47 protein-coding genes, 1 tRNA gene and 1 rRNA gene (1 of these 49 only partly in view) are annotated in these 57,135 nt (G+C 72.0%); 17 read left to right on the top strand and 32 right to left on the bottom strand.

The features are described 5' to 3' along the window. Together ACFY1P_RS30890 and ACFY1P_RS30885 are read right to left on the bottom strand one after the other, a co-directional pair. Positions 1-1,626, bottom strand: partial view of an IucA/IucC family protein gene (locus ACFY1P_RS30890; RefSeq protein WP_390752488.1) — the 5' portion only. The gene continues 285 nt to the left of window position 1, outside the view; only the first 1,626 of its 1,911 coding nucleotides appear in the window; the start codon lies at positions 1,624-1,626; its stop codon lies off the left edge, out of view. Between the two features lie 26 nt (positions 1,627-1,652). Beyond that, positions 1,653-2,894 (bottom strand): aminotransferase class III-fold pyridoxal phosphate-dependent enzyme, encoded by a 1,242-nt coding sequence (locus ACFY1P_RS30885; protein WP_390752487.1) that lies wholly within the window; start codon positions 2,892-2,894, stop codon positions 1,653-1,655. Between the two features lie 253 nt (positions 2,895-3,147). Between ACFY1P_RS30885 and ACFY1P_RS30880 the strand changes: the two genes are divergently transcribed. Next, positions 3,148-4,335 (top strand): hypothetical protein, encoded by a 1,188-nt coding sequence (locus ACFY1P_RS30880; protein WP_361520722.1) that lies wholly within the window; start codon positions 3,148-3,150, stop codon positions 4,333-4,335. Between the two features lie 69 nt (positions 4,336-4,404). On the opposite strand, the gene hflX is transcribed toward ACFY1P_RS30880, so the two are convergent. From hflX to miaA, 6 genes are all read right to left on the bottom strand, one after another. Continuing rightward, a complete protein-coding gene (gene hflX, locus ACFY1P_RS30875) occupies positions 4,405-5,898 on the bottom strand; it encodes a GTPase HflX (RefSeq protein WP_361520720.1) in 1,494 nt (497 codons plus the stop codon). A 135-nt stretch (positions 5,899-6,033) separates the two neighbouring features. Beyond that, on the bottom strand, positions 6,034-7,512 hold the full coding sequence (locus ACFY1P_RS30870; protein ID WP_361520717.1) for a M1 family metallopeptidase: 1,479 nt from the start codon (positions 7,510-7,512) through the stop codon (positions 6,034-6,036). A gap of 170 nt (positions 7,513-7,682) precedes the next feature. After that, positions 7,683-9,812 (bottom strand): RelA/SpoT family protein, encoded by a 2,130-nt coding sequence (locus ACFY1P_RS30865; RefSeq protein ID WP_390752486.1) that lies wholly within the window; start codon positions 9,810-9,812, stop codon positions 7,683-7,685. Between the two features lie 182 nt (positions 9,813-9,994). Beyond that, positions 9,995-10,876 carry a diaminopimelate epimerase gene (gene dapF, locus ACFY1P_RS30860; RefSeq protein ID WP_390752485.1) on the bottom strand — a complete coding sequence of 294 codons (882 nt, stop codon included), beginning with the start codon at positions 10,874-10,876 and terminating at the stop codon, positions 9,995-9,997. 88 nt (positions 10,877-10,964) lie between these two features. Further along, positions 10,965-11,420: a hypothetical protein gene (locus ACFY1P_RS30855; RefSeq protein WP_361520834.1), complete on the bottom strand. Its 456-nt coding sequence runs from the start codon at positions 11,418-11,420 to the stop codon at positions 10,965-10,967. A 108-nt stretch (positions 11,421-11,528) separates the two neighbouring features. Beyond that, positions 11,529-12,467, bottom strand: a complete 939-nt coding sequence (miaA, locus tag ACFY1P_RS30850; RefSeq protein ID WP_390752484.1) for a tRNA (adenosine(37)-N6)-dimethylallyltransferase MiaA — start codon at positions 12,465-12,467, stop codon at positions 11,529-11,531. 195 nt (positions 12,468-12,662) lie between these two features. Here miaA and ACFY1P_RS30845 point away from each other — a divergent pair, with 195 nt between their 5' ends. Both ACFY1P_RS30845 and ACFY1P_RS30840 read left to right on the top strand, forming a co-directional pair. Then, entirely contained in the window at positions 12,663-12,905 is a 243-nt protein-coding gene (locus ACFY1P_RS30845; protein ID WP_361520705.1) for a gliding motility protein, read from the top strand. 31 nt (positions 12,906-12,936) lie between these two features. Continuing rightward, entirely contained in the window at positions 12,937-13,182 is a 246-nt protein-coding gene (locus ACFY1P_RS30840; protein WP_361520702.1) for an antitoxin, read from the top strand. A gap of 173 nt (positions 13,183-13,355) precedes the next feature. Here the strand turns inward: ACFY1P_RS30840 and ACFY1P_RS30835 are convergent, their stop codons facing one another. Genes ACFY1P_RS30835 through ACFY1P_RS30820 form a run of 4 tightly spaced genes read right to left on the bottom strand, consistent with a single transcriptional unit; the run spans position 13,356 to position 16,527 of the window. Further along, positions 13,356-14,066: a class III extradiol dioxygenase subunit B-like domain-containing protein gene (locus tag ACFY1P_RS30835; protein ID WP_361520699.1), complete on the bottom strand. Its 711-nt coding sequence runs from the start codon at positions 14,064-14,066 to the stop codon at positions 13,356-13,358. Positions 14,067-14,095: 29 nt separating this feature from the next. Then, positions 14,096-14,533 carry a hypothetical protein gene (locus ACFY1P_RS30830; protein WP_390752483.1) on the bottom strand — a complete coding sequence of 146 codons (438 nt, stop codon included), beginning with the start codon at positions 14,531-14,533 and terminating at the stop codon, positions 14,096-14,098. A gap of 20 nt (positions 14,534-14,553) precedes the next feature. Continuing rightward, a complete protein-coding gene (gene miaB / locus ACFY1P_RS30825) occupies positions 14,554-16,080 on the bottom strand; it encodes a tRNA (N6-isopentenyl adenosine(37)-C2)-methylthiotransferase MiaB (RefSeq protein ID WP_361520693.1) in 1,527 nt (508 codons plus the stop codon). A gap of 42 nt (positions 16,081-16,122) precedes the next feature. Further along, complete coding sequence (locus ACFY1P_RS30820; RefSeq protein ID WP_361520690.1) at positions 16,123-16,527, bottom strand: DUF5997 family protein; 405 nt, start codon at positions 16,525-16,527, stop codon at positions 16,123-16,125. A 58-nt stretch (positions 16,528-16,585) separates the two neighbouring features. On the opposite strand from ACFY1P_RS30820, the gene ACFY1P_RS30815 reads away from it, so the two are divergent. Next, positions 16,586-17,389: a LysR substrate-binding domain-containing protein gene (locus ACFY1P_RS30815; protein ID WP_390752482.1), complete on the top strand. Its 804-nt coding sequence runs from the start codon at positions 16,586-16,588 to the stop codon at positions 17,387-17,389. Between the two features lie 78 nt (positions 17,390-17,467). Then, complete coding sequence (locus ACFY1P_RS30810; protein ID WP_361520684.1) at positions 17,468-18,466, top strand: TAXI family TRAP transporter solute-binding subunit; 999 nt, start codon at positions 17,468-17,470, stop codon at positions 18,464-18,466. Here ACFY1P_RS30810 and ACFY1P_RS30805 read toward each other — a convergent pair. Together ACFY1P_RS30805 and ACFY1P_RS30800 are read right to left on the bottom strand one after the other, a co-directional pair. Then, positions 18,456-19,931: an ATP-binding protein gene (locus tag ACFY1P_RS30805; protein ID WP_390752481.1), complete on the bottom strand. Its 1,476-nt coding sequence runs from the start codon at positions 19,929-19,931 to the stop codon at positions 18,456-18,458. The genes ACFY1P_RS30810 and ACFY1P_RS30805 overlap by 11 nt on opposite strands. A gap of 15 nt (positions 19,932-19,946) precedes the next feature. Further along, positions 19,947-20,654, bottom strand: a complete 708-nt coding sequence (locus ACFY1P_RS30800) for a response regulator transcription factor (protein WP_361520679.1) — start codon at positions 20,652-20,654, stop codon at positions 19,947-19,949. Between the two features lie 269 nt (positions 20,655-20,923). Between ACFY1P_RS30800 and ACFY1P_RS30795 the strand changes: the two genes are divergently transcribed. The 8 genes from ACFY1P_RS30795 (at position 20,924) to ACFY1P_RS30760 (ending at position 27,472) form a co-directional block, all read left to right on the top strand. Next, positions 20,924-21,709 (top strand): amino acid ABC transporter ATP-binding protein, encoded by a 786-nt coding sequence (locus ACFY1P_RS30795; protein ID WP_390752480.1) that lies wholly within the window; start codon positions 20,924-20,926, stop codon positions 21,707-21,709. A gap of 133 nt (positions 21,710-21,842) precedes the next feature. After that, entirely contained in the window at positions 21,843-22,757 is a 915-nt protein-coding gene (locus ACFY1P_RS30790; RefSeq protein ID WP_361520675.1) for a glutamate ABC transporter substrate-binding protein, read from the top strand. A gap of 24 nt (positions 22,758-22,781) precedes the next feature. Continuing rightward, positions 22,782-23,432 (top strand): amino acid ABC transporter permease, encoded by a 651-nt coding sequence (locus ACFY1P_RS30785; protein ID WP_361520673.1) that lies wholly within the window; start codon positions 22,782-22,784, stop codon positions 23,430-23,432. Then, positions 23,429-24,349 carry an amino acid ABC transporter permease gene (locus ACFY1P_RS30780; protein ID WP_361520671.1) on the top strand — a complete coding sequence of 307 codons (921 nt, stop codon included), beginning with the start codon at positions 23,429-23,431 and terminating at the stop codon, positions 24,347-24,349. Before ACFY1P_RS30785 ends, ACFY1P_RS30780 begins: the two co-directional genes overlap by 4 nt. A 239-nt stretch (positions 24,350-24,588) precedes the next feature. Then, positions 24,589-26,340 carry an FAD-dependent monooxygenase gene (locus ACFY1P_RS30775; protein ID WP_390752479.1) on the top strand — a complete coding sequence of 584 codons (1,752 nt, stop codon included), beginning with the start codon at positions 24,589-24,591 and terminating at the stop codon, positions 26,338-26,340. A gap of 32 nt (positions 26,341-26,372) precedes the next feature. Next, positions 26,373-26,459, top strand: coding sequence for a putative leader peptide (locus ACFY1P_RS30770; RefSeq protein WP_361520831.1), 87 nt, complete (start codon positions 26,373-26,375; stop codon positions 26,457-26,459). Between the two features lie 96 nt (positions 26,460-26,555). Then, entirely contained in the window at positions 26,556-27,101 is a 546-nt protein-coding gene (locus ACFY1P_RS30765) for a cysteine dioxygenase (protein ID WP_390752497.1), read from the top strand. After that, positions 27,098-27,472, top strand: a complete 375-nt coding sequence (locus tag ACFY1P_RS30760; protein WP_390752478.1) for a rhodanese-like domain-containing protein — start codon at positions 27,098-27,100, stop codon at positions 27,470-27,472. Before ACFY1P_RS30765 ends, ACFY1P_RS30760 begins: the two co-directional genes overlap by 4 nt. A 386-nt stretch (positions 27,473-27,858) precedes the next feature. Here the strand turns inward: ACFY1P_RS30760 and recX are convergent, their stop codons facing one another. The 4 genes from recX to ACFY1P_RS30740 form a co-directional block, all read right to left on the bottom strand. Continuing rightward, positions 27,859-28,440, bottom strand: coding sequence for a recombination regulator RecX (recX, locus tag ACFY1P_RS30755; RefSeq protein ID WP_390752496.1), 582 nt, complete (start codon positions 28,438-28,440; stop codon positions 27,859-27,861). Between the two features lie 46 nt (positions 28,441-28,486). After that, a complete protein-coding gene (gene recA / locus ACFY1P_RS30750) occupies positions 28,487-29,605 on the bottom strand; it encodes a recombinase RecA (RefSeq protein ID WP_361520660.1) in 1,119 nt (372 codons plus the stop codon). 177 nt (positions 29,606-29,782) lie between these two features. Then, positions 29,783-30,898, bottom strand: coding sequence for an AI-2E family transporter (locus tag ACFY1P_RS30745; RefSeq protein WP_361520826.1), 1,116 nt, complete (start codon positions 30,896-30,898; stop codon positions 29,783-29,785). 102 nt (positions 30,899-31,000) lie between these two features. Then, positions 31,001-31,195, bottom strand: coding sequence for a DUF3046 domain-containing protein (locus tag ACFY1P_RS30740; protein ID WP_095578978.1), 195 nt, complete (start codon positions 31,193-31,195; stop codon positions 31,001-31,003). Positions 31,196-31,274: 79 nt separating this feature from the next. Between ACFY1P_RS30740 and ACFY1P_RS30735 the strand changes: the two genes are divergently transcribed. The 3 genes from ACFY1P_RS30735 to ACFY1P_RS30725 all read left to right on the top strand — a co-directional run bounded on the left by ACFY1P_RS30735 (position 31,275) and on the right by ACFY1P_RS30725 (position 37,876). Then, positions 31,275-32,195, top strand: coding sequence for a hypothetical protein (locus ACFY1P_RS30735; protein ID WP_390752477.1), 921 nt, complete (start codon positions 31,275-31,277; stop codon positions 32,193-32,195). An 85-nt stretch (positions 32,196-32,280) separates the two neighbouring features. Continuing rightward, positions 32,281-37,026, top strand: a complete 4,746-nt coding sequence (locus ACFY1P_RS30730) for an ATP-dependent helicase (RefSeq protein WP_390752476.1) — start codon at positions 32,281-32,283, stop codon at positions 37,024-37,026. A 46-nt stretch (positions 37,027-37,072) separates the two neighbouring features. Beyond that, the gene (locus ACFY1P_RS30725; RefSeq protein WP_361533900.1) at positions 37,073-37,876 is read left to right on the top strand and encodes a DNA-formamidopyrimidine glycosylase family protein; all 804 of its coding nucleotides are present in this window, start codon (positions 37,073-37,075) and stop codon (positions 37,874-37,876) included. Between the two features lie 15 nt (positions 37,877-37,891). On the opposite strand, the gene ACFY1P_RS30720 is transcribed toward ACFY1P_RS30725, so the two are convergent. The 11 genes from ACFY1P_RS30720 to ACFY1P_RS30670 form a co-directional block, all read right to left on the bottom strand. After that, positions 37,892-38,191 (bottom strand): hypothetical protein, encoded by a 300-nt coding sequence (locus tag ACFY1P_RS30720; protein ID WP_390752475.1) that lies wholly within the window; start codon positions 38,189-38,191, stop codon positions 37,892-37,894. 109 nt (positions 38,192-38,300) lie between these two features. Further along, positions 38,301-38,513, bottom strand: coding sequence for a hypothetical protein (locus ACFY1P_RS30715; protein WP_390752474.1), 213 nt, complete (start codon positions 38,511-38,513; stop codon positions 38,301-38,303). Positions 38,514-38,590: 77 nt separating this feature from the next. Then, the gene (locus ACFY1P_RS30710; protein WP_361533891.1) at positions 38,591-39,061 is read right to left on the bottom strand and encodes a DNA starvation/stationary phase protection protein; all 471 of its coding nucleotides are present in this window, start codon (positions 39,059-39,061) and stop codon (positions 38,591-38,593) included. Positions 39,062-39,228: 167 nt separating this feature from the next. Then, complete coding sequence (locus ACFY1P_RS30705; RefSeq protein WP_071965196.1) at positions 39,229-39,612, bottom strand: helix-turn-helix domain-containing protein; 384 nt, start codon at positions 39,610-39,612, stop codon at positions 39,229-39,231. A gap of 109 nt (positions 39,613-39,721) precedes the next feature. Next, positions 39,722-40,255 carry a nicotinamide-nucleotide amidohydrolase family protein gene (locus ACFY1P_RS30700; protein WP_361533888.1) on the bottom strand — a complete coding sequence of 178 codons (534 nt, stop codon included), beginning with the start codon at positions 40,253-40,255 and terminating at the stop codon, positions 39,722-39,724. Next, the gene (gene pgsA, locus ACFY1P_RS30695) at positions 40,252-40,899 is read right to left on the bottom strand and encodes a CDP-diacylglycerol--glycerol-3-phosphate 3-phosphatidyltransferase (RefSeq protein WP_390752473.1); all 648 of its coding nucleotides are present in this window, start codon (positions 40,897-40,899) and stop codon (positions 40,252-40,254) included. Before pgsA ends, ACFY1P_RS30700 begins: the two co-directional genes overlap by 4 nt. Continuing rightward, positions 40,896-42,407: a 30S ribosomal protein S12 methylthiotransferase RimO gene (gene rimO, locus ACFY1P_RS30690; protein WP_361533882.1), complete on the bottom strand. Its 1,512-nt coding sequence runs from the start codon at positions 42,405-42,407 to the stop codon at positions 40,896-40,898. The genes pgsA and rimO overlap by 4 nt, the downstream gene beginning before the upstream one ends. A 150-nt stretch (positions 42,408-42,557) precedes the next feature. Next, positions 42,558-43,385, bottom strand: coding sequence for a helix-turn-helix domain-containing protein (locus ACFY1P_RS30685; RefSeq protein ID WP_361533879.1), 828 nt, complete (start codon positions 43,383-43,385; stop codon positions 42,558-42,560). A gap of 258 nt (positions 43,386-43,643) precedes the next feature. Then, positions 43,644-46,421: a DNA translocase FtsK gene (locus ACFY1P_RS30680; protein ID WP_390752472.1), complete on the bottom strand. Its 2,778-nt coding sequence runs from the start codon at positions 46,419-46,421 to the stop codon at positions 43,644-43,646. A 104-nt stretch (positions 46,422-46,525) separates the two neighbouring features. Next, complete coding sequence (locus ACFY1P_RS30675) at positions 46,526-47,209, bottom strand: response regulator (RefSeq protein ID WP_361532573.1); 684 nt, start codon at positions 47,207-47,209, stop codon at positions 46,526-46,528. A gap of 274 nt (positions 47,210-47,483) precedes the next feature. Then, positions 47,484-52,985: a HAMP domain-containing protein gene (locus ACFY1P_RS30670; protein ID WP_361532570.1), complete on the bottom strand. Its 5,502-nt coding sequence runs from the start codon at positions 52,983-52,985 to the stop codon at positions 47,484-47,486. Positions 52,986-53,427: 442 nt separating this feature from the next. Here ACFY1P_RS30670 and ACFY1P_RS30665 point away from each other — a divergent pair, with 442 nt between their 5' ends. Continuing rightward, the gene (locus tag ACFY1P_RS30665; RefSeq protein WP_361532579.1) at positions 53,428-56,046 is read left to right on the top strand and encodes a SpoIIE family protein phosphatase; all 2,619 of its coding nucleotides are present in this window, start codon (positions 53,428-53,430) and stop codon (positions 56,044-56,046) included. Between the two features lie 53 nt (positions 56,047-56,099). Here the strand turns inward: ACFY1P_RS30665 and ACFY1P_RS30660 are convergent. The 3 genes from ACFY1P_RS30660 to rrf all read right to left on the bottom strand — a co-directional run. Next, positions 56,100-56,175, bottom strand: a tRNA-Thr gene (locus ACFY1P_RS30660). A gap of 71 nt (positions 56,176-56,246) precedes the next feature. Continuing rightward, positions 56,247-56,930 carry a DegT/DnrJ/EryC1/StrS family aminotransferase gene (locus ACFY1P_RS30655; protein ID WP_390752471.1) on the bottom strand — a complete coding sequence of 228 codons (684 nt, stop codon included), beginning with the start codon at positions 56,928-56,930 and terminating at the stop codon, positions 56,247-56,249. A gap of 117 nt (positions 56,931-57,047) precedes the next feature. Then, a 5S ribosomal RNA gene (gene rrf / locus ACFY1P_RS30650) occupies positions 57,048-57,135 on the bottom strand; the annotation flags it as partial.

Raw genomic sequence — 57,135 nt, 5'->3', positions numbered from 1 at the left:
GTAGTACGCGAAGCGCTCGTCGGCCACCTCGTCGGAGACGAACGTGTCGCTCTCCGTGCCGATTCCGGGGAGTCTGCTGTCGAGGGCGTCACGGTGGGACTCGCGGAAATAGTAGCCCTGGTTGTCGCGGAAGCGGCCGCCGGCGGGCCAGCCCTGACGGTCCAGGAGGACCAGCGTGTTCTGCTGGTGGGCCTCCAGCGCGATGCCCGCCTCGCCGTCGAGCCACAGCACAGGCCGGACGACCGCTTCCAGATACCGCAGGAACCACTCGGCGGAGACGGCTCCCGCGGGCCGCCCGGTGCGGTGCGCGAGCCGGGCGACGAGGGCGGCGAGGCGGGAGGACATGCGGGGCCGCCCGGGGTGGCCGTCGGTGGCGGGCCAGGGGCGTGGCGAGACGATCCCGGCGAGGCACGCGGCGTCGTCCCCCGGGCCGAGGGGGTTGTGCCGGACGACGGCGTCCAGGCCCTTCAGCGGCGTGCCGTCCGGGGCGTCGACGGCGAGCCAGGCGGGGTCGCGGACGATGTCGAAGCCGAGGCCGCCGGAGCACGTCGCACGCCACCGCTCGGCGAGGCCGCTGCGCAGCAGCCGGTGCACCTCGACACCGCGCCGCAGCTCCTTGCGGAGGTTCTCCCGCCGCGAGTTGGTGATGGGCAGGTCCAGGGAGAGCTTCAGCATCGCGGGCGCGCCGGGGCGGTGCAGGGTGCGTACGGAGGAAGTGGGGAACCACGGCTCCCCGTGCGCGCCGAGGTCGTGCAGCAGCCCGCTTTCGAGGAGAGCGGTGACGGCCGGACGGCCGCGCAGTTCGCGGGCCTGCCAGGGGTGCACCGGCAGAGCCATGGTGTCCGGTGGCAGGCTCAGCCCGGGGCCGGCCAGCCGGGCGGCGAGCGTGACGGCGTCGATCGCCCTGCCCCGCTCGGTCCACGCCGATTCGCTGGCGAGCAGGGAGCGGTGGACGGCCAGCCAGTGCAGCGGGAAGGAACCGCGCGTCTCGGGTGAGTAGACACGGGATTCGGCTTCGGTAAGGCCCTCGCGGCTCTTGGGTGCGGGGTGGAGGGGGTGTCCGAGCAGCAGCGACTGTTCGGCGTAGAGGAAGAGGTCACCGCCGTCCGGGTCGGCCGGGCGGGCGCGCCGGTCCGCGAGGAAGTGCGCCGTACGGCGGACCGAGTCCGCGACCCGGCCGACGAGTTCGGCTGCCGCACGACCGGCCGGTGCCGCCCGGTGCGCGGTCTCCCTGCCCAGGAGGGCCGCCAGGGTGACGGCGTCGACGGGTGGGGCGTCGGCCGGACCGTCCACCAGGGTGGGCGGCCCGAAGCGGTGCCAGCCGGTGGCCGACCAGTAGTGCACGGGGACGCGCAGGGTGGCGCCGCTCGCGGTGAGAGGGAGGTGCAGCGCGCTGCCGTCCGGGCAGGCGATGGCGTTCTCGCGGACCCAGCAGCGCAGCAGGCCCTCCACAGTGGCGGCGTCCGCCGCGACCCCGGGGTCGGGGTGCTCCAGCGGTTCCGGAGCGATCGGGGTGCGCGGCTCGGGGCCCGTGCCCTGGCCCGGCACGGCGGGCGCCTTGGGCTGGCCGGTGCGGCGGCCGTCCCGGTGGGCGGCGAGTGCCTCGGTCCCGGTGGATGCGTTCATGCGTGTGCGGCACGCGTGCCCCGGCCTCAGGCCGGGGTCGCGGGGCCTGCCTCCTTCGGCGTGCTCGGAGTGGCTGCGCGGCGGTGGGTCCTGTCGACCGCGGTGAGGGCGTCCGCCAGCCGGTCGAGGACGGCTTCCGTCTGCTCGTCGGTGATCGTGAGGGGAGGCAGGAGGCGTACGACGGAGGAGTGCGGGCCGCCCAGTTCGACGATGAGCCCCCGGCGCAGGCATTCGCGCTGCACCGCGGCGGCCGGGCCGGGCGCGCACTCGATGCCGATCATGAGCCCGAGCCCCCGCACCTCGCCGACGCACGCGTGGTCGAGTGCCCGGAGCCGCCGGAGGATGTGTGCGCCGAGTGCCGCCGCGCGCCCGGCGAGGCCGTTCTCCCGTACGTACCGCAGGGTCGCCGTGCCCGCCGCCATGGCCAGTTGGTTGCCCTGGCAGGCGTCCGGGCGGCCGGCGGGCGGATGGCCGCCGAGTTCGTCGTGGTGGACGACGGCGGCGAGGGGAAGGCTGCCTCCGATGGCGTGGGACAGCACCATCACATCGGGCACGATGCCGCTGTGCTCCACCGCCCAGAAGGCGCCGGTGCGCCCCACGCCGGTCGACGCCTCGTCCACGACCAGAGGGATCGCGCGGGCGGCGGTGATGTCGCGGGCCCGCCGCAGCAGGCCGTCCGGTGCCGGGAGCACGGCGCCTTCGCCCGCCACGGGTTCGACGACGACCGCGGCCGGTGCGCGCACGCCGCTCCCCAGGGCCGTGAGGAACACGTCGGACGGCCCGGACAGGGCGAGCGAGGTCTCGGCGGGTGCGCCGGACAGGGTGAGCAGTTCCGTGCGGCCGGTCGCGGCCCGTACGAGTGCGGCGGCCTCCCGCAGCGCGTCGGCGGCCGTCGGGCCGCAGAACCGGATCCGTGCGCCGTCGGCCAGACCGCGCGGCAGCGTGGCCAGCAATTCGCCGGTGAACGCTTCCCGCACGGGGGTGGCGAGGTCCGGCGCGTGCAGCGGGGCGCCCGAGTCAAGCACGGCGCGGATCGCTTCGAGCACGACCGGGTGATTGTGGCCGAGCACCAACGCCCCTGCTCCCGACAGGCAGTCGAGATAGCGGCGGCCGTCGGCCCCCTCGACCGTCAGCCCCCGGGCACGCACCGGCACGACCGGCAGCGAGCGGGCGTACGTACGGGCCGCCGTCTCGCGGGCCGGGTGCCGCCGGAGGATGCCGTCGCGGGTCCCCGACGGTGAGGCCTGTGGCAGCCGGGTCAAGGTCACGGTTCTGAGACCTCCTGGTGCTGAACTCCGGTCAGTTCTCCCCTGTACGTACCAACGACGCCGACAGCGGCGGAACACGGCCGACCGTCAAGAACCTTCGGCCCGGAACCGGGGACCCGCCCGCGCCCGTCTCCCACCGCACCGGCATAGTGGGGTCCTGCCACCCCACTGGGGCGGTACATGACAAGTTCATAGGTGGCCGCCCAGCGGGCACCGCTGCGCCAAAAAGATCGATTCAGGGGGAACCCACTCCATGTCAACCATCCGCCGGCCCGCGCTGGCAGCGGCCGCTCTGACCGCCGCGCTGGCCCTGACAGCCACCGCGTGCGGTCCTTCCGAGGACAAGGCGTCCGGTAGCGACAAGCCCAGCGCCTCCGCCACCCAGACCGGCGACGACGGTCTCCAGCTGCCCAAGAACCTGCCCTCGTCCCTCAAGGACCTGGACAAGTGGAAGAACGGCGCCTGGAAGAACTGGGACAAGGACCAGTGGCTCCGCGAGGCCCGTGACTTCATCAACCCCATCATCAAGGGCCACTGGAAGCCCGACACCATGAAGGACGCCCGCTCCAGCGACAAGACGCTGTCGAGCAAGGGCGCCCCGGGAACCGCTCCGGGCGCCTCCGGCGACCAGGGTGTCACCGACCCCGAGCCGCAGGCGGTGACGGCCAAGTCGGTCGACCTGCCGTACCACAACAACGCCGCCCCGGTGGGCAAGGTGTTCTTCGACAGCCCCGAGGGCCACATGGTCTGTTCGGCGACGGTCGTCAAGGACCCGGCACACCCGGGCAAGTCCAACATGGTGTGGACCGCGGGTCACTGCGTGCACGCGGGCAAGAGCGGCGGCTGGTACCGCAACATCGCCTTCGTGCCCTCCTACAACGACAAGGGCCTGCCGGGTGCGCAGGTCAACACCGCGCCGGTGCAGGACGTCGCCCCGTACGGCGTGTGGTGGGCGGACTGGGCGCAGACGTCCTCGCAGTGGATCACGCAGGGCGCCGAGACGGGTGGCGCCGGCGCCCCCTACGACTTCTCCGTGCTGCACGTGAAGCCGGAGACCGCGACCGGCAAGTCCCTCGAGGAGACCGTCGGCAACGCCCTCACCGTGGACTTCAACGCCCCGCAGGTGAAGTCCATCCAGTCGATGGGCGCTTGGGGCTACCCGGCCGCTCCGCCCTTCGACGGACAGAAGATGTACGACTGCGTCGACAAGCCCGGCCGGCTGACGATCGACCCGGCGCAGCCGACGATGTACCGCATCGGCTGCACGATGACCGGTGGTTCGTCCGGCGGCGGCTGGTTCGCCCAGCGCGACGGCAAGGTGGTGCTGGTCTCCAACACCTCCATCGGCCCGGCCAACAGCACCTGGCTCGCTGGCCCGCACCTGGGCCCCGAGGCCAAGGGCGTCTATGACGGCATCAGCCGGAAGTTCGCCAACCAGTAAGCGGTGAAGCCCGAAGGCCCGCCCCCGGACGGGGGCGGGCCTTCGTGTGTGCGTACGCGCGGCAGGCGGTCAGCCGCGGGCCGCCGGGACGTAGCGCTGGAGCTCCGCGGCCAGCTCCTCGTGGACCCGCGCCTTGAGGAGCGTGCCCTCCGGGGTGTGCTCCTCGGAGATCACCTCACCGTCGGCGTGCGTCCGCGCGACGAGCGCGCCCTGCGTGTACGGCACGAGCGCCTCGATCTCGACGGAGGGCCGGGGCAGCTCGGCGTCGATCAGCTCCAGCAGCTCCGCGATGCCCTCGCCGGTGCGCGCGGAGACGGCCAGCGAGTGCTTCTCGATGCGCAGCAGGCGCTGGAGCACGAGCGGGTCGGCCGCGTCCGCCTTGTTGATCACGACGATCTCCGGCACGTCGACCGCGCCGACCTCGCGGATCACCTCGCGCACGGCGGCCAGCTGCTCCTCCGGCGCCGGGTGCGAGCCGTCCACCACGTGCAGGATCAGGTCGGAGTCCCCGACCTCCTCCATGGTGGAACGGAACGCCTCGACGAGGTGGTGCGGCAGGTGGCGTACGAAACCGACGGTGTCGGCCAGGGTGTAGAGCCGCCCGCTGGGCGTCTCGGCCCGGCGCACGGTCGGGTCGAGCGTGGCGAACAGGGAGTTCTCCACCAGCACACCGGCTCCCGTGAGCCGGTTGAGCAGCGAGGACTTGCCCGCGTTGGTGTATCCGGCGATTGCGACCGAGGGCACCTTGTTGCGACGGCGCTCCTGGCGCTTGATGTCGCGGCCGGTCTTCATCTCCGCGATCTCCCGGCGCATCTTCGCCATCTTCTCGCGGATCCGCCGGCGGTCCGTCTCGATCTTGGTCTCACCGGGACCACGCGTGGCCATGCCGCCACCGGAGGAACCGGAGCCACCGCCACCCATCTGCCGGGAGAGCGACTGACCCCAGCCGCGCAGCCGCGGCAGCATGTACTGCATCTGGGCCAGGGAGACCTGGGCCTTGCCTTCACGGGACTTGGCGTGCTGCGCGAAGATGTCGAGGATCAGGGCGGTCCGGTCGACCACCTTGACCTTGACGACGTCCTCGAGGTGGATGAGCTGGCCGGGGCTGAGCTCACCGTCGCAGACCACGGTGTCGGCGCCGGACTCCAGAACGATGTCCCGCAGCTCCAGGGCCTTGCCCGAGCCGATGTACGTGGCCGGGTCCGGCTTGTCACGGCGCTGGACGACGCCGTCGAGCACAAGGGCACCCGCCGTCTCGGCGAGGGCGGCCAGCTCCGCGAGGGAGTTCTCGGCGTCCTGCACGGTGCCCGAGGTCCACACGCCGACCAGCACCACGCGCTCCAGGCGCAGCTGGCGGTACTCGACCTCGGTGACGTCCTCCAGCTCGGTGGAGAGTCCCGCCACACGGCGCAGTGCCGCGCGCTCGGAGCGGTCGTACTGCTCGCCGTCGCGCTCCCCGTCGATCTCGTGGCTCCAGGCGACGTCCTCTTCCATCAGGGCGTCGGCCCGAAGGCTCTCCGGGAGGCTCTGCCGGTCCTGGGGAAGGGAAGAAGAGGAGGTCATTGGATCCTTACGTCGTTGGGAAGTGGCGGCCCCCGGCGAGAGGCCACACCGTCGACAACGTGCGGTGACCCCCGGAGATTCCCGGGGCGGGCCCCCGCGCCGACGTGTCGATGTTCCCACGCCGCCGCCGGGCCGTCACGCGGGTTTCCGGGTGGGCTTCCAGTCGGGGTGGCCCGGCATCGGCGGGGTGGTGGGCTCGTACAGCCAGGCGTGCAGGAACTGCGTCAGGTCCTGGTGCGAGACCCGGGAGGCCAGGGCGATGAAGTCGGCCGTGGTCGCGGTGGAGTCGCGGTGGCGGGCGACCCACTGGCGCTCCAGGTTCTCGAAGGCGGGGGTCCCGATCTTCTCGCGCAGCGCGTAGAGCACGACCGCGCTGCCGTCGTAGACGATCGGCCGGAAGATGCTGATCTTCTTTCCGGGCGCGGGCCCCTTGGGGGCGGCGGGCGGGCCCCCGTCCGTGCGCATGGCATCGGAGAACTCGTACGCCATGCGCATCCGGTCGGCGAACTTCGTGCCGCCCTTCTCCTCGGCGTAGAGCGCCTCGTACCAGGTGGCGTGGCCTTCGTTGAGCCAGAGGTCGGACCACATCCGGGGGCTGACGCTGTCGCCGAACCACTGGTGGGCGAGCTCGTGCACCATGATCGATTCGAGGTACCAGTCGGGGATGTCGGTCCGGGTGAACAGGGCGCGCTCGAAGAGGGACAGTGTCTGCGTCTCCAGCTCGAAGCCGGTGGACGCGTCGGCCATGAGCACCCCGTAGGTCTCGAAGGGGAAGGCACCGACCCGCTTCTCCATCCAGGCGATCTGGTCGGGAGTCCTCGCCGTCCACTTCTCCAGCGGCTGCTGTTCGGCTGCGGGGACCACGTCGCGGACGGGCAGCCCGTGCGGGCCGTTGCGGCGGGGGACGGCGGACCGGCCGATGGCGACCTGCGCGAGCTCGGTGGCCATGGGATGCGCGGTCCGGTACGTCCAGGTGGTCTCCCCGCCGCGGGTGACCCGGCCCAGGGGCAGACCGTTGGCGACCACGGTCAGGTCCTTGGGCGCGGTGACGTGGAAGGTGAAACGGGCCTTGTCGGAGGGGTGGTCGCTGCCCGGGAAGATCCGGTGGGCGGCATCGGCCTGATTGGCCATGACCAGCCCGTCGCTCGTGCGGACCCAGCCTCCGTCACCCGCGCCACGCGGGTCGCTGGTGTGGAGCACCTTGACCGTGAAGCGGCCGTGGGCAGGCAGGGCTCTCGCGGGGGTGACGACGAGGTCCTCGTTGACCGGCGTGAACTCCGCAGGCACTCCGTTGACCTCGATCGCGCGGACGGTGCCCTGGGTGAAGTCCAGGTTGAAGTGGTCCAGCCAGGACGTCGCCTCGGCCCTGATGGTGGTCACGGCGTCGAGCGGACGGTCGTTGCCGTGATAACCCAGGGCGATGTCGTAATCGACCACGTCGAAGCCCGGGTTGCCCAGATATGGGAAGAGCCGGTCACCGATCCCCTCCGGGGTCGCGGCGGGCGGGGCGGCGGCGCCCACGAGGAGGGCCGTGGCTGCGGCCGTGGAGACGGCGGCCCGGCGGCGTACGGAGCGACGGCGGTTCGGGGAGCGCGTCCCCGGAGAGTGCGGCATGCGTCCACCGCTATCAGCGCGGGAGGCGCCTCCGTCGGCGGCACGACGCCGCCCCACCCGTATGAGCGTTTCGGAAGGCTGTACGAGCGTCACACCGGTGGGCGTCTTCCGTGTGAAGCCCGCACACCGTCACCCGCCCGGCGTCGTCCGCGCGCCGCCTCCCCGGCCGGCTAGAGCCGCGCTCCGGCGAAGGCCCGTCCCGCCCTCTCGACGTCATAGACGCCCGGGACGCGCCGCATGGCCCGGATCAACTCCGGCAGCTGGGCGGCATCGGCCAGTTGGAGGGTGTAGGTGTGCCGCACGCGCTGCTCGTGCGGCGGTTCGACGGCGGCGGAGATGACCGCGGCGCCCTCCCCCGCGATGGCTTCCGTGAGGTCGGCCAGCAGATGCGGCCTGCTGAACGATTCGGCGAGGAGCGTGACCCTGTAGTCGAAGGCCCCCGCGCTCTCGGGGCTGCTCCAGCGCACCTCCACCGGATGGCGTCCCGAGGTGACCATCCGGCCCACCGCGGGACAGTGCGCGCGGTGCACGGTCACCGCGCCGCCCCGCACGGCGAAGCCGGTGACCTCGTCGGGCGGCACGGGCGTACAGCAGCCGGCCAGCCGCACGCTGGTGGCCGCCAGGTCGGTGCCGTCGGCGGTGACCACGACGGGCCACCGGGCGGCCGGAGCGGTGGAACGCGGCGGCGGACAGGGACGGTCCGGCGTCGGGGGCGCGAGCGCGGCGACGGGGTCCGGCACGGGGTGGGTGGCCAGCCAGCGCTCGATGGCGATGCGCGCCGCGGGCGTACGGGCGTGCTCCAGCCAGTCCGGGGACGGCCCGGAGGCGGTGTCGCGGGACATCAGCAGCTGAAGGGTGTCGCCGTCGCGCAGGACCGTGCTGAGCGTCGCCAGGCGGCCGTTGACCCGTGCGCCGATGCAGCTGTGCGCGCCGTCGCCGTACTGTGCGTACGCCGCGTCGACACAGCTCGATCCGGCCGGGAGGCCGATCGTGCCTCCGTCGGCGCGGAAGACGGTGACCTCGCGGTCCTGGGCGAGCTCGTCCCGCAGGGAGGTCCAGAAGGTGTCGGGGTCGGGCGTGGCCCGCTGCCACTCCAGGAGCCGGGAGAGCCAGCCGGGCCGGGTGGGGTCGACGCGCTCGCCGTCCGCCGCGTCGGGCGTCTCCGGGGTCGCGTAGGGGTTCCCCAGGGCGACGACACCGGCCTCGGCGACGCGGTGCATCTGGTGCGTGCGGATGAGCACCTGCGCGGCCTCGCCGCTCGGGCCGGCCACGGCGGTGTGCAGCGACTGGTAGAGGTTGAACTTCGGCACCGCGATGAAGTCCTTGAACTCCGAGACGAACGGCGTGAAGCACGTGTGGAGTTCGCCCAGGACCGCGTAGCAGTCGGCGTCCTCCGCGACCAGCACCAGGAGCCGCCCCAGGTCCGAACCGGTCACCCTGCCGCGCTTGAGCCGCACCCGGTGGACGGAGACGAAGTGCCGGGAGCGGACCAGGACGTCGGCGGCGATGCCCGCTTCACGCAGCACGGCGCGCACCCGCTCGGCCGTCTCCACCAGCGGGTCGGGCCGGTCCGCGTGGGCGAGGACGAGGTCGCGGGTGCGGGCGTACTCCTCGGGGTGGAGGATCGCGAAGACCAGGTCCTCCAGCTCGGTCTTGAGCGCCTGCACGCCCAGCCGCTCCGCGAGCGGGATGAGCACGTCGCGGGTGACCTTGGCGATGCGCGCCTGCTTCTCGGGGCGCATCACGCCGAGCGTGCGCATGTTGTGCAGCCGGTCGGCGAGCTTGATGGACATCACGCGGACGTCGTTGCCGGTGGCGACCAGCATCTTGCGGAAGGTCTCGGGCTCGGCCGCCGCGCCGTAGTCGACCTTCTCCAGCTTGGTGACGCCGTCGACCAGGAAGCGGACCTCCTCGCCGAACTGGCAGCGCACCTGATCCAGCGTCACCTCGGTGTCCTCGACCGTGTCGTGCAGGAGGGAGGCGGTCAAGGTGGTGGTCTCGGCGCCCAGTTCGGCCAGGATCAGGGTCACCGCGAGCGGGTGGGTGATGTACGGCTCGCCGCTCTTGCGCGTCTGCCCGCGGTGGGAGGACTCGGCGAGGAGATACGCCCGGCGCAGGATGTCGAGGTCGGCGCCGGGATGGTGGGCCCGGTGGACCTTGGCGACGTGGTCGATTGCGTCCGGCAGACGGCCGCGCGACCCGGAGCCGCTGAGCGCGGCGCGACCCAGCCGCCTCAGGTCGAGACGGGCTCGGCCGCGCCTGCGGCCGAGAGCACCTTCATTCGGGGCCTCTGCGCTCATGGGCACCTCCGGCAGCGTCGACCGGTGGCCGGCCCGTCGCCTCCAGACCCCGGTGCTTGATGTTACCGAGCCCATCACGCGCCGCTCACCCGCTCTCGCCCAGAGTGAAACGGATCACCCATTCGAGCGAGCCACGCAGCCAGGAGTTCGGCAGTCGCGCGGAACCGCGGTAGTGCGGGGTTTCAGCCGAGCGCCGTGGCCAGCCAGGAAGCGTCGAACACGCCCTCCGCGACGATCACAGCGGGGCCGGTCATCTCGACCGTTCCGTCCGGGGACTCACCGATCACCAGGCGGCCGCCCGGGACGTCCACGGTGTAGCTCACCGGGACGCCGGTGCGCGCCGGATCGGCGCCGTCCCGGCGGGCCGTGGCGACCATCACGGCGCAGGCTCCCGTGCCGCAGGAACGGGTCTCGCCGGAACCGCGCTCGTGCACCCGCATGGCGACGTGACGCGGGCCGCGGTCGACGACGAACTCGACATTGGTGCCGTCCGGGTACGCCTCGGCGGGCGTGACCACGGGTGCGTCGAACAGCTTGCCCGCGTCCGCGAGGTCGTCCGTGAACAGGACGGCGTGCGGATTGCCCATGTTGACGTTGCGGGCGGGCCAGCTGCGGTCCCCGACCGTGACGGTGACGTCCCCCTCGGGCATCAGCGCCTTGCCCATCGAGACGGTGATGTCGCCGCCCACGCCCTCCTTGGCGATGTGCGCCCGGCGGATGCCCGCGCGGGTCGCGATCGCGAGGTCACCGGCTCCGGCGAGGCCGGCGCGCTGGAGATACCGGGCGAAGACGCGGACGCCGTTGCCGCACATCTCGCCGATGGAGCCGTCGCTGTTGCGGTAGTCCATGAACCACTCGGCCTCGTCGGCCATGGCGCGCGCCTCGGGGTGGGCCGCGGAGCGCACGACCCGCAGGACGCCGTCGGCTCCGAGGCCGGCCCGGCGGTCGCACAGCCGGGCGACGGCGGCCGGTGACAGCTCGATCCGGCCGTCGTGGTCGGGGATGATCACGAAGTCGTTCTCGGTGCCGTGACCCTTGAGGAAGGCGATCTGCGCGGTGCTCACGCTTCGATGGTACGGGGCCCCGGGAGACGGCCCGGGGCGGGCCTTGTGGACGGCTGCGGGAGATCTCCCTGGCATCCGCCGCCGACGGCTAACGCAGGCGCGCCACGCGCCACACGGCCAGGACGACCACCACCGCGACCACGGCCACGTACGCCGCCACGTACCGCCAGTCCGGGCGGTTCCCGGAACCCCGCGGGGGCAGCCCGGGCCAGGTGTAGCCGACGCGGCGGGCCGCCATCACGGCCCAGCCCGCGGCGCAGCAGCTGATGAGCAGGCCGAGCATGGCCACGACCGGCCCGCCGTCCCCGAACTCGAAGGCGAGGGGGAAGGCGAACATCAGGGAGCCGGTGGCGGCCAGCGCGACGATGGGCGCGATCTGCCAGACGCGCAGCCTGCGCTGGGGGCGCAGTTCGCGGAACGACGCGGGCACCGGAACGGTGACACCGGTCACCGAGCCGTCGGTCTCCTCGGGGCCGTCCGGAGTGAGAGCCTCCGGTTCGCCCTGGGGCGGCTGTTGTGGTCTGTCACGAGGGCCGGCCTCCATCGCCACGCGCCCTCCCCACTCGGACTTCACCGCTCGATCGACCGCTTGATGATGGCACGCTCATGCAGGCCGGAAGGGCTTGCATAGCGTCCCGATGCCATCACGTGATCAGGCTGTGACCGCCCGTTCGAGCAACGTCAGCGCTTGCCCGGGAAGTTCCGCCCTCCGGTCCGCGGCGCCGCTCAGCCAGTGCACGCGGCCGTCCCGGCGGAACCACGAGTCCTGCCGCCGCGCGAACCGCTTCGTGGCCCGTACGGTCTCCGCGCGCGCCTCCTCCTCGGTGCACTCCCCCGCGAGGAACGCGAGTACCTGCTGATAGCCGAGCGCGCGCGAGGCGGTACGCCCTTCGCGCAGGCCTTCGCGCTCCAGGGCGCGCACCTCGTCGACGAGTCCGGCCTCCCACATGCGGTCGACGCGGACGGTGATCCGCTCGTCCAGCTCCGGGCGCTCGACGTCGACACCGATCTGCAACGCGTCGTACACGGGCTCTTCACCGGGCAGGTTGGCCGTGAACGGCTTGCCGGTGAGCTCGATGACCTCCAGGGCACGCACGATGCGCCGGCCGTTGCCCGGCAGGATCGCGCGGGCGGCGGCCGGATCCGCGGCGGCCAGCCGCGCGTGCAGCGCGCCGGGCCCCTGCTCCTCCAGTTCGCCCTCCAGGCGGGCGCGTACGGCCGGATCCGTGCCGGGGAACTCGAGGGCGTCGATCGTGCCCTTGATGTAGAGCCCGGACCCTCCGACGAGCACGGGGGTGCGACCCTCCGCGAGCAGCCGGTCGATCTCGGCGCGGGCGAGCCGCTGGTACTCGGCGACGCTGGCGGCCTCCGTGACGTCCCAGATGTCGAGCAGGTGGTGCGGCACGCCCTGCCGCTCCTCGGGCGTCAGTTTCGCGGTGCCGATGTCCATGCCCCGGTAGAGCTGCATGGAGTCCGCGTTGACCACCTCACCGCCCAGGTGCTGGGCGAGGGCGACGCCGAGATCGGACTTGCCGGCCGCCGTGGGGCCGACGACAGCGATGACCCGCGGGGCGGGACGTGCGTTTTTCACCGGGTTTTTCACCGCATCAGTCTCGCAAACCTTTGGCGCGCCCCTCGAACGAGCGACGTGACGCGACGCTGTCGGTTTCGTTGCCTGTTGCGAGGTTCCGAGAGTCGGTTCACGGACCGGTGTCCGGAAGCGGCGCAATGGAACGCTCCGGGCGACGCGGGGCTTCGCTCACACCAGTAAGGTAATGGAGTAGATATGGGCGTGTTTTCAAGGTTTCGCCGCAAGAAGGCCGAGGCGTCAACCGAAGAGGCGGCGACAGCCACTCTGACGGCGGAATCGGCCGACGAGGCGGCGACCGCCGAGACCGCCGAGGCGGAGCCGGAGAAGTCCGGCGAGGCCGAGGCGGAGGCCGCACCGGCCGAGGGAGTCGAGATTCCCAAGCAGCAGTCCGCGGAGAAGGCCGCGGACAGCGAGGCCGGTGAGGGCGCCCGTAAGTAGCTTCCGACCAGGAAAGACGAGGGAAGGCGCCATGGGCCTGTTGGACAATCTCAAGGCCAAGCTCGGTCCCGTGAAGGACAAGGTCGGCGACCTCGCGCAGCAGCACGGGGACAAGATCGAGCAGGGGTTGGAGAAGGCCGCCAAGGTCGTCGACGAGAAGACCAAGGGCAAGTACAGCAGCCAGATCGAGACAGGCACCGGCAAGGCCAAGGACGCCCTCGACCGCCTCGCGGAGAAGGACGGCAAGGGCGACGGGCCGGGCTCCACGGCTTCCTGAGACCTCGTCGACGACGGGCCGCGGAGCATCCGCTCCGCGGCCCGTCGTCGTTGCTTTTCATGGCGCGCGCGGACCGCTGTGCGCCGCTCTCCCGCCCGTACGGGCGGCGGGGCACCTGGGGTCCGGCTGGAGAGTTCCAGGCCGCCTGGGCGCCGCTCAGGGCGGAGCCCTCGCTAGGACCAGGTGGCGACGAAGTACCCCACACCGTAGGGGGCGTCGTCGTGGAGCAGTTCGCCCTTCAGGCCGGCGCCCTCGCCCGCGCCCGCCAGCACCTGCCAGGGCGCCCGTCCGGCGACCTTCAGCTCGTGGGCCAGCTCCGTGTCGAGCGCGGCCAGCGCGGCGGTGTCGGCGTCGCCCAGCGCTCGCGCGGCAGCGGCGTCGAAGCCTGCTGCCCGCTCGTCGAGGTAGCCGGGGGCCTTGAGGGTCCGGCAGGCACTGCCGTCGCCCATGACCAGCAGCGCGACCCGGCCGTCCCCCGCGACCAGTTCACGGCCGGTGTCCAGGCAGCGCGCGGCTTCCAGCATCTCGCCGACCCCGAGCCCTTCGACGGGCGCGGCGGCCCAGCCCGTACGCCCGAGCAGCCAGCCCGCGACGGCCAGGGACTGCGGCAGTTCCCGGTCTCCGGCGGGGCCGCCCTGTCCGAGCCGGACATCAGCCTCCACCCCGAAGCTCCGGAACGATCCGGCCGCGCCCTGGGGGTACGCGCCCTGTCCCGCGGAGCCGGCCGGGCCGAGCACCACGAGGCGGTCGGGGCGCGCCGCGGCCAGCACCGCCACGGCGTCCAGGCACGCGGCCCGCAGGCCGTTCAACTCGGGCGCGGCGCCGGAGGCGACCTCGGGCACCAGCAGCGGCGGACAGGGGCAGACGGCAGCGGCGACGAGCATGTCGGCACCCTAACAAGCGCGGTACGGCGTCAAGGGAGGTCGGCGCGGCCAAGCCAGGACGGCTTGACGGGCACGCCGTCCGCGTCGCATGGCGCAGCGTCCGCCACGGAAGGCCGTGGCTCGACGGGCTCGTCGGGGGTTTCCTCAGGCGCCTGAGAAGGCGCCTCCGCGGAGGGCAGCGGGGGCGGGGGCGCGTCGCTGTCGCGCAGCAGCTCGGCCACGGTGAAGCGCGTGAGGAAGGTGTCCCAGACCCCGTCCACGACCAGGTCGAATCCGTCCGTCGTGCGGAAGAGCCGACTGCGGCGGGCGCTCATCGGGTGCTGCGGCGTGTAGTGCCGGGCGCGCGTCTCCAGCTCCCGCAAGGCCTCGTCACGGGAGCCCTCGAGGTGCGCCATGACCGACCCGGAGGTGTGCTTGCGGTCCCCGGTCCCCACGGTCGTCTCGACGATCAGTCCCCAGGTCGTCAACGGATCCCCCCCTTCGCCCGTCAGTCGCAGCCGCAGCCCGCGGCGGCCGGGGCCGGCGTCGGGGCCGGGGCGCCGATGCCCGGGATGCCCAGCATGACGCCGGCCGGCTTCTCGGCGGGCGCGGCGTTGCGCTTCTCCCAGGCGTCACCGGCGCGGGTGCGGCGGACGGCGATCGCGGGGCCCTCGGCGAGCAGGTGGTGCGGGGCGGCGTAGGTGATCTCGACGGTCACCACGTCGCCGGGGCGCACCGGCTCGTCGGGCCTGCTGAAGTGGACCAGGCGGTTGTCGGGGGCGCGGCCGGACAGGCGGCGGGTCGCGTCGTCCTTGCGGCCCTCGCCCTCGGCCACGAGGATCTCCAGGGTCCGGCCGACCTGCTTCTTGTTCTCCTCCCAGGAGATCTCCTCCTGGAGGGCGACCAGGCGCTCGTAACGGGCCTGCACGACCTCCTTGGGGATCTGCCCCTCCATGTCGGCGGCAGGGGTGCCCGGGCGCTTGGAGTACTGGAAGGTGAACGCCTGCGCGAAGCGCGCCTCGCGCACGACGTGCATGGTCTGCTCGAAGTCCTCCTCGGTCTCGCCGGGGAAGCCCACGATGATGTCGGTCGAGATCGCGGCGTCGGGCATGGCGGCGCGGACCTTCTCGATGATCCCCAGGAAGCGCTCCTGGCGGTACGAGCGGCGCATCGCCTTGAGGACCGTGTCCGAACCGGACTGGAGCGGCATGTGCAGCTGCGGCATCACGTTGGGCGTCTCCGCCATCGCGGCGATGACGTCGTCGGTGAAGTCCCGGGGGTGCGGGGAGGTGAAGCGGACGCGCTCCAGGCCCTCGATCGCGCCGCACGCGCGCAGCAGCTTGGAGAACGCCTCGCGGTCGCCCATGTCGGAGCCGTAGGCGTTGACGTTCTGGCCGAGGAGGGTGACCTCGGTGACGCCCTCGGCGACGAGCGCCTCGACCTCGGCGAGGATGTCGCCGGGACGGCGGTCCTTCTCCTTGCCGCGCAGCGCCGGGACGATGCAGAAGGTGCAGGTGTTGTTGCACCCGACGGAGATGGAGACCCAGGCCGCGTACGCGCTCTCGCGCCGCGTGGGCAGCGTCGAGGGGAACGCCTCCAGGGACTCGGCGATCTCGACCTGCGCCTCTTCCTGGACGCGGGCGCGCTCCAGCAGCACCGGGAGGGAGCCGATGTTGTGCGTGCCGAAGACGACGTCCACCCAGGGGGCCCGCTTGACGATGGTGTCGCGGTCCTTCTGGGCGAGGCAGCCGCCGACGGCGATCCGCATCCCGGGCCGCTTCGTCTTCATGGGAGCCAGCCGGCCGAGGTTGCCGTACAGCTTGTTGTCGGCGTTCTCCCGCACCGCGCAGGTGTTGAAGACGACGACGTCGGCGTCGCCCTCGTCGGTGCCTTCGGGGGAGCGGACGTAGCCCGCGTCCTCCAGCAGACCGGAAAGCCGCTCGGAGTCGTGGACGTTCATCTGGCACCCGTAGGTGCGCACCTCGTATGTTCCCTTGACGTCCACTGCCTGGCTCCGGTCACCGCTGCTGGTCATTCCTCAAGGGTAAGGGGGCCCTGGAGAAGCTCCTGCCAAAGGTCAGGAACGCGGCTGACGGGACTGGTCGGCGCGCTCCGCGTTCTTCTCCTTGATGCGCACCGCCTCCTTGCGGACCTCGGCCTGGGTGGCGCGCTCCCGCTGGAGCCACTCGGGGCTGTCGTTCTTCAGCGCGTCGATCTGCTCGGTGGTGAGGGCCTCGGTGACCCCGCCGCGGGCGAGACCCGAGATGGAGACGCCCAGCTTCGCCGCGACCACCGGGCGGGGGTGCGGGCCGTTGCGGCGCAGGTCCACCAGCCACTGGGGCGGGTCGGCCTGCAGCGCGTTCAGTTCGGCGCGCGTGACGACACCCTCCTGGAACTCGGCGGGGGTGGCCTCGAGGTACACACCCAGCTTCTTGGCCGCGGTGGCGGGCTTCATCGTCTGGGTGGTCTGGTGCGACTTCATGGTTCAAGGGTATCGAGCATGTGCGCTACCTCCGACCACGAGCGGCTAACCTTGCGGAGTGACAGGCTCGGATGTATCCCCTTCGTTCCGGCTCGCCTATGTCCCGGGGGTGACGCCCACGAAGTGGGTGCGGATCTGGAACGAGCGGCTGCCCGAAATCCCACTGACTCTCGTCGCGGTGCCCGCCGCCGAAGCGTGTGAGCTGCTGCGCGAGCGCGGCGCCGACGCCGGTTTCGTACGGCTGCCGGTCGACCGGGACGACCTCAGCGCGATCCCGCTCTACACCGAGACGACGGTCGTGGTCATCCCCAAGGACCACGTCGTGGCGGCCGTCGAGGAGGTCTCCACCGAGGAGCTCGCCGACGAGATCGTGCTGCACCCCCTCGACGACACCCTCGGCTGGGAACGGCTGCCGGGGCGGCCCGCCGTCGAGCGCCCCGCCACGACGGCGGACGCCATCGAGCTGGTGGCGGCGGGAGTGGGCGTGCTCGTCGTCCCGCAGTCGCTCGCCCGCCTGCACCACCGCAAGGACCTCACGTACCGCCCGGTCACGGACGCCCCCGAGTCGCGCGTCGCGCTGTCCTGGCCGCAGGAGGAGACCACCGACCTGGTGGAGCACTTCATCGGCATCGTGCGCGGGCGGACCGTCAACAGCACACGGGGTCGTCCCCTGGCCACCGCGCAGCCGGAGGCACAGCCGAAGCAGAAGCGTCCCGGGGCGGGCGGTGCGCAGCGCAAGCCCGCGGCCGGCAAGCCGACCGGGAAGGGCCCGCGGGGCGGTTCCGGCGGCGCCAAGGGGGGCAAGAGCCCGCGCGGTGGTTCCGGCGGTCCCAAGCGCGGCAAGCCCCGCCGCCGGTCGTAGCCCGCCGGGCTCACGGGGCGCGGTACCGACCGCGTCCGCCCCCTGCCGAAGCCTTGCCGGGCCTGGCAGGATCCGCCCATGACTCTCCGGCTCCCCCGCCCCGGCCGCCGTCGCGCCCTGCAGACGGGCGTGGCGGCCACGGCCGTGCTCGCCCTCCTGGCGTGGTGGCTGGTGTCGCTGCACGGCTCGTCGTCGCCGAGCGGCCGGATGTCGTTCGCGACCGGGGTGCCGACGGGGGTGTACGCGAAGTACGGCGACCTCCTGAAGGAGGATCTCGGGCGGGACATGCCCTCCCTGGACGTGCGGCTGCGGCGCAGCCAGGGGTCGCTGGACAACCTCAGGCAGCTCACGTCGGGCAAGGCCGACTTCACGCTGGCCGCCGCCGACGCCGTCGCCACCTACCGGGACCGGCGGGAGCCCGGCTGGGCGGGACTGCGGGCCTGCGCGCGGCTCTACGACGACTACATCCAGCTGGTGGTCCAGAAGGACTCCCGGGTGCAGTCGGCGCGTGACCTCAAGGGGATGCGGGTGGGCGTCGGCACGGACGAGTCCGGCGTGCAGCTGATCACCAGGAGGCTGCTCAAGGCCGCCGGGCTCGACTTCGGCAAGGACATCGTGCCCGTGCGCGTGGGGATCGACCGGATGCCGGCGCTGCTGGAGCAGGGGCGGATCGACGCGTTCTTCTGGTCGGGCGGACTGCCCACCAATGCCGTGCAGAGCCTCGGGCGGCGCCTGTCGATCCGGCTCGTCCAGCTGGGCGACCTCATAGAGCCACTGCACGCGCTCGGTCCGGAGACGCGTTACTACAGGGCGGCCGTCATGCCCGCGGACGCGTATCCGGAACTGCACGCCGGACAGGCGGTGAAGACGATCGCGGTCGCCAATCTCCTCATCACGATGGACCACGCGGACACCCGTCTCGCGGAGAGCGTCACCCGGTCGGTCATGAACAGCCGCGACCGCATAGGGCAGAAGGTGCACGCGGCCCAGAAAGTGGACCTCCGCACGGCGATTTTCACCGACCCCCTGGATCTGCACACGGGCGCCCGGCGGTACTACCTGTCGGTCAAGCCTTAGCGGTGCTCCCCCGGCCGCCGATCGTTCGCCGGAGCGAATCACCGGCCCTGGCCGCCGCCCCTTCGGCGGCACGGTCGCGCGGCACGCGGATCACCGCCCGCAGACCCCGCGGGGTGTTCGGGGCGTACGAGAGCGTGGCACCGCCCGCTGCGAGGAGGGCGCGGGAGATGGACAGGCCGAGGCCGGATCCGTCGACGTTCTGATGGCGGCTGCTGCGCCAGAACCGGTCGCCGATCCGGGTGAGTTCCTCCTCGGTGAGGCCGGGGCCGCCGTCGGCCACGGTGACGGCCACCGTGTCCCCGTCGACCGCGACACCGACGTCCACGGCGGCGCCCGCGGGGGTGAACTTCAGGGCGTTGTCCACCACGGCGTCGAGCGCGCTGGAGAGCGCCACCGGATCGGCCCAGCCGGTCACGGCGGCGGGCCCGCTGTGCGTGAGGGCGACACGCTCGCGGTCGGCCACCGGCGACCAGGCACCCACCCGGTCGGTGACGATCTCGGCGATGTCGGCCAACTGGAGGTCCGCGGAGGCGTGCTCGGCCAGCGCCAGGCCCAGCAGGTCGTCGAGGACCCGCGCCAGGCGCCCGCCCTCGGCCCGGACGGAGGCGATCTCCTCGTGCCCGTCCGGCAGGTCCAGCGCGAGCAGGTCGATGCGCAGCAGCAGGGCCGAGAGGGGATTGCGCAGCTGGTGCGAGGCGTCGGCGACGAAGGCGCGCTGCTGCTCCAGGATCTCCTCGACGTGGTCGGCCATCTCGTTGAACGAACGGGCCAGGCGCCGCAGTTCGGGCGGGCCGTTGTCCACCGCGACGCGGGAGTTCATCCGCCCGGTGGCTATGCCGTGCGTGGCGGTGTCGAGGATCCGTACGGGCCGCAGCACCCAGCCGGTGAGCCGGAAGGCAGCCCCGACGGCGAGCAGCATGGCCGCGGTCTCGCCCGCTCCGAGCAGCAGCCAGGAGTGCAGGATCCGGGACCGCAGCCGGCCGGTGGGTGAGTCCGTGACGACCACGGCGACGACGTCCCCGTCCCGGATGACGGGTGAGGCGACGGTCAGCCGGCGGCGCTGGAAGGGCCACACCTGCCCGGGGTCGTGGCTGCGCCGCCCGGCCAGGGCCTCCTGGAACGCCCGCTGCCCCTCGCCCTGGTCGGGTACGGGCCAGTCGGCGGGGGCGACGGCCATGGCGCTGCGGTCGCGGTAGAAGATGCCGACACGGATGCCGTACAGGCCCTCGTACCGCGCGAGTTCGGAGCGCAGGGTGCCGAGCCGTTCGTCATTACCGGCCGCAGGGTCGAGCGGGCGTGCGGTGACGTACTGCGCGAGGGAGGCGAAGCGCGCGGTGTCGTCGATGCGGTCGACGACCAGCCGCTGCTGTTCGGCGGCGGCGATGCTCGCGGCGAGCGGGAAGCCCAGCGCCAGCAGCACTCCTGCCAGCAGGACGATGAGCAGCGGGAGGAGTCGGGTGCGCACGGTCTCGTACGGCCGTCACGCGGCCGGGACGACGATTTTGTAGCCGACGCCACGGACCGTCTCGATGAGGGCGGGCATGCCGAGCTTGGACCGGAGCGAGGCGATGTGCACCTCCAGGGTGCGCCCTGTGCCCTCCCAACTGGTGCGCCACACCTCGCTGATGATCTGCTCGCGGCGGAAGACGACTCCGGGGCGCTGGGCGAGCAGCGCCAGCAGGTCGAATTCCTTGCGGGTGAGCGGGACGGGCGTACCGCTGACGGACACCTCCCGGTTGGGCAGCTCGACGGTCAGGGCGCCCAGGCGCAGCGCGCGCGGGCCGTCGGGGTCGCGGGTGTCGTCTGCGCCGTCCTCGACGGGCGGGGTGCGCCGGGCGACGGCGTGGATGCGCGCGAGGAGTTCGCCGGTGTCGTAGGGCTTCACCACATAGTCGTCGGCGCCGAGGTTGAGGCCGTGGATCTTGGAGCGGGTGTCGGCGCGGGCGGTGACCATGATGACGGGCGTGGCGGTGCGCTTGCGGATCCTGCCGCAGACCTCGAAGCCGTCCTGGTCGGGCAGGCCGAGGTCGAGCAGGACGACGGCGAAGGGCACGCCGCCGGCGGGCAGCAGCGCCTGGAGGGCCTCCTCGCCGCTGCGGGCGTGGGTGACGTCGAAACCGTGCCTGGCCAGCACCGCGGACAGGGCAGCGGCGACATGGTCGTCGTCCTCCACGAGCAGCAGTCTCAATCCGCGCCCTCCGTCCGGCCGTGGTGTCGCAACACCGCATCCACGCTGATGGACGCCCACCCCGTCAAGAGGGTTGCGGGGGTGAAGGAGCTTCCGTTATCCACCCGGTACGCCCGCACTCCCCGCGTGCGCGCCGTGCGCCCCCTTCACGCAGAGTGTCCCTTTGCCGCCGGATCGTTATGCTCAATTTCAGCTCAGATGTAATGACGCTGGTCGTTCCCGCTGATTAGGGTCCTCCCCAACCGAGGAGGATGGAGCGAGGAACGCCGATGAGCGAAGTATCGGTGACCGACGCCGGGGCGGCCGCCGCGGCTCCCCCGGACGCACTGGTCGTCCTGAACAGCGTCAACAAGCACTTCGGCGCCCTGCATGTCCTCCAGGACATCGATCTGTCCGTCGCACGCGGTGAAGTCGTCGTCATCATCGGGCCGTCGGGGTCCGGTAAGTCCACCCTGTGCCGGACGATCAACCGGCTGGAGACGACCGACTCCGGCTCGATCACCATCGACGGCCGACCGCTCCCCCAGGAGGGCAAGGAGCTGGCCCGGCTGCGCGCCGACGTCGGCATGGTCTTCCAGTCCTTCAACCTCTTCGCCCACAAGACGGTGCTGGAGAACGTGACCCTGGGCCAGGTCAAGGTCCGCCGGACGGACCGGAGGACGGCCGAGCAGAAGGCGCGCGGCCTGCTCGACCGCGTGGGCGTGGGCGCCCAGGCAGACAAGTACCCCGCGCAGCTCTCCGGCGGCCAGCAGCAGCGCGTGGCGATCGCCCGCGCGCTCGCCATGGAGCCGAAGCTGATGCTCTTCGACGAGCCGACGTCGGCGCTCGACCCGGAGATGATCAACGAGGTGCTGGAGGTCATGCAGCAGCTCGCGCGGGACGGCATGACCATGATCGTCGTCACCCACGAGATGGGCTTCGCGCGATCGGCGGCCAACCGCGTGGTCTTCATGGCGGACGGCCGGATCGTCGAGGAGGCCCGGCCGGACCAGTTCTTCAGCAATCCGCGGAGCGACCGGGCGAAGGACTTCCTGTCGAAGATCCTCCACCACTGATCCGCGACCCGTGCGCCTGACGTCCGCTCACCGCACGCCCCATCACATCGGCCGCTGCGGCCTTCCCCCGCTGTGACCACGTCGGCGCCGCATTCCCTTCCGACAACGCCCGCAGACGCAAAGGATGTTCACCATGAAGCTCCGCAAAACCGCCGCAGCGGCCGCCGTGGTGCTGGCGCTCACCGCGTCCGCCTGCGGCAAGTCCGGCAGCCCGGACGACAAGAACGACAAGGCGGGCGACGGGAAGCCGGCACCCGCCGCCCCGGTCTACAAGGTGAACACCGCCGCGGACGTGAAGGGTTCGCCCGTCTTCGAGAAGATCAAGGGCAAGAAGATCACCATCGGAACCAAGGCCGACCAGCCCGGCCTCGGCTTCGAGAACCCCAGCACCAAGAAGCGCTCGGGCTTCGACGTGGAGATAGCCCGGATGATCGCTGCGGACCTCGGCTTCGACGAGGACCACATCACTTTCAAGACCATCCCCTCCGAGGCCCGTGAGACCCAGATAGCCACGGGAGGCGTCGATCTGTACGTCGGCACGTACACGATCAACGACGAGCGCAAGAAGCAGGTCGGCTTCGGCGGCCCGTACTACGTCGCCGGCCAGGACCTGCTGGTGAAGGCCGACAGCAGCATCAAGGGGCCGGACGACCTCAAGGGCAAGAAGGTCTGCTCGGCGGCCGGTTCCACACCGCTCAAGCGCATCAAGGAAGCCAAGTACGGCGTGGCCGAGGCCATGTCGCAGCAGGGCTATCAGCTGTGCGTGCAGCAGCTCGTCGGCGGCTCGGTGGACGCCGTCACCACGGACGACGCCATCCTCAAGGGCTACGCGGCGGAGAACAAGGGCGCGCTGAAGGTCGTCGGCAATCCGTTCTCCAAGGAGCCGTACGGCGTCGGCCTCAAGAAGGACGACAAGGCGCTGCGCGACGCCGTCGACAACGCCATCGAGGCCCACGAGAAGAACGGCGACTGGAAGAAGGCGTACGACGCCACGCTCGGCCTCTCCGGCATCCCGGCCTCCTCGCCGCCCGCTGTCGACCGCTACTGACCGGCGGCGGATCGGAGAGTTGACGTGAACGTTCTGTCGGACAACTTCGCGATGTTCCGCGAAGGCTTCGTCGGCACCGTGGAGCTGACCGTGCTCAGCGCGCTGCTCGCCCTGGTGGGGGGCGTGCTGATCGCGGCGTTCCGCGTCTCGCCCGTGCCCGCCCTGCGCATATTCGGCAGCACCTGGGTGACCCTGCTGCTCAACACTCCCCTGGTGCTGCTCTTCCTCGCCGTCACCCTGGGCCTGCCGGCGCTGGGCCTCAAGGGGTGGGACTCCTTCTGGCTCGCCGTCATGGCCCTGGGCGGCTACACCTCCGCGTTCGTCTGCGAGGCCGTCAGGTCCGGCATCAACGCCGTGCCGGTGGGCCAGGCGGAGGCCGCCCGGTCCATCGGGATGACCTTCACCCAGACCCTCGGCCAGATCGTGCTGCCGCAGGCCACCCGGACAGCCGTACCGCCGCTCGGCAGCCTGATGATCGCCCTCGCCAAGAACACCGCGATCGCCTCGAGCTTCAACGTCACCGAACTGGGCTCCGTGCAGAAGACCCTCAACGCCGACTCGGGTTACAACATCTTCGTCATCTTCCTCTGGATCGCCATCTGTTACGTCATCATCACCTTCGCGATCAGCGGCCTGTTCCGGCTGCTGGAGAACCGGCTGGCGGTGGCCCGATGAGCGCGAGCGTCCTCTTCGACGTACCCGGCCCCAAGGCACGCGCCCGCAACCGGGTCTACGGCATCCTCTCCACGGTGGCAGTCCTCGGGCTGGTCGCCTTCGTCGTCTACCGGCTGGACGACACCGGGCAGTTCCAGGGCGACCTGTGGAACATCTACGAATACACCAGCACCCAGCGGCAGATCCTCGACGGCCTGCGGACCACCGTCGAGACCTTCGCGATCGCCGCCGCCCTGTCGGTCGTCCTCGGCGTGGTGCTGACGGCCGCCCGGCTGTCCGAGCACAAAGCGCTGCGCTGGGCGGGCGTCGTGGCCGTCGAGGCGTTCCGCGCCATGCCACTGCTCATCATGATCTTCCTGCTCTGGGCGGCCGTCTTCACATCCGACCCGATGTGGGCGCTCGTCATAGGGCTGACGCTCTACAACGGCTCGGTGCAGTCGGAGATCTTCCGCTCCGGGATCAACGCGCTGCCCAAGGGGCAGAGCGAGGCGGCGTACGCACTGGGCCTGCGCAAGACGCAGGTGATGACGAACGTCCTCGTCCCCCAGGCGGTCCGCACCATGCTGCCGTCCATCATCAGCCAGCTCGTGGTCACCCTCAAGGACACCTCGCTGGGCTACATCATCGTCTACGAGGAGCTGCTGTTCGTCGGCAAGCGGTTCGCGGAACAGCGGCCGCCCGTGAACGGCGTCTACGCCTTCATCCCGATGGTGATCGTCTTCGGTTCGATCTACATCCTGCTGTGTCTGGCACTGTCCTCCGTCGCGACGTGGGTCGAACGGCGCACGAAACGCTCGCGCAAGGGCTCCCCGCCCCCGATGGCCGCGCCCGGCGCCGCCGTCATGGCCGGTCCCGCCCTCGGCGCGACCGGCGCCACCGGCGCACCCGGCACGGACGGGCCCAAGACCGGCCCATGACGGCACGGGTGACGCCCCGTCGGCCACGGTGGACGACGGGGCGCGCCCGCACCGGCGCGCCGCGACAAGAGCTCTGATCACTTGACGCAAGCACCCGCAATGGGTTGCATACGTTCTGTGATCGAGCACCGCGTTCCCCCCGCCGGCCCCCGTGCACACCGAGCGGTGCGCACGGCCGTGACGCACCGAGGAGCCCCCGGCACGGCCGCGGGCCGTCGCGGGACGCAGGGAGCGGTGCCGTGGATCCGGTGATCGTCGTCGGAGCCGGGCCGGTCGGCCTCACGCTCGCGCTCACTCTCGCCCGCCGTGGCGTCCGCGTCGTCGTCCTCGACGAGACTCCCGCCGACGGCGGGGACGGCGAGGAACCGCGCCCGGCCCGCACGGCCGTACTGCGCCCCGACACCGCCGAGATGCTGGAGCGCCTGGGGTGTTCCTTCGCGGACGGCACCCGGTGGACCGGCTGGCGGACCCTGCGCCGACGCGCCATGGTCGCCCAGGTGCCCTTCGCGGGGCCGGACGGGGCCCCGGGGCCCGACGACGCCGAGGAGGCCGCGGAAGAGGGCACGAGGGCTCCGGAGGAGGCCCGTGATCCCTCGCCGTTGCACGTACCGCAGCACGCGTTGACACGGGAGCTGCGGGCGATGCTCGACCGCGAGAGCGGCGTACGGATCGTCCCCGGCGGCCATCTGGACACCCTGCGACAGGACTCCGCCGGGATCACCGCGCACACCCGCGGCAGCAATGGCGGGCACTGGCGCGGCAGTTACCTCGTCGGCTGCGACGGCGCGCGCTCGACCGTACGCAAACTGCTGGGCGCCCGCTTTCCGGGACGTACGGCCGTCGAGCGGCACGCGGTCGCCGCCCTCCGCACCGAACTGCCCTGGCCGGGAGAGGCCGTGCTGCACCGGTCGCCGCCGCTCGGCAGTGAGGTGACGGCCCGTCCGCTGCCGGACGGCATCTGGCGGCTCGACTGGCTGCTGCCACCGGGCGGCGACCTGGTCACGCCCGACACCCTGCTCACACTGGTCCGCGACTCGCTGTCCACCTGGTGCGGCGAAGTGCCGCCGTACGAGCTTCTGGACACCGGCGTGCACGCGGTGCACCACAGGCTCACCCGCCGCATGCGCACGGGGCGGGCCTTTCTCGCCGGCGACGCGGCACACCTGCTGGGAGCACTGGGCACCCAGGGGCTCGACGAGGGCCTGCGGGACGCCGGGAACCTCGCCTGGAAGCTCACTCTCGCCTGGCACCAAGGCGCTTCGGAGACGCTCCTCGACAGCTACCAGACAGAGCGCCGCGGGGCGATCGTGGCCCGACTGCGCGCCGCCGACCGGGCCCTGACGACGGTACGGAGCACAGGGGGGTGGCGCACGGCGCGGCGCGCGCTGATGCCGGGCGCCGTGCGCGGTCACGACGAGCTGCTCACCGACGGTCATCTCGGGCGCGGCATGCTCGCCGCGCCCCCGGTCTACGACCGCACGCCCCTGGCACCGGCCGGTCCGCCCACGGCCTCCGTCACGGTGGCCACTGCTCCCGGCGATCCGGTCAAGGACGTTCCGGTCACCGCGCCGGACGGGTCGGTCGTCGGGCTCCGGGACCGGCTGGGCGGCGATCTGCTGGTGGTCCTGGTCGCGCCCGGCACGGGTGTGTGGGAGCGGCGGCACTGGCTGGGCGCCGGCCTCATGCCGGGACTCGCGGCGGCGATCGGCGCACTGCCCATGCCGGCGGAACTGCTGGTGGCCGAGGCGTATCCAGGGGCCGCCGCGCACACCGTGCTGATGGTGCGTCCGGACGGGCATCTGGTCGCGGCGATGGCCGGGGTGCGGCCCGCCGAACTGTACGCCTGCGCGGACGCAGTACGCGGCGGGTCGCCTGCACCGCGCGGGCAGGCTCCGGGGAGCGAGGGGCCGGAAGGGGCCGCCGCCGCCGAACGAGCCGGGCGCGCCGGAGAACCCGACGGAACGCCCAGTGAGGCCACGGCCAACCGTTGACCCGCCCGTACGACCGTGGTTGACTACGGAACGTGACTGACAGTGGCGCGCGTTTCTGGCGGAGGGTCCATCTCGACCTCGTCCGCTACGCGGGCTGCGTCTGTCGTCCGTCCTGCTGATCCGCTTCCTCTTCGCGTGGCCACGCCGAGTGCTGCCGCGCGCTCCTTCGCGATCACTCAGGACGGTCTTCTGTGTTTCTTCCGCTGCCCGTACCCGTGCCGTCTGCCCGGCACACGTCAGCCGCCGCTTCCCCCTCGGTCTCGTCCGCGGCGCCCTCGGCGGCCGAACTCCTCGACTTCGCCCGCAGGACGGCCGACGACGCCGCGCTGGTCGCCTCGCTCCCGCTCGATCCCGAGGGCCGCACCTGGATGCGGCTGCCCGGGCCGGGCGGCAGTGAGGCATGGCTGATCGGCTGGCCGCCGGGCGCCGGGACCGGCTGGCACGACCACGGCGGTTCGCACGGCGCCTTCGCGACGGCCGCGGGCGGGCTGACCGAACAGTCTCTGGCCGCCCAACTCCCCACAGAGGGCTGGAAGGTGCTGGAGCTGGCCGACGGGGTCGACCGTGAACGGCAGCTCCCCGAAGGGCAGGGCCGGGCCTTCGGCCCGCACCATGTGCACCAGGTGTTCAACACCTCGCGGACCGGGCATGCGGTCTCCGTGCACGCCTACTACCCACCGCTCCCGATGATGCGGCGCTACAGCCGCACGGGGCAGGTGCTGCGGCTGGAGCAGGTCGAGTGGCCGCAGGAGTGGGCATGAGGGTCGAGGAACTGCTGGCCGCCGCCCGTACGGGCCTGGACCGGCTCGGTCCCCTGGAGGCAGCGGCGGTCCAGGCCGAGGGCGGGCTGCTGGTCGACATCCGCTACGCGGCGCTGCGGGAACGTGACGGGCTCGTGCCCGGGGCGCTGGTCGTGGAGCGCAATGAACTGGAGTGGCGGCTCGACCCGTTGAGCGAACACCGGGCGGCGGAGGCCACCGGGCACGATCTCCGCGTGGTCGTGATCTGCGACGAGGGCTACGCCTCCAGCCTCGCCGCGGCATCCTTGCGCCTGCTGGGCATTCGTCACGACACGGACTTGGCCGGGGGCTTCCAGGCGTGGCGGGCAGCGGGTCTCCCGGTGGACCGCTGACGAAGCGGGCCCGTCCGGGCCCAAAAGGTCCGGGGCCGGGTGCTCAGGAAGTCCGGTGCGTCACCTGCGGGTGGTTCGTGGCTGGTCGCGCCCACGCGGCGGAGCCGCATGTCGAAAGAGCCCCGCGCCCCTTCGGGGCGCTGCCGAACCGCACCGGACTCCGTCAAGCCCGCTTGGACCGAGCCGGACCCCGGCTCCGGGCGCCCCGAGACCGGATGCCTCGCGCACCACCGACACCGTGAGACCAAGCCTGAACCCGGCTGCGGACGGCCGGAGTTCGGACGCCTCACGCAACCCCCTCACGGCAAGCGGCCAAGCCGCCGGAGGGGCCGAGTCCGCGGCCGGAGCCGGGGCCGGGCGCTGCCGAACCGCCGGCTTCGCCGGGCTCACGCATCCGGCAGGTAATGTTCCAGCAGCTCCGCTTCCTCGCCTTCCTCCTCCAGGGCCCGGCGCACCACGCGGAGGGCCAGGCCCTCCGCGTATCCCTTGCGGGCCAGCATCCCGGCGAGGCGGCGCAACCGCTTCTCCCGGTCCAGGCCGCGCGTGGCCCGCAGCTTGCGCTCGACCAGCTCGCGCGCCGTGCGCTCCTCCTGCTCGGAGTCGAGCTGGCCGACCGCTTCGTCGATCACGGTGGGGTCCACCCCCTTGGTGCGCAGCTCGCGCGCCAGCGCGCGGCAGGCGAGCCCCCGGCCGTGGTGCCGGGACTCCACCCACGCGCCGGCGAACGCCGCGTCGTCGATCAGGCCCACGTCCTCGAAGCGGGCCAGCACCTCTTCCGCCACCTCGTCCGGGATCCCCCGCTTGGCGAGCGCGTCCGCGAGCTGCTTGCGGGTGCGCGGGGATCCGGTGAGCAGGCGCAGACAGATCGCCCGCGCCTGCTCCTCCGGCCGTGGTGGTGGCCCTTCCCCGGCCCTCGACGAGGAGGGGCCGCCACCACAGGTCCGGTCGTCCGCATCCGTCTCCGGCAGGTCTTCGGCCTCCGGTCGCGGATACTCCGATCGCCGTGTCACGGGATCAGCTCTTGGCGGACGTGGCCTTGGCCGCCTTGCCCGTGGACTTCGCCGGGGCCGGGACCGACTTGGCCGGCTCGGCCGCGCCCGCCGCGTCCGCGCCGGGCTCGCCCGCCGGGGCCTCGGGCTTGGGGCCGACGCCCAGCTTCTCCTTGATCTTCTTCTCGATCTCGTTGGCGAGGTCGGGGTTGTCCTTGAGGAAGTTGCGGGCGTTCTCCTTGCCCTGGCCCAGCTGGTCGCCCTCGTACGTGTACCAGGCGCCGGCCTTGCGGACGAAGCCGTGCTCCACGCCCATGTCGATCAGGCCGCCCTCGCGGCTGATGCCCTGGCCGTAGAGGATGTCGAACTCGGCCTGCTTGAAGGGCGGCGAGACCTTGTTCTTGACGACCTTGACGCGGGTGCGGTTGCCGACGGCCTCGGTGCCGTCCTTGAGGGTCTCGATGCGGCGGATGTCCAGGCGCACCGAGGCGTAGAACTTCAGGGCCCGGCCACCGGTCGTCGTCTCCGGCGAGCCGAACATGACGCCGATCTTCTCGCGGAGCTGGTTGATGAAGATCGCGGTGGTCTTGGACTGGTTGAGCGCGCTGGTGATCTTGCGGAGCGCCTGGCTCATCAGTCGCGCCTGGAGGCCGACGTGAGAGTCGCCCATCTCGCCCTCGATCTCCGCGCGCGGCACGAGCGCGGCGACGGAGTCGATGACGATCAGGTCGAGGGCGCCGGAGCGGACCAGCATGTCCACGATCTCCAGCGCCTGCTCGCCGGTGTCCGGCTGGGAGAGGATGAGGTTGTCGGTGTCGACGCCCAGCGCCTTGGCGTACTCCGGGTCGAGCGCGTGCTCCGCGTCGACGAAGGCGACGGTGCCGCCGGCCTTCTGGGCGTTGGCCACGGCGTGCAGGGTGAGGGTGGTCTTACCGGAGGACTCCGGTCCGTACACCTCCACGACACGGCCGCGGGGCAGCCCGCCGACGCCGAGGGCGACGTCGAGCGCGGTCGACCCGGTGGGGATGACCTCGATGGGCTCGTTCGGCCGGTCGCCGAGGCGCATCACGGCGCCCTTGCCGAATTGCCGTTCAATCTGTGCGAGCGCGGCGTCCAGCGCCTTCTCGCGGTCGGTGCCTGCCATGGGTTCCACCCGGTTTGCTTGAGTCGATCGCTTCACGTCAACGACGCTAACGCCTGCCACTGACAATGGGCCCGGGCGTCCCCCCTGGCCTGTGGATAACTCGTCTCCCAGAAGGCCCGGAACACCCATGAGAATGGATGTTCGATTTCGGTGTCAAGCGCACCACGCCGCCCCCGCTCACCGCTCGCGCAGCGCCCGCAGAAGCCGGGCCAGGGCCGAGGAACGCGGCCCGTCGTCCGGGCGCCGGCCGTGCACCCGCGGGTCGTCGGTGACGTCGTACCGCTTCACGTAGGTCCCCAGGAACGCCTGGAGCGTCGCCGTCGCCGGGATGGCGATCAGCGCGCCCACCGCGCCGAGCAGCGCGGTGCCCGCGATCACCGAGCCGAAGGCGACGGCCGGGTGGATGTCCACGGTCCTGGCGGTGATGCGGGGCTGGAGCACGTAGTTCTCGAATTGCTGGTAGACCACGACGAAGCCGAGCACCCAGACCGCGTACCAGGGGTCCACGGTGAAGGCGATCAGCATGGGCAGGGCGCCCGCCAGATAGGTGCCGATGGTGGGGATGAACTGGGAGACGAAGCCGACCCAGATCGCGAGCGCCGGGGCATAGGGCACCCCCAGGATCTCCAGCAGCACGTAGTGCGCGATGCCGGAGACCAGCGCCATCAGGGCGCGCGAGTAGAGGTACCCGCCGGTCTTCGCCACCGCGAGCTCCCAGGCGCGCAGCACTTCCGCCTGCCGGTTCGGCGGCAGGACGGAGCACAGGGCACGGCGCAGCCGGGGCCCGTCGGCCGCGAAGTAGAACGAGAACAGCACCACGGTCAGCAGTTGGAACAGCCCGCCGAGGACGGTGGCGGAGACGTCCAGCACGCCGCCCGCGCTGTTCTTCACGTACTTCTGGAGCCAGTCCGAGTGCAGCACGCTCCGCTGGATCTCCACCCGGGAGAAGTCGGTGCGGAACGTCCGGTTGACCCAGCCGATCACGGAGTCGACGTAGGCGGGGAAGTTCTCCACCATCGTCGTGATCTGGTCGGCGAGCATCGAGCCGAGCAGGGCGAAGAAGCCCGCGACGGCGACGGCGATCCCGAGGAGGACCAGGCCGGTCGCGAGCCCGCGCCGCATGCCGCGCGCGGACAGCCGCGCCACGGCGGGCTCGACCGCCAGGGCGAGGAAGAACGCGATCAGGATGTTGATCAGCAGGCCGACGAGCTGGTGGAAGGCCCAGCTCGCCAGCTGGAAGCAGGCGATGAGGGCGAGCGCCACCACCATCGCCCGGGGCAGCCAGCGCGGCATGCGGGCGTCGGTGTCGGGCCTGGGGTGCGGGTCCGCTTCCGGAGCGGTGTCATCTGCTGCCACGGGGCAAGTGTGGCCTATGAGGCGAATCGCCCCGGTTGGTCAGCGCCGGTCGTCGGGGATCTCCAAGGCTCTGCACACCCCGCGCCAGACGTCCTTGGCGTTCCAGCCGGCGTCCAGCGCCTCGTGCACGGTCCTCCCGCCGAGTTCGGACATCACATGATCGCGCGCGAAGGAGTCGGCGTACGCCGCGCCGAAATAATCCGCCATCCGCTGCCAGAAGACCGTCAACCGCATGCGACCAGTATCCCGCCCCTGAGAGTGCTGCCGGGCACGAGCCGCTGACCGGCGGCGCATTCCCCCCTACGGTCGGACCATGGCCCGATCCGGAGCATCCCCCGTAGTCCGTGCCGAGCAGTTCATCTGGCTGACCGCCCGCGTCCTCGAACAGCGAAGATTCGCGTTCCACTTCCTCGACGGCGAGCCCGACGCCGTCGAGGCCGCGCTCACGGCCTACGTGGGCGACGACGGGGGGTACAGCTACGCCCTGGAGCCCGATCTGCGCGGGCCGGTGAGCCAGCCGCTGCACACCGCGCACGCGCTGCACGTGCTCGACGAGATCGGCCGCTGCGGCGACCGGCGCGTGGAGCGCGTCTGCCGCTATCTGACGGCCGTCTCCACCCCGGACGGCGCCCTGCCCGCCCTGCACCCCTCGCTGCGCGGCTATCCGACGGCCCCGTGGATCCCGGTGGTGGACGACCCTCCCAGCGCCCTGCTCGCGACCGGGCCCGTGGTGGGGCTGCTGCACCGCAACGAGGTGTGGCACGCGTGGCTGTTCCGGGCCACCGACTTCTGCTGGGCCGCGGTCGGCACCCTGTGCGCCGGGGCGAAGACCCACCCGTACGAGGTCGAGGCGGCCGTGGCCTTCCTGGACGGCGCCCCCGACCGCCCGCGCGCCGAGGAGACGGCGGAGCGGCTGGGCCGGGTGGTCCGGGAGCAGGGGCTCGCGCTCCTGGACCCCGCGCGGGTGGCGGACTCCCCCGTGCCGGACGGCTACGCCCCGGGCGAGCACCACTTCGCGTACGACTTCGCCCGGACCCCGGACTCCCTGGCCCGCCGCTGGTTCTCCGACGCCGAGCTGGACCGGTCGCTGGACTTCCTCGCCGCTTCCCAGGAGGAGGACGGCGGCTGGCCGATCCGGTGGCGGGAGTGGGCGCCGGGCACGAGGCTGGAGTCCCGGCCGATGGTGACCATCTCCGCCCTGCTGACCCTGCGCGCCTACGGCCGGACGCTGTGACCCAGCCCTCGCTCCCCCTTCCCCCACGGCAGCACTGACCTGCGAGTTCGGGCCATTGTCAGTGGTGCGGTGCACGATGGTGGGCATGGCGGACGACAGTGCGGCCGGACCGGCCGAAGCGGTGGGCGACCCGGCGGGGGCGCTGGCGGGGTTCTCCCCCGCGACACGTGCCTGGTTCACGGGGGCGTTCACGGCGCCCACGGCGGCGCAGAGCGGTGCCTGGCGGGCGATCGGCGCGGGTTCCGACGTTCTCGTGGTGGCCCCGACGGGCTCCGGCAAGACGCTGGCCGCCTTCCTCGCCTCCCTCGACCGGCTGGCGAGCACACCGCCGCCCGCGGAGGTGAAGAAGCGCTGCCGGGTGCTCTATGTGTCCCCTCTCAAGGCCCTCGCCGTGGACGTCGAGCGGAATCTGCGCAGTCCGCTGACGGGGATCCGGCAGGAGTCCGTCCGGCTGGGCGTGCCCGAGCCGGAGATCCGGGTGGGCATCCGCTCCGGTGACACCCCGGCCACCGAGCGGCGGGCGATGGTCAACAGGCCGCCGGACATCCTGATCACCACTCCCGAGTCGCTGTTCCTGATGCTCACGTCCGCCGCGCGGGACGCCCTCGCCGGGGTGGAGACGGTCATCCTGGACGAGGTGCACGCCGTCGCCGGCACCAAGCGCGGCGCGCACCTGGCCCTGTCCCTGGAGCGCCTCGACACCCTCCTCCCGCGCCCCGCCCGGCGCATCGGCCTGTCCGCGACGGTCCGGCCGGTCGACGAGGTGGCCCGCTATCTCTCGCCGCAGCGCAAGGTGGAGATCGTCCAGCCGCCGTCCGGCAAGGAGTTCGACCTCTCGGTGGTCGTCCCGGTGGAGGATCTCGGGGAACTGGGCGGCTCACCGGCCCAGGAGGGCGGCGACGGCAAGGAGAAGCCGTCGATCTGGCCCCATGTCGAGGAGCGCATCGCCGACCTCGTCCAGGCCCACCGCTCGACCATCGTCTTCGCCAACTCCCGCCGCCTTGCGGAGCGGTTGTGCAACCGGCTCAACGAGATCGCCTACGAGCGCGCCACGGGCGAGCCCTTGCCCGAGCACCATTCCCCGGCCGAGCTGATGGCGGAGTCCGGTGCCGCCAGGGGCGCGCCCCCGCTGCTCGCCCGCGCGCACCACGGCTCGGTCTCCAAGGAGCAGCGGGCGCTGGTGGAGGAGGACCTCAAGGCGGGCCGTCTCCCGGCCGTCGTCGCCACGTCCAGCCTGGAGCTGGGCATCGACATGGGCGCGGTCGACCTGGTCGTCCAGGTCGAGTCCCCGCCGTCGGTCGCCTCCGGCCTCCAGCGGGTCGGCCGCGCCGGGCACCAGGTCGGCGCGGTCTCCACCGGCGTGGTCTTCCCGAAGTACCGGGGCGACCTGGTGCAGGCGGCCGTGGTGACGGAGCGGATGCGCGAGGGGGCCATCGAGTCGCTGCGCGTGCCCGCCAATCCGCTGGACGTGCTGGCCCAGCAGATCGTCGCCATGGTGTCCATGGACACCTGGGACGTGCAGGAGCTGCTGGCGGTGGTGCGGCGGGCGGCGCCCTTCGCCGCCCTGCCCGAATCCGCCTATACGTCGGTGCTGGACATGCTCGCCGGGCGCTATCCGTCCGACGCCTTCGCCGAGCTGCGGCCCCGCCTCGTCTGGGACCGGATCGCCGGTACGGTCACCGGCCGCCCCGGGGCGCAGCGACTCGCCGTCACCTCGGGCGGCACCATTCCCGACCGCGGTCTCTTCGGTGTCTTCCTGGCGGGCGCCGACCCCAAGAAGGGCGGCGGCCGCGTCGGGGAGCTGGACGAGGAGATGGTCTACGAGTCGCGGGTGGGCGACGTCTTCACCCTCGGCACCACCTCCTGGCGGATCGAGGACATCACCCGCGACCGGGTCCTGGTGAGCCCCGCCCCGGGCGTCCCCGGCCGGCTGCCGTTCTGGAAGGGCGACCAGCTGGGCCGCCCGCTCGAACTGGGCCGCGCGCTGGGCGCGTTCCTGCGCGAGGTCGGCGGCCTGGCACCCGAGGCCGCCCGCGAGCGGCTCACCGCGGCGGGCCTCGACACCTGGGCCGCGGAGAACGTCCTGTCCTATCTCGCCGAGCAGCGCGAGGTCTGCGGGCACGTGCCCGACGACCGGACGGTCGTCGTGGAGCGGTTCCGTGACGAGCTGGGCGACTGGCGCGTCGTCGTCCACTCCCCGTTCGGTGCCCAGGTGCACGCCCCCTGGGCACTGGCCCTGGGCGCGCGCCTGACGGAGCGGTACGGCATGGACGCCCAGGTGATGCACGCCGACGACGGCATCGTGCTGCGCCTGCCGGACGCCGAACTGATGGACCTGGGCCTGCTCGACGCCGACCCCTCCCTGCGCGGCATGGAGTACGACGCCGACCGGTCCCCGGTGGGCGCCGCCGACGTCACCTTCGACAAGGGCGAGATCGGCCAGGTCGTCACCGATCAGGTGGGCGGCTCCGCGCTGTTCGCCTCCCGGTTCCGCGAGTGCGCCGCCCGCGCCCTGCTGCTGCCCCGCCGCAACCCCGGCAAGCGCACCCCGCTGTGGCAGCAGCGTCAGCGGGCCTCCCAGCTGCTCCAGGTCGCCGGGGAGTTCGGGTCGTTCCCGATCATCCTCGAGGCCGTGCGCGAGTGCCTTCAGGACGTCTTCGACGTTCCCGGACTGACGGAGCTGATGGGCGACATCGAGGCCCGCCGCGTCCGGCTGGTGGAGGTGACCACCGCGGAGCCCTCCCCGTTCGCCCGCTCGCTGCTGTTCGGCTATGTGGCGCAGTTCCTCTACGAGGGCGACTCCCCGCTCGCGGAGCGCCGGGCCGCGGCCCTCTCGCTGGACTCCCGGCTCCTCGCCGAGCTGCTGGGCCAAGCCGAGCTGCGCGAGCTGCTCGACGCGGACGTCCTCACCGAGCTGGAGCGCGAGCTCCAGTGGCTGACCGAGGACCGCCGGGCCAAGGACGCCGAGAGCGTCGCCGACCTGCTGCGCATCCTCGGCCCGCTCACCGGTGCCGAGTTGGCCGCGCGGGGCGCCGATCCGCGGTGGGCGGAGGAGCTGGCGGCCGCGCGCCGGGCGATCCGCGTCCGGATCGCCGCACAGGACCACTGGGCGGCCGTCGAGGACGCCGGGCGGCTGCGGGACGCCTTGGGCACGGCGCTGCCGGTCGGCGTGCCCGAGGCGTTCACGGAGCCGGTCAAGGATCCCCTCGGCGACCTCCTCGCCCGCTTCGCCCGCACGCACGGCCCGTTCACCTCCGCGCAGGCAGCGGCCCGCTTCGGCCTCGGCCCGGCCGTCACCGACGGCGCGTTGCAACGGCTCGCCGCGAACGGCCGTGTCGTCCAAGGGGAGTTCCACCCCTCCGGGATCGGCCAGGAGTGGTGCGACGCCACGGTCCTGCGGCGGCTGCGGCGCCGCTCGCTGGCGGCGCTCCGGCACGAGCTGGAGCCGGTGCCGCCCCGGACGCTGGCCGCCTTCCTGCCCCAGTGGCAGCACGTCGGCACGCACAGCCTGCGCGGCGTCGACGGACTGGTGCGCACGATCGAGCAGTTGCAGGGCGCCCCGGTGCCGGCCTCCGCCCTGGAGAAGCTGGTGCTGCCCGCCCGGGTGTCCGACTTCTCCCCCACGATGCTCGACGAGCTGACCGCCGCCGGTGACGTCGTGTGGGCCGGCGCGGGGGCCCTGCCGGGCAAGGACGGCTGGGTCTCGCTGCTGCTCGCGGACGCCGCGCCCCTGCTGCTGCCCGCGCCGCATCCGCTGGAGCTCTCCCCCGTGCACCAGGCCGTGCTCGACGCCCTGTCGGGTGGTTACGGCCTGTTCTTCCGGCAGATCGCCGACCGCGTACGGGCGGTGGAGCCGGGCAGCACAGACCCGCAGATCGCCGAAGCCGTGTGGGACCTCGCCTGGTCCGGCCGGCTCACCAACGACACCCTCGCCCCGCTCCGCGCGCTCCTGGGCTCGGGCAGGACGGCGGGTTCCACGGCGCACCGCGCCAAGCGCGCCGCCCCGCGCGGGCGTTACGGGTCCTTCACCGGCCGGGTGGCCCTCGCGACGGCCCCCACGGCGTCCCGCAGCGGGCCCCCCACGGTCGCGGGCCGCTGGTCCCTGCTGCCCCCGCACGAGCCGGAGCCGACGCACCGGGCCCACGCGCTGGCCCGCACGCTCCTCGACCGGCACGGTGTGGTGACCCGGGGAGCGGTGGCGGCCGAGGGCGTGGAGGGCGGCTTCTCCGCCGCCTATCGCGTGCTGTCCGCCTTCGAGGAGAGCGGCCAGGCCCGCCGCGGTTATGTCGTCGAGGGCCTGGGCGCCGCGCAGTTCGCCATGGAGGGCGCGGTCGACCGGCTGCGGGCCATCGGCACGGCACGCGAGCGGGCGGGCGGGGAGGCCCCCGGGGCCCCGTGGGGTGACGCGGCCGCCGGCCGCAAGGGCGCGCGCCGGCGGGCGGTCGTCCTCGCCGCCGCCGACCCCGCCAACGCGTACGGCGCCGCGCTCCCCTGGCCCGAGCCGCCCACCGGCTCGACCCACAAGCCCGGGCGCAAGGCCGGCTCGCTGGTCGTGCTCGTCGACGGTGCGCTGACGCTCTATGTGGAGCGCGGCGGCAAGACCCTGCTGGCATGGCCGCAGGAGGAGGGCGCCGAAGCGGCGGGCCCGGACGACCCCGGGCTGGCCGAGGCCGCGGCGGCCCTGGCGGAGGCGGCACGCGCGGGCGCGCTGGGCACCGTCACCGTCGAGCGCGTCAACGGCTCCCCGGCGCTCTCCTCCCCCTTGGGGGCGCTGCTGGAGACGGCGGGCTTCCACGCCACACCGCGCGGGCTGCGGCTGCGCGCGCCCTGACCGGTTCGCCACGCCCGCCCGGGGCCGGTGACGGCATCATGGCGGCATGCCCGAAGGAGATACGGTCTGGCGCACCGCCCACACCCTGCACCAGGCCCTCGCGGACCGCCCGCTCATCCGCTCCGACCTGCGCGTGCCCAAGCTGGCCACCGTCGATCTCACCGGCCGTCGCGTCATCGAGGTCGTGCCGCGCGGCAAGCACCTGCTCACGCGCTTCGAGGGCGGCCTCACCCTCCACTCGCACCTTCAGATGGACGGCGCCTGGCGGGTCTACGCCCCCGGGCACGTCTGGCGCGGCGCGCGGCACCAGATCCGCGCCGTGCTGGCCAACGCCGACCACACGGCGGTGGGCTACCGCCTCCCGGTCCTGGAACTGATGCGCACGGCCGACGAGTCCTCCGCCGTCGGTCACCTCGGCCCAGATCTCCTGGGTCCCGACTGGGACCCGCGGGAGGCGCTGCGCCGGCTCCTCGCCGATCCCGCGCGCTCCGTCGGCGAGGCGCTGCTCGACCAGCGCAACCTCGCCGGAATCGGCAATGTCTACAAATCCGAGCTGTGCTTCGTCCTGAGGATCTCGCCGTGGCTCCCCGTCTCGCGCGTCCCCGCACCGGAGCGGCTGCCGGCGCTCGCGAAGAAGTTCCTGGAGGCCAACAAGGCCCGCCCCGCGCGCATCACCACCGCCGACCACCGCCCCGGCCGCCAGCTGTGGGTGTACGGGCGTGCCGACCAGCCCTGCCGCCGCTGTGGCGCTCTCCTGCGCTCCGCCGCTCAAGGACCGCCCGGCCAGGAACGCCCCACCTACTGGTGTCCCCACTGCCAGCCCGCCCCGCGCATTGACCCGGACGAGTGAAGCGGCAGGACCCCGTCAACGCTCCTCCGCACCCCGCCACACCCTCGCGACCAGCCGCCGCACCGGCCCCCGCGCAGGGCGGCGGGTCCAGGGCACACAGTGCACGGGCAGCAGGCTGAGCCCCCAGCCGCCCGCGACGACCAGGCCCTCCACCGGCCCGGCCCGCTCAGGCTGGGCGAGCAGCCGGAAGGCCGCACACCACCACGCACCGCCGAGCACCACCGCCGCCGCCCAGTCGGCCGGTCCCCGCGACCGGCGCCGTCCGCCGGTGCCGCGCCCGCGCCGTATCCCGCCCCAGAAGTCATGCCGGACCATGGCTGCCTCCTTCGGGCGACGGTAGACCGGCTGCCCGGGGCCGGGCAGAGCGCACCGGGGACCGGCGGCGGCGTACATGTGCCGTACGCGCCCTGGGCTGTGGGGTCCGTCAGCCGGACGAGCCGCCGCGGAGGCGGTCCAGCTCGCGCTCCAGCTCCGTGATCCGGTGGTCGCGCTGGTGCAGTTCGACGAGCAGCCGCTGCTCGCCCTCGTGGGTGCCCTCCTGGTACACCCGCCGGACGAAGGCACCGGCTGCCGTCGGGTCGAGGCCGGAGACCATCACCAGCTCGTCCGTGAGGCGGACCACGGGGCTCTCGTCCATGTCCCCAGGGAAGCGCGCCCGCACGGCGCACGCCACCGGAGCCGACGGCATCCCGTGCGCCGTGCCGGGGGCGGCGCTCAGGCGTTCTCCGCCTGGAACATCCAGTGGTGCTTCTCCAGGTCCCCGGTCAGGCCGATGAGGATGTCCTGGGTGACCGGATCCGGGTCCGCCGTGTCCGTGATGCGCTCCCGCATCCGGGTGATCACGGCGTGCAGGGCGTCGACCATGGTCTGCACCGCCGCGGTGTCCTTGTTCCAGCCGTCGCCCACCGCTCCGATGCCGCTGGTCCTGGCGACGGTCGCCGCCCGCCCGTCCGGCGCCACGCCCAGCGCCGAGGCGCGCTCGGCGACGGTGTCGGCGTGCCCGCGGGCGCTGACGACGACCTCGTCCAGCTGGAGGTGGATCGACCGGAAGCGCGGTCCCACCACGGTCCAGTGGACCTGCTTGGCCACGAGGGAGAGATCCACCAGATCGACCAGGGCGCCCTGGAGGGCGTCGCCCACGATCTTCCGGTCCTGCTCGGACAGCGGGCTCTTCACAACAGACATCCGCTTCTCCTGTTCGGGCTGGTAGTCGTCCAGATTGATCGGTTCACTCCCCGTTTCTCCACCATCGCACAAAGGTGCCGATGGGGCCGGAAACGCGGAGATCCCGGTCAGACTCCTGACCGGGATCTCCGATGGGAAACGTTTCTGGAACGAACGCCCCGTACTCCTCAGGCCGCGACCACGTCGACGGCCTCCGCGGGAGCCTTGATCGTCACGCGCTCTCCCGGGACGCCCGTCACGGACGTCACGGACATCGAATTGAACATGGGCCGCATCGGCGCGGGTACCGGCTCGCTCGCCGCCGCCGACTGCGCCAGCTCGGCGAGCGACAATTCGTCACTCACCTCGCGCATGACCTCGGACATCCGTACGTCCAGAGCGTCGCAGATTGCGGAGAGAAGCTCGGAGGACGCCTCTTTCTGCCCCCGCTCGACCTCGGAGAGGTAACCGAGCGAGACCCGGGCGGAAGAGGAGACCTCGCGCAGAGTGCGGCCCTGGCGCTGGCGCTGCCGACGCAGCACGTCACCCAGCAGGCGACGGAGCAAAATCATCGGTGGCTCCCTCCTTGGACCGCGAATCCGGATCCTTCACGCCCCACCGTACCGCCTCGGGCTCCGGCCGTGCGGGGAGCTATGTCGTGTTCACTCAGGGCTGCAAACATCAATTCCCCCCGTTGTGTTCCGTATCCTTTGCGCCCACGTTTTCTGTCAGTTCGCTCAGCAGCAGTTGCAGCGCCGCCCGCACGCTTTCCTCGCGGATGTGCCTGCGGTCACCGGTCAGCGCCAGTTGCCTGACGGCAGAGCGGCCTTCCGGCCCCGCGGCGGCGACGAATACCGTACCCACCGGCCGGCCGTCCTGCGGCTCCGGCCCGGCGACCCCGGTCGTGGCCGTGCCCCAGTCGGCACCGAGCAACGCCCGTACGCCGATGGCCATCTGCCGCGCCACGTCAGCGTCGACGGCCCCGCGCTCGGCGAGCAGTTCCCCGTCCACACCCAGGACGTCGCGCTTCACCTCGGAGGCGTACGCCGTGACCGAGCCGCGCACCGTGCGGGAGGCGCCCGGCGTCTCGGTCAGCCAGGCCGAGACCAGGCCGCCGGTGAGCGATTCGGCGGCCGCCACCGTCAGGCCGCGCTCCTCCAGGGCGGCCAGGACCGCCGCGGCCACCGCCAGGACGCCGTCCTCGGCCGCGCTCATCGCACGGCGTCCCGGCCGGCCCGTTCGAGCTGTGCGGCCAGCCCGGCTCTGCGCAGCACGACGGCCTGGCGTACGTAGTCGAGGCCGGTGAACACGGTCAACGCCACGGCCACCGCCATCACCCAGAAGCGGGCAGTGGCCAACGGCCCGGTCAGCGCGAGGATGTACATCCCCACCGCCACGCCCTGGGCGAGCGTCTTCATCTTGCCGCCGCGGCTGGCCGGGATGACGCCGTGCCTGATGACCCAGAACCGCATCAGCGTGATGCCGATCTCGCGGAAGAGGATCACTCCCGTGACCCACCACGGCAGGTCGTGGAGCGAGGACAGGCAGATCAGCGCCGCGCCCATGATCGCCTTGTCGGCGATCGGGTCGGCGATCTTGCCGAAGTCGGTGACCAGGTTGTACATCCGGGCCAGGTGGCCGTCGAACAGGTCCGTGATCATGGCGACGGCGAACGCGGCCCAGGCGAACGAGCGCCAGGCCGGGTCGTAACCGCCGCCGTGGAGCATCAGCAGCACGAACCCGGGCACGAGCAGCAGCCGCACCATGGTGAGGATGTTGGCGATGTTCCACAACCCGGCCGGTCGCATGGTCGATGCCGGGGCATGGCCTCCGGCAGCGGAGGCCGGGATTCCGGTCATCTGGCCGCCTCCTCGGTACACCCTCCGTCGCCCAGGGGCTCGGCGACGAGGTCCACGCCCTCGGTCGCCACCACCTTGGCCACCACCATGCTGCCGGGAGCGAACTCCCGGTCGGTGACGAGCCGCACCTGGCCGTCCGTCTCGGGCGCCTGGTGGGCGGCCCGGCCGAGCACGCCGTCCTCCTCGTCGATCCGGTCGACGAGTACCTCCATGGTCTCTCCGAGCCGCTCCTCCGCGCGCTGCGCGGTAAGCTCCTCGGCCAGCCGGGAGACGCGCTCCAGCCGCTCCGCGACGACCTCCGGGTCGAGCTTGTCGTCGTAGGTGGCGGCCTCGGTGCCGTCCTCGTCGGAGTAGCCGAAGACGCCGATCGCGTCCAGGCGCGCACCCGACAGGAAGCGCTCCAGCTCGGCCACGTCCTCCTCGGTCTCACCGGGGAAGCCGACGATGAAGTTGGAGCGGGCACCCGCCTGCGGGGCCTTGGAGCGGATCTGGTCGAGCAGCTCCAGGAAGCGGTCGGTGTCGCCGAAGCGGCGCATCGCGCGCAGCACACCCGGCGCGGAGTGCTGGAAGGACAGGTCGAAGTACGGCGCGACCTTGTCCGTCGACGTCAGCACGTCGATCAGGCCCGGCCGCATCTCCGCGGGCTGGAGGTAGCTGACGCGGACGCGCTCCAGGCCGTCCACGGCCGCGAGCTCCGGCAGCAGCGTCTCCAGGAGGCGGATGTCGCCCAGGTCCTTGCCGTAGGAGGTGTTGTTCTCGGAGACCAGCATGATCTCCTTCACGCCCTGCTCCGCGAGCCAGCGCGTCTCGCCCAGCACGTCGGAGGGACGGCGGGAGATGAACGAGCCGCGGAAGGACGGGATGGCGCAGAAGGAGCACCGGCGGTCGCAGCCGGAGGCGAGCTTCACCGAGGCGACGGGGCTGCTGCCGAGCCTGCGGCGCAGCGGCGCGCGCGGGCCGGAGGCCGGGGCGAGGCCCTCCGGGAGGTCGGCCGGCGGCTCCTCGGCGGGCGCCTGGCCGCCCTGGGCGTGACCGGGCAGCGCCACCGCGGCGGTCTGCCGCTCGGCGGGGCTGATCGGCAGCAGCTTGCGGCGGTCGCGCGGGGTGTGGGAGGCGTGGACGCCACCGGAGAGGATGGTCTGGAGCCGGTCGGAGATGTCGGCGTAGTCGTCGAAACCGAGCACGCCGTCGGCCTCGGGCAGCGCCTCGGCCAGCTCCTTGCCGTACCGCTCGGCCATGCAGCCGACGGCGACCACGGCCTGGGTGCGGCCGCCACGGCCGTCGGTGGACGCGGTCTTGAGATCGTTTGCTTCGAGGAGGGCGTCGACGGAGTCCTTCTTGGCGGCCTCGACGAAACCACAAGTGTTGACTACGGCCACATCGGCGTCGGCGGCGTCCTCGACGAGGTCCCAGCCATCCGCCGCCAAGCGGCCTGCCAGCTCCTCCGAGTCCACCTCGTTACGGGCGCAGCCAAGTGTGACAAGAGCGACGGTACGGCGTTCGGGCATAGGGCTCAGCCTACTTTGTCCCGGGGCCGCATCCGCTGCCGAGTGGCGACGAGTACCGAGAGGATGGTCACCCGGCGGCGCGCCGCGCCGTCTCCCACCGGCGCTTTCGCACCGTGCGGGCCGCCGGCGGGCGGCTGCCCGGCCGGTGCCTCAGCCCGCGACCGGGTCTCCCCTGGTGTAGCTCAGGCGCTGGACCTTGCCGTCGTCCGGCAGATTCTTCACCTGCTTGCCGTTCACGAAGAGCTGGACCGCTCCGGCGTTGCCCAGCACCAGGTCGATGCGCTTGTTGTCGGTGAAGGTCTTGGAGTCGCCCTGCTTGAGCACGCCCTCCTCCAGCAGCTTGCCGTTGTGGTCCTTGGCGGACATCCAGGTCTGGCCGTTCTGGCCGGTGAGCTTGACGGTGACCATGTTGGCGGGGACGCCGGCGACGGCGCTCCCGGACTGCTCCGGCTTGGGGTCGGCGGGCTTGGCCGGCGGGGCCTTCGCGCTCGGGGACGCCGGAGGCTTGGCGGAGGGCGAGTCGGCGGCGACGGAGTCGCCCGAGCTCTTCGCGCCGCCGTTGAAGAGGGTGAACCCCACGAAGCCGACGACGGCGACGATCGCGGCGACCATGGCGGCCGTCCAGTTGGGCCGCCGGGGTTCGGGCCGGATGCGCTCGGCGTCGAACAGCGGCGCCGCGGGGGTCGGTGCCGGGCGCCCGCCGTACTGCGCGGCGTACTGCGCGAGCAGCTCCGCCGGGTCCAGGCCGACGGTGCCGGCCAGCACGCGGATGTGCCCCCGGGCGTAGACGTGGCCGCCGCAGCGCGAGAAGTCGTCCTGCTCGATGGCGTGGACGATCGGAATCCGCACTCGGGTGGTCGAACTGACCTCTTCGACGGTCAGTCCTGCGCTGGTACGAGCCTGCTGGAGGGCCTGGCCGATGGAAGGCCGGTCGTCGTCCGCGGGAACGTCGTCCGCGGGAGAGTTGCCGATGGACACGAGGGCGCCTTTCGAGCGTGTAGCCACCTGCTGGAGGTTCAGTCTAGGGGGGACGCGAAATCATCGGGCAAGCGGAAAGACGGACTTTGTACGCCATCAGATGACTCTCGGACGCCGATGGTGGGACATCGGCCCGGCCCCCCTCTCCTCAACTCGGCGCACCGCCGAGGGAAACGGTCGGCCGGCTCCTCTTCCGGGGGTTTCCCGGCCTCCGGTGGGCGACGCCGTGCCCGGGGCCCCGCGGGTGCCCGGGACCGGCTAGGACCCCCCGCCCCCACGGATCACCGTGAGGACCGCGTCCAGCTCGTCCGGCTTGACCAGCACATCGCGGGCCTTGGAACCCTCGCTCGGGCCCACGATGTTGCGCGACTCCATCAGATCCATGAGTCTGCCCGCCTTGGCGAATCCCACACGCAGTTTCCGCTGGAGCATCGAGGTGGAGCCGAACTGCGTGGAGACGACCAGCTCGGCGGCCTGGCACAGCAGGTCCAGGTCGTCGCCGATGTCCTCGTCGATCTCCTTCTTCTTCGCGGTGCCGACGGTGACGTCGTCACGGAAGACGGGCGCCATCTGGTCCTTGCAGTGCTGGACGACCCCCGCGACCTCGGCCTCCGTCACGAAGGCGCCCTGCATGCGGACGGGCTTGCCCGCGCCCATGGGCAGGAAGAGGCCGTCGCCCTTGCCGATCAGCTTCTCGGCGCCCGGCTGGTCGAGGATGACCCGGCTGTCGGCGAGCGAGGAGGTGGCGAAGGCGAGCCGGGAGGGCACGTTCGCCTTGATCAGGCCGGTGACGACGTCGACGGACGGCCGCTGGGTGGCGAGCACGAGGTGGATGCCGGCGGCCCGCGCGAGCTGGGTGATGCGGACGATCGAGTCCTCGACGTCCCGCGGGGCGACCATCATCAGGTCCGCGAGCTCGTCGACGATCACCAGCAGGTACGGGTACGGCGACAGCTCGCGGCCGCTGCCCTCCGGTGGCTTGACCTTGCCGCTGCGCACGGCCGCGTTGAAGTCGTCGATGTGCCGGAAGCCGAACGCCGCCAGGTCGTCGTAGCGCAGGTCCATCTCGCGGACGACCCACTGGAGGGCCTCCGCGGCCCGCTTGGGGTTGGTGATGATCGGCGTGATCAGGTGCGGGATGCCCTCGTAGGCGGTCAGCTCGACGCGCTTGGGGTCGATCAGGACCATGCGCACGTCTTCGGGGGTGGCCCGGATCATCACCGACGTGATCAGACAGTTGATGCAGGAGGACTTTCCGGAACCGGTGGCTCCGGCGACCAGGACGTGCGGCATCTTCGTCAGATTGGCCATCACGTAGCCGCCCTCGACGTCCTTGCCCAGCGCGACGAGCATCGGGTGCTCGTCACCGGCGGCGTCCGCCAGCCGCAGCACGTCGCCCAGGTTGACCATCTCGCGGTCGGTGTTGGGGATCTCGATGCCGACCGCGGACTTGCCGGGGATCGGGCTGATGATCCGTACGTCCGGGCTGGCGACGGCGTAGGCGATGTTCTTGGCGAGGGCGGTGATCCGCTCGACCTTGACGGCCGGGCCCAGCTCGACCTCGTAGCGCGTGACCGTCGGGCCGCGGGTGAAGCCGGTGACGGCGGCGTCGACCTTGAACTCGGCGAAGACGTTCGTCAGCGCGGCCACTATGGCGTCGTTGGCCGCGCTGCGGGCCTTGCCCGGGCCGCCGCGCTCCAGCAGCTCCAGCGAGGGCAGCGCGTAGGTGATGTCGCCGGACAGCTGGAGCTGCTCGGCGCGGGCGGGCAGCCCCTGCGGGGGCTCGGGCGCGGCCTTGGTGAGGTCCGGGACGCCGGCGGGCTTGCCCGCACCGGCCTTCGCGGTGCCGCGCGCGCCCGGCACCGCGCCGGAGCGCTCGCCGCCGGCCTGCGGGACGTGCTCCGTCCCGGAGTCCCGCTCGGTGGAGATGCCGCTGCTGAGCCCGGCGACGAGCGGCGACGGCTGCACCCCGTGCAGCACCGCCCCGTCCAGCGAGGCGGCGGCCGCCGCGGCCACGTCGATGGCGTCCAGCGGCCGGTCCGCCGGGGGCTGCACGGAGCGCGGCCGACGGCGCCTGCCGAGGGCCTCCTCCTCGGCGCTCTCCACGTCCGTAGGGGCCGCGGCGGCGCGGCGGGGCCGCCTGGCGGGGGCCCCGCGCCACTCGTCGTCGTACTCCGCGTACTCCGGCTCGGCCTCGTACTCCCCCGGCAGGGGCTCGATCACCCCGAGCCTGATCCCCAGTCTGCGCAGCCGCTGCGGGATGGTGTTGACCGGGGTGGCCGTGACCACCAGCAGTCCGAAGACGGTCAGCAGGACGAGCAGGGGGACCGCCAGCACCTCGCCGACTGTGACGATCAGGGGCTCGGCGGCGACCCAGCCGATCAGGCCGCCGGCGTTGCGCAGGGCCTCCTCGCCGTCGCCCCGGCCCGGCGAGCCGCAGGCCACGTGGACCTGCCCGAGGACGCCGATCACCAGCGCGGACAGGCCGATCACGATCCGCCCGTTGGCCTCGGGCCGTTCGGGATGGCGGATCAGCCGGATCGCGATGACGCCGAGGAGTATCGGAACGACGAGGTCCAGGCGGCCGAACGCGCCGGTGATGAGCATCTGCACCAGCTCGCCGACCGGGCCCTGGAGGTTGGACCAGGTGCCCGCCGCGACGATCAGGGCGAGGCCGAGGAGCAGCAGCGCCTGGCCGTCCTTGCGGTGTGCCGGGTCGAGGTTCTTCGCCCCCCGGCCGACGCCGCGGAAGAGCGCGCCGACGGCGTGCGCCACACCGAGCCAGACGGCCCGCACGAGGCGGTAGACGCCACCGGTCGCGGACGGCGCGCGCTTGGGCGCCGCCTTCTTGGCGACGGCCTTCTTGGCAGGCGCCTTGCGCGGCGCTGCCGCCTTCTTGGCGGGTGCCTTGCCCGCGGGCTTCGGCGCCGCTTTTTTCGCGGGCGCCTTCTTGGCGGCGCTCCCGGAGCGTCCGGCGCGCTGCTTCGAGTTGCCCGCCGTGCTCTGGGAACCCTTGCCGGACGTACGTGAGGCCATGGTGCCGAGGTTACCGTCGACGGACGCGAGGGACACCTGCGCCCATGCGTTCACCCATTCGTGTCGCGCTCCGGCGGCGCCGGGGGTGACGTGGCGTCAGGGGGTCAGCTGGGCGAGGGAAGCGGGCTGGCGCCGCTGCCGGTGCCGGGCTCCAGGGCGTCCAGCGCCCGCCGCAGGCCCGTGAGTTTGCGCTCCAGGTGGGCGGCGGTGGCGACGGCCGCCGCGTCGGCCGACTCGTCGAGCTGCTTGGTGAGCGCCTCGGCCTGCTCCTCCACGGCGGCGAGGCGCGCGGAGAGCTCGGCGAGCAGCCCCGCCGGCTCCTGGGGCGCCACCGCGCCGGCCCGGCCCTGCCCGCTCTCCAGCTGGAGGCGCAACAGCGCGGCCTGCTCGCGCAGCTGGCAGTTCTTCATGTACAGCTCGACGAAGACCGAGACCTTGGCACGCAGCACCCACGGGTCGAACGGCTTGGAGATGTAGTCCACGGCACCCGCCGCGTACCCGCGGAAGGTGTGGTGCGGGCCGTGGTTGATGGCGGTGAGGAAGATGATCGGGATGTCCCGGGTCCGCTCCCGCCGCTTGATGTGCGCGGCGGTCTCGAAACCGTCCATGCCAGGCATCTGGACATCCAGCAGGATCACTGCGAAGTCGTCCGTCAGCAGCGCCTTGAGCGCTTCCTCCCCTGACGATGCCCGTACCAGTGTCTGATCGAGCGCCGAGAGGATCGCCTCCAGCGCCAGCAGATTTTCCGGCCGGTCATCGACCAGGAGGATCTTGGCCTTCTGAACCATGCCCCGTCCTCCTCGTCCCGGCTTGGGGTCTCCCCAGCTCGCAGAGCCGGGGGAAGCACCGGGCGCCGCCCCAGGGGACGACTCCCTTGCGCCGCCCGTCCTTGTGCCGGTCATGGTAGCCGCACCCTGCCGGTCGCCACACCCTGTCACCGCGATGTCACTGTGCACGTAGCGGAAACGTGGCGGGGGACCAGAAGGTTCCCCGAATCCCGTGCTCCCACACGTCTTCGGGCCCAGTCTGTCAACAGGTGGGCGGGAACAGTCCGGTTACCCGTCACTCACCGCGCATCCACTGCTCCATCACCGTCAGCAGGTGATCCGTGTCGACCGGCTTGGTGACGTAGTCGGAGGCCCCGGCGTCGATGCTCTTCTCCCGGTCGCCCTTCATCGCCTTGGCGGTCAGCGCGATGATGGGCAGGCCCGCGAACTGCGGCATCCTGCGGATCGCGGCCGTCGTGGCGTAGCCGTCCATCTCCGGCATCATGATGTCCATCAGGACCACCACGACGTCGTCGTGCTGCTCCAGGACCTCGATCCCCTCGCGGCCGTTCTCCGCGTAGAGCACCGACAGGCCGTGCTGCTCCAGGACGCTCGTGAGGGCGAACACATTGCGGATGTCGTCGTCGACGATCAGCACCTTCTCGCCGTGGAAGGTCCCTCCGAAGCCCTTGCCGAAGCCGTGGCTCGACGGTTGCTCTGCGTCACCGGACGGTTCGTTCAGCCAGGAGCCCTCCTCCGGGACCGACGGCGGCTGGGCCGCCGGCGCCTGCGCCCCTGTGGACGCCGGTCCCGACAGCGCGGGCCACTGTCCCGCCGCCTGTGCGGCGCGCTGGCGGCGCAGGAAGAGCCCGGCCGCCCCGCGCGCGGGCTCGGCCGCTGCCGGTGCCTCGTGGTCGCCCGCACCGCCCGCCGGCTCCGCCGCGGCGAGGCCGTGAGTGCCCGGCGTGAGCTGCGGATAGCCCTGCGGCGGCAGCTCACCCGTGTTGAGCGGGAGGTAGAGGGTGAAGGTGGAGCCACGGCCCGGCTCGCTCGCCGCGTGGATCTCACCGCCGAGCAACCGGGCGATCTCCCGGCTGATGGACAGCCCGAGGCCCGTACCGCCGTACTTGCGGCTGGTGGTGCCGTCCGCCTGCTTGAACGCCTCGAAGATCACCCGCATCTTGCTCGCCGCGATGCCGATGCCGGTGTCCGTGACCGAGAAGGCGATCACGTCACCGTCGGCGTCGCGCAGCGAGCCCGCCTCCAGCAGCTGCTCCCGGATGCTGTCCGGCACGTCCCCGCCCGCCGGGCGGATGACGAGCTCGACGGCGCCGGTGTCGGTGAACTTCACCGCGTTCGACAGGAGGTTGCGCAGCACCTGGAGCAGTCGCTGTTCGTCCGTGTGCAGCGTCGCCGGGAGCTCCGGCGAGACCCGTACGGAGAAGTCGAGCCCCTTCTCCGCCGTCAGCGGCCGGAAGGTGGCCTCCACATAGTCGACGAGCTGCACCAGGGCGATACGGGTCGGGCTGACGTCCATCTTGCCCGCCTCGACCTTGGACAGGTCCAGGATGTCGTTGATGAGCTGGAGCAGGTCCGAGCCCGCGCCGTGGATGGTCTCCGCGAACTCCACCTGCTTCGGCGAGAGGTTGCCCTCCGCGTTGTCGGCGAGCAGTTTCGCGAGGATCAGCAGCGAGTTGAGCGGCGTGCGCAGCTCGTGCGACATGTTGGCCAGGAACTCGGACTTGTAGCGCATCGAGACGGCGAGCTGCTCGGCGCGCTCCTCCAGGACCTGCCGGGCCTCCTCGATCTCGGTGTTCTTGACCTCGATGTCGCGGTTCTGCCGGGCGAGGCGCTCGGACTTCTCCTCCAGCTCGGCGTTGGAGATCTCCAGCGCCTTCTGCCGGTTCTCCAACTCCGCCGACCGCTCGCGCAGTTGCTCCGTCAGCTCCTGCGACTGCTTGAGCAGTACCTCCGTCTTGGTGTTGACGCTGATGGTGTTGACGCTCGTGCCGATCATCTCGGCGATCTGGTTGAGGAAGTCCTTCTGGATCTGCGCGAACGGCTGGAAGGACGCCAGCTCGATCACACCGAGCACCTGCCCCTCGAACAGCACCGGCAGCACGATCACGTGCGCGGGCGGCGCCTCCCCCAGGCCGGAGGCGATCTTCAGATAGCCCGGTGGGACGTTCTCCACCAGGATCGTCCGCTTCTCCTGCGCGGCGGTGCCGATGAGCGACTCGCCCGGCCGGAAGGAGGTGGGCATCGAACCCATCGAGTAGCCGTAGGAACCGAGCATCCGCAGCTCGTACGCGTCCTCGCCCTCGGCCGGCTGGCCGCCCGTCGGCATGGCCAGGAAGAACGCGCCGTGCTGCGCGGAGACCACCGGCGTCAGCTCGCTCATGATGAGCCCAGCGACGTCCTCCAGATCGCGGCGGCCCTGCATCAGGCCGGAGATCCGGGCGAGGTTGCCCTTGAGCCAGTCCTGCTCCTTGTTGGCGAGCGTGGTCTCGCGGAGGTTGGCGATCATCGTGTTGATGTTGTCCTGGAGCTCCAGGATCTCGCCGGCCGCGTCCACGTCGATCTTGAGGTTGAGGTCGCCGCGGGTCACCGCGGTGGCGACCTCGGCGATGGCCCGGACCTGCCGGGTGAGGTTCCCGGCCATCTCGTTCACCGACTCGGTGAGGTCGCGCCAGGTGCCGTCCACGTCGCGCACCCGCGCCTGACCGCCCAGCTGGCCCTCCGTGCCCACCTCGCGGGCCACCCGGGTCACCTGGTCGGCGAAGGACGACAGCTGGTCGACCATGGTGTTGATGGTGGTCTTGAGCTGGAGGATCTCGCCGCGCGCGTCGATGTCGATCTTCTTGGTCAGGTCGCCCTGGGCGATGGCGGTGGTCACCATCGCGATGTTGCGGACCTGGCCGGTCAGGTTGGACGCCATCGAGTTCACGGACTCGGTGAGGTCCTTCCACGTCCCGCTGACGCCCAGCACCCGCGCCTGGCCGCCGAGGATGCCGTCGGTGCCGACCTCGCGCGCCACGCGCGTGACCTCGTCCGCGAAGGAGGACAGCGTCGTCACCATGGTGTTGACCGTGTCGGCCAGCTGCGCGACCTCGCCGCGCGCCTCGACCGTCACCTTCTTCGTCAGGTCACCGTTGGCGACCGCGGCCGCGACCTGCGAGATGTTGCGGACCTGACTGGTGAGGTTGTTGGCCATCAGGTTGACGTTGTCGCTGAGGTCCTTCCAGATGCCGGTGACGTCGCGCACCCGCGCCTGGCCGCCCAGCTGCCCCTCGGTGCCCACCTCGCGGGCCACCCGCGTGACCTGCTCGGCGAAGTCCGACAGCTGGTCCACCATCGTGTTCACGGTGGTGACCAGTTCGAGGATCTCGCCCTTCGCGTCGACCGTGATCTTCTTCGAGAGGTCGCCCTTGGCGACCGCCGTCGTCACCTCGGCGATGTTGCGCACCTGGGAGGTGAGGTTGTTCGCCATGAAGTTGACGGACTGGGTCAGGTCCTTCCAGGTGCCGGAGACACCCTGCACCTCCGCCTGACCGCCGAGGATGCCCTCGGTGCCCACCTCACGGGCCACGCGCGTCACCTGGTCGGCGAACGAGGAGAGCTGGTCCACCATCGTGTTGAGGGTGTTCTTCAGCTCCAGGATCTCGCCCCGCGCGTCCACGTCGATCTTCTGCGACAGGTCACCCCGGGCCACCGCGGTGGCGACGCCCGCGATGTTGCGCACCTGGGCGGTCAGGTTCCCCGCCATGCCGTTGACGGAGTCGGTCAGATCGCGCCACACCCCGGCCACGCCCGGCACCTGTGCCTGGCCGCCGAGCCGCCCGTCCGTGCCGACCTCGCGGGCGACCCTGGTCACCTGCTCGGCGAAGGCGGAGAGCTGGTCGACCATCGTGTTGATGGTGTTCTTCAGCTCCAGGATCTCGCCCCGGGCATCCACGTCGATCTTCTGCGAGAGGTCACCGCGCGCGACCGCCGTCGTCACCTGGGCGATCTGCCGGACCTGCGAAGTGAGGTTCCCGGCCATGAAGTTGACCGAGTCGGTGAGCTCCTTCCAGGTGCCGCTGACGCCGTCCACCCGGGCCTGCCCGCCGAGCCGCCCCTCGGTGCCCACGTCGCGGGCCATCCGGGTCACCTGGTCGGCGAACGAGGACAGCTGGTCGACCATGGTGTTGACGGTGTTCTTCAGCTGGAGCATCTCGCCGGAGACGTCGACGGTGACCTTCTGCGAGAGGTCGCCGTTGGCCACCGCCGTGGTCACCTGGGCGATGTTGCGCACCTGCCCGGTGAGGTTGCGGAAGGCGGTGTTCACCGAATCGGTGAGGTCCTTCCAGGTGCCGGCCGCGCCGGGAACCGCCGCCTGGCCGCCGAGTTCACCCTCGACACCGATCTCCCGTGCCACACGCGTCACTTCGGCGCCGAACGCCGAGAGCTGGTCGACCATCGTGTTGACGGTGTTCTTCAACTCCAGCATCTCGCCGGACACATCGACGGTGACCTTCTGGCCGAGGTCACCGTTGGCCACCGCCGTCGTCACCTGCGCGATGTCCCGCACCTGCGTGGTGACGTTGCGGAAGGCGGTGTTCACCGAATCGGTGAGGTCCTTCCAGGTGCCCGCGGCACCCGGCACCTGCGCCTGACCGCCCAGCAGGCCGTCGGCACCGACCTCGCTGGCCACCCGCGTGACCTCGTCGGCGAAGGTCCGCAGCGTCTCCGTCATCTGGTTGATCGTCTCGGCCAGTTGCGCGACCTCGCCGCGCGCGCTCACCGTCACCTTCTGCGACAGGTCGCCGTTCGCGACCGCCGTGGTGACCTGCGCGATCCCCCGCACCTGGGCGGTCAGATTGCCCGCCATGAGGTTGACGGAGTCGGTCAGGTCCTTCCAGACGCCCGCGACACCGGGCACCTGCGCCTGACCGCCCAGCTCGCCCTCCGTACCCACCTCACGGGCGACCCGCGTCACCTCGGAGGCGAACGACGACAGCTGGTCGACCATCGTGTTGACGGTGTTCTTCAGCTCGAGCATCTCCCCGGCCACATGGACCGTGACCTTCCGGGAGAGATCGCCCTTCGCGACGGCCGTCGTCACCAGAGCGATGTCCCGCACCTGAGCAGTGAGCCGGGACGCCATGGTGTTGACGGAATCCGTGAGGTCCTTCCACGAACCCGACATCCCGCGGACCCGGGCCTGCCCGCCCAGCTTGCCCTCCGTGCCGACCTCGCTCGCCACCCGCGTCACCTCGTCGGTGAACGCCGACAGCTGGTCCACGAGGCCGTTGACGGTGCGCCCCACCTTGAGGAACTCGCCCCGCAGCGGATGCGCGGCCCCGTCCGCCCCTTGCGACCGCAGGTCCATCCGCTGCTCCAGGTCGCCCTCGGCCACCGCCGACAGCACCCGGCCCACCTCGGACACCGGCCGGACGAGGTCGTCGACCAGGGCGTTGGACGCGTCGATCGCCGCCGCCCACGCCCCCTCGCAGGCCCCGACCTCCAGCCGCTCCGTGAGCTTCCCCTCACGCCCGACCACCCGGCGCACCCGCGCCAGCTCGCCCGTGAGCTGCATATTGCGGTCGGCGACGTCGTTGAACACCGCCGCGATCTCGGCCATCACGCCGTCACCGGCGACCGTCAGCCGCTTGCGGAAGTTCCCGTCACGCATCGCGGAGAGAGCCGACAGCAGTCGGTTCAGGGCCGCCGTGTCCACTTCCGTCGTCCCATTGGCCCGGGACCGTCCGCCCTTCGCGCGCGTGCTCACGCCCCGCGCCGCTGCGCCAGACTCCACCGTGTCCCTCCCGCTGGGTTCGATCATCCTCGTCGGGCTTCCGTTTCAGTCTTTCCCAGTGTTTCACCCCCGGCACCGAGGGGTTCGCCACTAGGAACGTAACCATGCTGCCCGGGTCTCGTTTGATCCCACAGGGCAGGGCTTGTCCTTCGTCACAGCCGCGAGGCTCGCGAGAAGCCCCGGTCTTTTCGGATCCGGGGAGGGCCACCACAGTCCGGCGGCATCCGCGCATCGCGCGATGTCCTCCATCGCCGACCACGACCCGGCGGCCGCGCGTGTTCCCTCGCGGAGAACACCCATGGCCGCCGGACTGCGTCCACGCCCGAAACACACAGCTCTGTCCACACCACTTGATCCGACGGTTTAGCCTGGCGGATGAATCGAGGACATGGGAAACGGGCACAGGACTCGGGGGAGCAATGAGAGGCCAATGGGGAGTGCTGTGATCACCGCGCGGGCTGCCGCCACCTTCGAGCCGGTCGGACGCTCGGTCGCCTCCGCCCGCGCCTTCGTCCGGGACACTCTCCAGGGCTGGGGCTTCCCCGACATCATCGACGACGCCGTCGTCCTGACCAGCGAACTCGTCACCAACGCCGTCGTCCACGCCGGCACCGCCGCCGACGTCCTGTGCATGCGCACGGACACCGGCGTACGCGTCGAGGTCGCCGACCACTACCCCGACCGCGAGCTGCCGCTCCAGAGCTCCGCGCACCGGCTCGGCGGCGTGGACCGGGAGGGCGGCCGCGGCCTGCTCCTGTGCGCGGCGCTCGCGACCCGCTGGGGCGTCGAGTACAGCAGCACCCACAAACAGGTGTGGTTCCAGCTCGACCTGCCCGACCGCCCGGCCGGCACCCGCTCCGCGGGCCCCGCGCTCCCCGCGGAGGCCCTGCCCGTCGCCGACACCCGCGTCCGCGTCGCCGTCGTCCAGATCGACCGCGGCGGCGTCATCAGCGCCTGGAACGACGACGCCCAGGCCATGTTCGGCTTCCCCGCCGACCAGGTCACCGGCAAGCCCCTCACGGACTTCGCCGCCTGGCCGCACACCCCCGGCACCTCCACCGGCATCGCCGAGGCCCTGCGCCTCTCCCGCTGGGAAGGCTCGTACGGCATAAGGGACGCCGACGGCCGCATCACCCCGGTCTACGCCTCCCACCTGCGCGTCCGGGACAACGAGGGCGCGCCCTCCACGGTCTGCCTGCTCGTGCGGGAGGACGAGCGCGCGGTGCTCCAGAGCCTCCAGCGCTCCCCCTCGGTGGACGCCGGCACAGGCGAGCGCGGCAACGCCACGGACCCCTTCGAGGTCTTCATCGGCTCCCCGGCCCCCGACGATCTCGACGGCCTCCTCCAGCGCACGGTCGAGCGCGCCCGCGACATGCTCGACGGGGACGCGGCCTATCTGCTGCTGGCCACCGACGACGAGACCGAGCTGGAGGTCCGCGCCTCCACCGGTCTCCCGTCCGCCCGCCAGCGCTTCGCCCGCGTCCCCGTCGAGGCGGGCACGGGCCGCTATGGCTCGGCCCGGATGCCCGCGGTCCACGAGGACCTCGCCGTCATCCCCGGTGCCGTGCCCCTGCTGGCCGACACCGGCATGCGCTCCGTCGTCACCGTCCCCCTCAAGGTCGAGGGCCGTCTCACCGGCTCGCTCGGCGTGGCCGCCGAGGCTCCCGGACGCTACACCAACGAAGAGGCCCTGCGGCTCCAGTTCGCCGCAGACCGTATCGCCCTCGCGGTCGAACGGGCCCGGCTCAACGAGCTCGAACGTCTGCGCCGCGGTTCGCTCTCCTTCCTCGTGGAGGCGTCCGATCTGCTCGCGGGCACCCTGGACCGCGACCAGACGCTGGCGCTGATGGCCCAGATGACCGTGCCCACGCTGGCCACCTGGTGCGCCGTCTACACCGTCGCCGATCCCGCCTCCGACCCCGAGCTCTCCTACGTCCTGCACGAGGACGAGGACCGCATCGACGGCCTCAAGACCCTCCTCGGCAAGCTCGCGCCGCCGGAGCCCGTCCCCACGCCCGGCGCCCGCGTCTGGACGGCGCCCGCCGAGGCCGCCCACTCCGCGGCGCTGCGCAGCTCCCTGCGCAGCCTGGGGCTGGCCGACATCACCCGGACCGCCGGGCCGAGCACCTCGCTCGCCACGGCGGCCGCCGTCGGCGGCGAGACGGTCGTGCTGCCGCTCGTGGCCCGCAACCGCGTCATCGGCATGCTCACGCTCGGCAAGCCCACCGACGACCACTTCCGCCAGGAGATCCTGGAGCTCGCCGAGGATCTCTCCCGCCGGGCGGCGCTGGCCCTCGACAACGCCCGCCTCTACAGCGAGCGCACGGCCATCAGCCAGTCCCTCCAGCGCAGCCTGCTGCCGCCGGAGCTGCCGCACGTGGCCGGTGTCGAGGTCGACGTCATCTACCGCGCGGCCGGCGAGGGCAATGAGGTCGGCGGCGACTTCTACGACCTCTTCCCGATCCGTGACGGCGCCTACGGCTTCGCGATCGGCGACGTCTGCGGCACGGGCCCGGAGGCCGCTGCCGTCACCGGCCTCGCCCGGCACGCACTGCGCCTCCTCGCCCGCGAGGGCTACGGCGGCCCGGCCGTCCTGGAGCGGCTCAACGCCGCCATCCTCGACGAGGGCGCCCGCAGCCGCTTCCTGACCCTCCTGTACGGCGAGCTGTGGCCGCAGGAGGACGGCAGCGCGATCCTCAAGGTCGTCTGCGCCGGGCACCCGCTGCCCCTGCGCCTGCGCCCGGACGGCACGGTGGAGCCCGCGGCGGATCCCCAGCCGCTGCTGGGTGTCATGGAGGACCTGGAGCTGTACGAGCAGACGGTCACGCTCGACCCGGGCGACGTCCTGCTGTGCGTCACGGACGGCGTGACGGAGCGCCGCGAGGGCGCCCGCATGCTGGGCGACGACGGCCTGAGCGACGTGCTGTCGAACTGTACGGGCCTCACGGCGGGCGCGGTCGCCGCACGCATCCTGCGCGCCGTCGAGCGCTTCGCCGCCGAACCCGCCTCGGACGACATGGCGATCCTGGCGATGCGCGTGCCCGGCCTGCACGAGGAGTGAGTCCGCCAGGACAGCGAAAAGGCCCCCGCCGAACGGCGGGGGCCTTTTCTTTATGGAGCCCCAATACGGAATCGAACCGTAGACCTTCTCCTTACCATGGAGACGCTCTGCCGACTGAGCTATTGGGGCCGGCAACGAGATAAAGCATACCCGACGTTCGCACGTCCTTTTGACCACCCGGTCGCTCCGTCAGCCGGCCCTCAAGCGGCCACCTTCAACAGCCCGCCGAGCGCGTTGCACGCGGACACCATCCGGTGCAGTTCCCGCTGCGTCGTCGACGCGTCCACGGGCAGCGCGAGGCATTCGTCGGCGGCACGCTCCGTCTCCGCGAGCCACAACTCCCGCCGGAACGCGGCGGTCCGGTGCACGGGCGTCTGTACGGGCACGTGGCAGCGCACCCGGCGGGCACGGAGCGCCCGGGCGAAGGCGTCCCGGTCGGGCCGGCCGTTGCCGGGCACCCGCACCACGTACGAGCCGTAGCTGTGCGGGAGTTCGGGTCGCACGGGAGGTGTCCGCACGCCGGTGAGCCGCGCGTTCAGGAAGGCCGCGTTCTCCCGCCGCCTCCTGGTGTCCTCGTCCATCGGACACGGCGGCTCGTATTCGATGACGAGCAGTCCCCGGTCCGCGGCGACGGCTCGCAATCCCTCCAGGTCGGCGCGGTGACCGAAGAGATGAACGGGCATCACGGCCGCGGTACGCAGCGTCAGGGTGGCGGCCACGGAGGCCGGGTCGAGGCAGAGGCTGTGCGGGTCGATGTCCGCGAACGTGGGCACGGCACCGGCCCGGCGAACGGCCTCCGCGGCCCCTGCCGTGGCGTACGAGGGCACGACGACCTCGTCCCCCGCACCGATTCCCGCCGCCGTGAGCCTCTCCACTGTCCCCATGGAAGGGAGGGTGACGGCAGGACGTTAACGAGGAGTGACGCTGCGCACTTCATCATGAAAACAAAAAAGCTCCGGTATCTGAACAGAAGTTCAGATACCGGAGCTTTTTGAAAATTTGTTCGGCGGCGTCCTACTCTCCCACACGGTCCCCCATGCAGTACCATCGGCGCTGAAAGGCTTAGCTTCCGGGTTCGGAATGTAACCG

This window comes from Streptomyces sp. NPDC001407 (assembly GCF_042895325.1).
Classification (GTDB): Bacteria; Actinomycetota; Actinomycetes; order Streptomycetales; family Streptomycetaceae; genus Streptomyces.
The sequence above is the reverse complement of the archived record's forward strand: the minus strand, read 5'-3'. Positions and strand labels throughout refer to the sequence as shown.

Bases quoted from the DNA above. Each gene is read 5' to 3' on its own strand.
- pgsA (WP_390752473.1), bottom strand. From the start codon at position 40,899: ATGACCGGAATCCCGGCCTCCGCTGCCGGAGGCCATGCCCCGGCATCG.
- miaB (WP_361520693.1), bottom strand. From the start codon at position 16,080: ATGACCAGCAGCGGTGACCGGAGCCAGGCAGTGGACGTCAAGGGAACA.
- rimO (WP_361533882.1), bottom strand. From the start codon at position 42,407: ATGCCCGAACGCCGTACCGTCGCTCTTGTCACACTTGGCTGCGCCCGT.
- ACFY1P_RS30715 (WP_390752474.1), bottom strand. From the start codon at position 38,513: ATGGACGAGAGCCCCGTGGTCCGCCTCACGGACGAGCTGGTGATGGTC.
- ACFY1P_RS30870 (WP_361520717.1), bottom strand. From the start codon at position 7,512: ATGCCGCACTCTCCGGGGACGCGCTCCCCGAACCGCCGTCGCTCCGTA.
- ACFY1P_RS30725 (WP_361533900.1), top strand. From the start codon at position 37,073: ATGCCCGAAGGAGATACGGTCTGGCGCACCGCCCACACCCTGCACCAG.
- hflX (WP_361520720.1), bottom strand. From the start codon at position 5,898: ATGACCTCCTCTTCTTCCCTTCCCCAGGACCGGCAGAGCCTCCCGGAG.
- ACFY1P_RS30880 (WP_361520722.1), top strand. From the start codon at position 3,148: ATGTCAACCATCCGCCGGCCCGCGCTGGCAGCGGCCGCTCTGACCGCC.
- ACFY1P_RS30710 (WP_361533891.1), bottom strand. From the start codon at position 39,061: ATGTCTGTTGTGAAGAGCCCGCTGTCCGAGCAGGACCGGAAGATCGTG.
- ACFY1P_RS30675 (WP_361532573.1), bottom strand. From the start codon at position 47,209: ATGGTTCAGAAGGCCAAGATCCTCCTGGTCGATGACCGGCCGGAAAAT.
- ACFY1P_RS30840 (WP_361520702.1), top strand. From the start codon at position 12,937: ATGGGCCTGTTGGACAATCTCAAGGCCAAGCTCGGTCCCGTGAAGGAC.
- ACFY1P_RS30845 (WP_361520705.1), top strand. From the start codon at position 12,663: ATGGGCGTGTTTTCAAGGTTTCGCCGCAAGAAGGCCGAGGCGTCAACC.
- ACFY1P_RS30720 (WP_390752475.1), bottom strand. From the start codon at position 38,191: ATGGTCCGGCATGACTTCTGGGGCGGGATACGGCGCGGGCGCGGCACC.
- ACFY1P_RS30790 (WP_361520675.1), top strand. From the start codon at position 21,843: ATGAAGCTCCGCAAAACCGCCGCAGCGGCCGCCGTGGTGCTGGCGCTC.
- ACFY1P_RS30680 (WP_390752472.1), bottom strand. From the start codon at position 46,421: ATGGCCTCACGTACGTCCGGCAAGGGTTCCCAGAGCACGGCGGGCAAC.
- ACFY1P_RS30855 (WP_361520834.1), bottom strand. From the start codon at position 11,420: ATGGAGGCCGGCCCTCGTGACAGACCACAACAGCCGCCCCAGGGCGAA.
- ACFY1P_RS30700 (WP_361533888.1), bottom strand. From the start codon at position 40,255: ATGAGCGCGGCCGAGGACGGCGTCCTGGCGGTGGCCGCGGCGGTCCTG.
- ACFY1P_RS30655 (WP_390752471.1), bottom strand. From the start codon at position 56,930: ATGGGGACAGTGGAGAGGCTCACGGCGGCGGGAATCGGTGCGGGGGAC.
- ACFY1P_RS30745 (WP_361520826.1), bottom strand. From the start codon at position 30,898: ATGCCGCGCTGGCTGCCCCGGGCGATGGTGGTGGCGCTCGCCCTCATC.
- ACFY1P_RS30865 (WP_390752486.1), bottom strand. From the start codon at position 9,812: ATGAGCGCAGAGGCCCCGAATGAAGGTGCTCTCGGCCGCAGGCGCGGC.
- ACFY1P_RS30810 (WP_361520684.1), top strand. From the start codon at position 17,468: ATGACTCTCCGGCTCCCCCGCCCCGGCCGCCGTCGCGCCCTGCAGACG.
- ACFY1P_RS30820 (WP_361520690.1), bottom strand. From the start codon at position 16,527: ATGAAGTCGCACCAGACCACCCAGACGATGAAGCCCGCCACCGCGGCC.
- ACFY1P_RS30735 (WP_390752477.1), top strand. From the start codon at position 31,275: ATGGCCCGATCCGGAGCATCCCCCGTAGTCCGTGCCGAGCAGTTCATC.
- ACFY1P_RS30780 (WP_361520671.1), top strand. From the start codon at position 23,429: ATGAGCGCGAGCGTCCTCTTCGACGTACCCGGCCCCAAGGCACGCGCC.
- ACFY1P_RS30760 (WP_390752478.1), top strand. From the start codon at position 27,098: ATGAGGGTCGAGGAACTGCTGGCCGCCGCCCGTACGGGCCTGGACCGG.
- recA (WP_361520660.1), bottom strand. From the start codon at position 29,605: ATGGCAGGCACCGACCGCGAGAAGGCGCTGGACGCCGCGCTCGCACAG.
- ACFY1P_RS30730 (WP_390752476.1), top strand. From the start codon at position 32,281: ATGGCGGACGACAGTGCGGCCGGACCGGCCGAAGCGGTGGGCGACCCG.
- ACFY1P_RS30795 (WP_390752480.1), top strand. From the start codon at position 20,924: ATGAGCGAAGTATCGGTGACCGACGCCGGGGCGGCCGCCGCGGCTCCC.
- ACFY1P_RS30835 (WP_361520699.1), bottom strand. From the start codon at position 14,066: ATGCTCGTCGCCGCTGCCGTCTGCCCCTGTCCGCCGCTGCTGGTGCCC.
- ACFY1P_RS30740 (WP_095578978.1), bottom strand. From the start codon at position 31,195: ATGCGGTTGACGGTCTTCTGGCAGCGGATGGCGGATTATTTCGGCGCG.
- ACFY1P_RS30705 (WP_071965196.1), bottom strand. From the start codon at position 39,612: ATGATTTTGCTCCGTCGCCTGCTGGGTGACGTGCTGCGTCGGCAGCGC.